Raw genomic sequence first — 57,671 nt, 5'->3', positions numbered from 1 at the left:
ATCTTTTTTACCACGAGGTGTCGGTAAGCAATTACCCGCTGTTTGATTTCCCGCCTTATGAGCTTGCCCTGGCCAGTCGTTTGGTTGATGTGGTACGTCATGAGCAATTGGATGTATTGCATGTGCATTACGCTATACCACATGCTTCGGCGGCGTTTATGGCCAAGCAAATACTGGCCACTTATGGCATCTATATCCCGGTAGTTACCACCCTGCACGGTACCGATATTACATTGGTTGGAAAAGACCGTACATTTAAACCGGTAGTTACCTTTTCTATCAATAAATCGGACGGCGTAACCGCAGTATCCGAAAACCTGCGATCAGACACTTATAAATTTTTTGATATCGAAAACGATATTAAGGTGATCCCTAACTTTATCGACCTGACCCGTTTCAGCCTTAAAGCAAAGGACCACTTCAAAAAAGCGATAGCACCATTCGGCGAAAAGGTGCTGGTGCATACCTCCAACTTCCGCAAGGTAAAACGTACCGAAGATGTGGTAAAGATATTTGCCCAGGTGATTAAATCCATCCCCTCAAAACTATTAATGGTGGGCGATGGTCCCGAACGTTCGGGTTGCGAGCAGTTATGCCGCGATCTTGGCGTCACAGACAATGTACGCTTTTTGGGCAAACAGGATGCTATCGAGGAGATTTTATCTGTAGCAGATTTATTCCTGATGCCCTCACAATCCGAGAGTTTTGGTTTGGCCGCGCTGGAGGCTATGGCATGCAAGGTGCCGGTGATCAGCAGTAATGCCGGCGGTTTACCGGAGCTGAATGTCGACGGCGAAACCGGCTACCTGAACAACGTTGGCGATGTAGACGGCATGGCCGAAAGAGCTATATACATCCTGGAAGATGAAGCCCGCCTGGAAACCTTTAAAAACAACGCCCTTGCCCGCGCTAAACAATTCGACCTGGCCACTATACTCCCACTTTATGAAAATTACTACATTGAAGTGGTAGAACGCTGCAAAGATAAGGCGATATAAAGAGCCTCACCTAACCCTCTCCAAAGGAGAGGGCTTAAAACTGCGCCGCTATTATGCAATTATAGCAGCTGGATATCGCGATCTTTTAAAAATCTGCACATCCAAAACGGCTAAGCTCCAAGTAAGTTAATCTGCACATCTAAAAGCTGCATATCTGCACATCCGCAGCTTTGTAACAATCTCACATCCCTCAAATAATCTGCACATCGGCATATTTGAAATTTGCGCATTTATTGCACCTTTGCAAAAACTACTAATTATTCAATATCAATGAAAGAAGGGCTTAAAATTGCCATTGGCGCCGATCATGCGGGTTTTGATTATAAACAAGCTTTATTAGCCGATATCCCGGCCGACCAGTTAAAAGATTTCGGTACCTATTCCAATACATCTGTTGATTACCCCGATTTTGCACATCCTGTCGCGTCAGCTGTTGAAAGTGGCGAGTGCGATTTAGGCATCCTGGTTTGCGGCAGCGCCAATGGCGTAGCCATTACCGCCAATAAACACCAGGGCATCCGCGCCGCCATTTGCTGGAACGAAGAACTGGCCGTACTTGCCCGCAGCCATAACAACGCCAATATTGTATGTATCCCGGCACGCTTCATCAGCATCGACGAAGCTAAAAAAATAGTACAGGCATTTTTTGCCACCGAATTTGAAGGCGGCCGCCACGCCACCAGGGTAGGTAAAATTTCCTGCTGATTATTGGAGGCAAAAGGGTAAAGGTAAAGGGCGAAAGGCAGAAAACTTCTTATGCAGACGCCTTGCTACTTGATACTAAAAAGCAGCGGCAGTCTTGATACCTGATACTCGCTACTTGATACTAAAAAAGAAACTGACTTAATTAATTACCATACATGAAAAAAGTAACATTACTGGCATTTTCTGCTGCAATAGCGGTTAATGCCTGTGCGCAGCAAAACCCTACCGCCATGAAGTACGGGAAGCTGATTACGGCCGAGGACGCCAAACGACACCTGAGCATCCTGGCGTCTGACGAATTTGAAGGCCGGGAAACTGGTAAGCCCGGGGCTGAAAAAGCCGCAAATTACATAGCTGGCGAATTTAAAAAATTAGGGCTGCAGGCACCGGTAAACGGATCATACTTCTTTAACGTACCCCTTGTACAAAGTGCGTTAAAAGTATCGGCCTTTGCTGTTAATGGCAAACCATTTGTTTTAGGGCAGGATTTTATACCTAACGGTACTGTGCCCGATAAAAATGTAAGCGGCAGCGAAGTTGTATTTGTAGGCTTCGGCACCGAGGGCGAAATAGGATCAACTGATCTTGCGGGCAAGGTTGTATTGTGGATAAACGAGGACAAACCCGAAGAAGGTAAAACAGCAAATGTGGCTGTACGCATGACCACAGCGCGTTTAAAAGTATTTGCCAACCTGCAAAGCAAAAAACCTGCAATTATTTTGGCGGCCAACGGCGATTTAACTGCTCTACTTAAACGTTTTGGCAGAAGCATTGCAAGTCCGCGTTTAACTATCAAAGAAGAAGCTGCTAAAGCCAATACCGGTGTACCTGTTTTTCATGTAACTACAGCAATTGCCGATGAGCTGGTAAAATCAACCGGTAAAACCTACAGCGATTTAAAAGCCGCCGCCAACACTACACCTGTTGTAACGGCAAAAGCCGATTTTACAGCCAATTTTTCAAATGACCGCACCGATGTTAAAGCTGTTGATGTTGTTGGCTTTATGCCAGGCACCGATTTGAAAGATGAAGTGCTGGTGTTTTCGGCCCATTATGACCATATTGGTTTAGAGGCTGACCCTAAAGCTAAGGACAAAGTAAATAACGGTGCCGATGATGACGGATCGGGTACTACAGGCATCCTTGAAATTGCCCGCGCGTTTTCGAAAGCCCAAAAAGATGGACACGGCCCACGCCGCAGTGTTTTATTTTTAGGCAACGTTGGCGAAGAAAAAGGGCTTTTAGGATCTGAGTACTATACCGATCATCCTATTTATCCTTTGGCTAATACCATTACCGATTTAAATATTGACATGATTGGCCGCGTAGGCGAAGAATATATTGGCAAACCCGATTCTGCCAACTACGTATACCCTATCGGTTCAGCAATGCTAAGCAAGGAACTACATGATATTGGCGAAAACGCTAACAATACGTATACCCACCTGAAGCTGGATTATAAATATGATGACCCTAATGATCCTAACCGTTTTTACTACCGTAGTGATCATTACAACTTTGCAAAACACGGCGTGCCCATTATTTTCTACTTCAACGGCGTACATGCCGATTATCATCAGCCTGGCGATGAAGTAAGCAAAATTAACTTCCCGTTACTGGCAAAACGGGCGCAATTGGTATTTTATACCGGCTGGGAATTAGCCAATCGTGATAAAAAACCAGTTGTTGATGGAGCTAAGTAGTGAGTGGTTGATTGGGTTGAATAAGTTGATTAGGTTGAAAAACCACTATTCATAACAAAACGAGGCGCAAATTTGTGCCTCGTTTTGTTTTAACGGAAAATTTCCTTTACAAATCCCCGGTTAACCTAACCAACTCAATCAACTTATTCAACCCAATCAACCAACTTCTCACTAAAATCCCTAAATTCGCATATATGGGAAGCACTGCCGAAGAGTTTTTGGTTGCATCAGAGGAGAAGGTATTTGATGCAAGCCACCGCCGTATTATCAATAACAGCATTGATAAGTACAACGTGGCTGCAGCAAGCGGCATATCGCGCATAGCAAATCTTGACAATGCCAAGAAAAAAGGCCATGTGATTAAGTGGAAGGTGATGGAAAACCTGGACAAGTTTTTGCCCGAGTTTGAAGCCAATTTCCAACGCAGGGGCGGCAAAGTTATCTGGGCCAATGATGCCGAAGAGGCCAACCGCGAGATCCTGAACATCATTCAAAAAGCAAAAGCCAAAACGGTTGTAAAATCCAAATCGATGGTAACGGAAGAAATTCATCTGAATGAATTTTTGAAAGAAAACCACATCGAATCATTAGAAACCGACCTTGGCGAATACATTGTACAGCTATTAGGGCAAGCACCTTACCATATTGTTACCCCGGCAATGCACCTGAGCAAGGAGGATATTGCCAAACTATTCCATCAGCATTTCGGCACATCTTTAGAGGCTACAGCCGAAGAGTTAACCCTGAAAGCACGGGAATTACTACGGGACAAACACCTACAGGCCGATGTTGGCATAACCGGCGCCAACTTCCTGCTGGCAGATACGGGCAGTGTGGCCATCAGCGAAAATGAGGGAAATGCCCGCTTGTGTACCACCTTCCCCAAAATTCATATCGCGGTGGTGGGAATAGAAAAAGTTATCCCCTCCATAACCGATCTTGATTTATTTTGGCCAATGCTGTCAACGCACGGCACCGGGCAAAACCTTACCGTTTACAATACCATATTAAACGGCCCACGCCAGGCTAATGAAACCGATGGACCCGAAGAAATGTACGTGGTACTGCTTGATAACGGCCGCACCAACCTGCTGGCCCAAAAAGAGCAGCGCCAGGGCTTATATTGCATCCGGTGTGGGGCCTGCCTTAATGTATGCCCGGTTTACCAGAATGTGGGTGGCCACACTTATAACACTACTTACAGCGGCCCTATTGGCGCTATTATTACGCCGCATACCGATGGCATGGAGGAATTTAAACACCTAAGCTACGCATCAAGCCTCTGCGGCCGTTGCACCGAGGTTTGCCCGGTTAAGATAGATATTCACAAAATGCTACTGCTTAACCGCCGCGACGCGGTTAACGAGGGCCTGGTAACCACCAAAGAGCGCTGGGGCTGGGCCATCTGGAAAAAAGGAATGCTTAAACGCAGTCTGACAGATTTTTTTGGCGGCAAAATGAAAAACTTCCTCCTTCGTTTTTTCTTTAAAAACACTTGGGGCCATTTAAGAGAAATGCCCGAAGTTGCCGAAAAGTCGTTCACCAGGCAATGGCAGGAAAAACACCAGGGCGAAGAATAATCATAAATCCATCTACCATGCGAAAAATAATTTTAAACCTGGCCATGAGCCTTGATGGCTACATTGAGGGCCCAAATGGCGAGTACGACTGGTGTTTTGCCGATCAGGATTATGGGATGACGGAATTTTTGAACCAGGCTGACGCCATATTCCTGGGCCGTAAAAGTTACGAAATGTTTATTGATACTGATCCGGGGCTGTTTGCGGCGCTTAAAATGTATGTGTTTACTGATACGCTAACCTCGGTAGCAGGCAATGCAGAAATTATTCGTTCCGCAGATTTTGACCGTCGTGTTGATGAAATAAGGCATCAGCCAGGCGGAAACATCTGGCTGTTTGGTGGCGCCGGACTGGTGGCCGCATTTGTGGCCAAAAAGCAAATTAACGAGTTTTTACTATCTGTACACCCGGTAATATTAGGCTCTGGTAAGCAACTGTTTGATGTTAAACACCGTATCGACCTGATGTTCCTGGGCTGCGAAACATTTTCGAGTGGCCTGGTACAATTGCGCTACACTTTTAAGCCGCAATTTAATATGGATATGATTGATTTTTAAAATCGATTACAAAATATCCAACGCCTTCAGTTCTTCCGCTAATTCATCGGCCGATTTAAAATGAATGGTTTTGATGCCCATTTTTTCTGATGCCAAAACGTTGCGGTAATTGTCGTCAATAAATAAGGCTTCGGTAGGGTTAACATTATATCTGTCGAGCAGGACCTGGAAAAACTCAGGTGCCGGCTTACGCATTTTTTCGGTACCAGATACTACCACGCCATCAAACCAGTTTAAAAAATCAAAACGAGCTTGTGCAAAAGGAAATGTCTCTGCCGACCAATTGGTGAGCGCGTATATCTTATATTTATTACTCTCCTTTAACTGTTTAAAAATCTCGACGGTGCCATGAAAAGGCTCGCCCAGCATTTCTATCCACCGGCCATAAAACGCCCTGATATTAGCCTCATGCTCCGGAAACTGCGCTACCAGCAAATCGGTACCCTCTTGTAACGAGCGACCGGCATCCTGTTCTTCGTTCCAGTCGGAAGTGCAAACATTGGCCAGAAAATTGTGCATTTCCTGCTCGTCGTCAAATATTGTTTTGTAAACGTAATGCGGATTCCAGTCTATCAAAACTGCGCCAAGGTCGAATATGATGGTATTGATCATGTTGTTAAATGCTGTGAGCAAATAAACACTTTAAAATTTATTTTGTAAATTAGATTATTAAAATAAACATCATGCTGACAAAGGAAGAAGTATTAAAAACCGTTAACGATCTGCCTGGAGAATTTAGCTTTGAAGATATATTAGACCGGTTGATGCTTTTAAACAAAATTGATATCGGCATTGAACAATCAAATAAAGGCGAAACCTTTTCAACCGAACAAGCTAAAGAAAGCCTTGCCAAATGGTTGAAATAAATTGGACCAAACAAGCAATAAAAGACATTGATAATATTGCAGCGTTTATTTCCAGGGATTCTGAGCACTATGCGATGATACAGGTTCAACGTTTCTTTGAAGAAAGTGTCAGAATTTTAGAACGATATCCAAGAGCCGGAAAAATCGTGCGGGAAAAGCAAGATCCTTCGATAAGGGAGGTACTTGTTGGAAGTTATCGGGTGATTTATAAGGTCATTAATAAATCTAAAATAGACGTGCTCACGGTGCACCACAGCAAAAGAATGCTCGCCAACAATCCCCGGTTCAAGAAGTAGTGTTATTTCTTATCAGTATGCTCGTAAATTTTTGCGTCGGTTACTACAGAATCTTTAAGGGATAGGATAAGCTGTTTAACATAGAGTGGTTTTCCAGGCTTCCTTATTTCCACAATTTCGTAAATCATCTCGGCCTTATTGCTTTGCTGCGGGCGGTGCAGCAAGTGAATCACTTCCTGGTATTTTAACCCTTTGAGTTTTTGGTTTTGCAATAAATCGTCAACCATGCCATCGCGATAGCTAAATGTAAGGCCGTCGCCCTCGTTCCAGTCGTCCCGGTTAAATTTGGAATGACTTTTACAGGCCGCAAAAGACAGCATAATTAAACAAAAAAGAATGATGAATTTTTTGTTGCGCATTGAAGTATTTTTCACAGATCAAATATAACTACGAATGGCAAAATTGACGAATGAATAACAAGACTTCCGAAGTTTATAGCTTCGGAAGTCTAAGCGCTTATTATTTAGCGCTCAGCAGATAACCTTTAAAGTCTTCAAAATCTTTACTTATCGCGATGGCCAGTTTGGTTTTTGATTCCAGTTCTTTTACCTGCGCGGGTACATCAATTTTAGCGGTTATTTCGGCGCTAAAAACATCGGGGAACTTACAAGGGTGAGCGGTTGATAAAAACACGCCTGCAGTATCTGCGCTGGCATTATCGTACTGGTAATCTGTCAATGCCTGCCAGGCAATAGCAGTATGCGGGCAAACCACGTAACTATAGGTATCAAATACCCAGTTGATGGCTTTTACTGTTTCTTCGTCGTTGTAAGTAAAGCCCACTACTAATTTTTTCAGCTCTTCCATATCTGTTTTAAACAGATCGGCAATACGTACCCAATTGCTCGGGTTGCCCACGTCCATGGCGTTTGATAAAGTTGCAACAGATGGCTTAGGCTGATAAATGCCGGTTTTTAAAAATTCGGGCACTGTATCATTGGCATTTGTAGCGGCAATAAACTTCTCGATTGGTAAACCCATTTTCCAGGCTAATAAACCAGCACCGATATTACCAAAGTTCCCGCTTGGTACAGAGAAGATTACCTTTTTTACACCCTGCCTCAACAGCTGTGCGTAAGCGTTAAAGTAGTAAAAGGTTTGCGGCACCAAACGTGCAATGTTAATAGAGTTGGCCGATGTCAGGCGGAATTTTTCGTTCAGTTCGGGATCGGTAAACGCTTGTTTAACCAAGGCCTGGCAATCATCAAACGTACCATCAACCTCAAGGGCGCGAATGTTTTGTCCGTTGGTGGTTAATTGCTGCTCCTGTACGCCACTTACCTTGCCCTTGGGATAAAGGATAGTAACCCTGGTATTTGGAACGCCTAAAAAGCCCAGGGCAACGGCACCGCCGGTATCGCCGCTGGTGGCAACTAATACATCCAGCTGTTTTTCACCTTCTTCTAAAAAGTAGCTCATTACACGGCTCATGAAGCGAGCGCCAAAATCTTTAAACGCCAATGATGGGCCGTGGAAGAGTTCCAGCACGTGCACGTTATCATCCAGCTTTACAACCGGCGCGTCAAAGTTGATAGCGTCATCAATCAACGCTTTCAAATCATCAACGGGCATCGCATCACCTAAAAGATTTTTAGCTACTTCAAAAGCAATTTCTGGCAGGGTGTACTTGTCCAGGTTATTTATAAAATCATCGCTCAAACGCAAGATGCTGATAGGCATATATAAACCTTTATCCTGCGGCATGCTGTTAAAAACGGCGTCTTTAAAAGATACTTCTGATTGGATATTATTAGTACTATAGAGTTTCATTTTGATTTGGGAATTCGGATGTTCGATTTCGGATTTGTTTTTTGCTCCCGTCATTGCGAGGCACGAAGCAATCTCTTTAGGATTGGTTGTGCACTAAGCTTATTCGCCCTGCATATCAGGGATTGCTTCGTACCTCGCAATGACGGTGGTTTTACATTGGTTTTTTTACTTTTGAATTTTTACTTTTTACTTACCCCAGCACCCTCGGCCCCGCATCATTTATAGTTGATACATAACCATTAGAGCCTATTTTTAAACCGGTTAAATGTTTTTGTAGTTTTTGGGTTATACGGTGCGCTGTATCCTCATCTTTTGTGAAGGCAAAAACAGAAGGACCAGAGCCGGAGATACCAAAGCTAACCGCGCCTAATTCCATCGCCATTTCGCGCATTTTATAAAAATCAGGAATCAGCATCGAGCGTACGGGTTCAACCAATACATCCTTCATGCTGCGGCCAATCAGGTCAATATCGTTCATAAATAAACCGCTTACCAGGCCTGCAATATTGCCCCATTGCGTTACTGCATCCTTCATCTGGATATTTTTACGGATGATTTGCCGTGCCTCCCTTGTAGGTACATCCACATCAGGGAATACGATGGCGCACCACAAGCCTGCCGGATGCGGCAATCGCACTACATCCAAAGGATCATAACTGCGGATCAGCACAAAGCCACCTAATAATGCTGGCGCTACATTATCAGCGTGACCATGGCCGCAGGCCATTTCTTCGCCTTTCATGGCAAAAGGCAATAGTTTGGCCGCATCGCTATCATCACCCAATAAGGTTTTAATAGCAAATAACCCAGCTACCGTACTGGCCGAACTTGAACCCAGCCCGCTACCTATCGGCATTTTTTTGTGCAGTTCAATATCCAACCCAATATCGGTACGGCCAATACTTTGCAAATAATGCTGAACGCTCACACTCACCGTATTTTTTGCCGGATCCATAGGTAACCGCCCATCATCGCCTGTAATTTTGCTGATGGTAATGCCGGGCTTATTGGTCATCCGCATAATCACCTCGTCGCCCGGCTCGTTAACCGCGAAACCCAGTACGTCGAAACCACAAACTACGTTCGCAACAGTAGCCGGGGCAAAAACGTGTACGCCCCCCCCGCCCCCTGAAGGGGGTGCCAAAGAGGGTTTAGTTGTTTCGAATGTCTTATTATCTTCCATATAAATTTATCAAACTATAGTTCCCCCTTCAGGGGGCTAGGGGGCTTAAGGACTATGCTTTTAATTCGCGCCCAAATTTATCAAATCAGCAAATACACCTGCAGCTGTTACTTCGGCACCAGCGCCCGGGCCTTTTACTACCAGCGGGCGTTCTTTGTACCTGTCAGTAGTAAATGATATAATGTTATCGCTGCCCGATAGCATGTAAAACGGATGGTTTTCGTCAACCATTTGCAGGGTGATGGTTACTTTACCATTTTCCAGCTTGCCTATGTAGCGTAACACCTTACCATCTTTCTCGGCCTGGTCTTTTAGCTTTGCAAAGTGAGCATCTTCTGTTTTAAGGGTGGCGTAAAAATCATCTACCGATTTTGCTTCAAGGCTGGCTTTTGGCAATACACTTTCAATTTCAACATCGGCCTCTTCCATCGCGTACCCTGCATCGCGGGCCAGGATGAGCATTTTGCGCATAAAATCTTTACCGCTCAAATCGTCGCGCGGATCGGGTTCGGTATAGCCTTTTTCCTGTGCCTCTTTCACCACATCATGGAAATTGGCATCGCCTTTAAAATTATTAAAGATGAACGATATGGTGCCCGATAAAATAGCTTCTATGCGCTGTACTCTATCGCCGCTGTTCATCAGGTTTTTTAATGTGTTGATGATAGGCAGGCCTGCACCCACATTGGTTTCGTAAAAGAAATCGACCCCATGGCGGCGGGCGGTATCTTTAAACGTGCGGTATTGCGCGTAACTGCCCGAGTTACCTATTTTATTACAGGTGATTACCGAGATATTGGCTTTAAAAACATCCTCATAAAACTCAATTGGTTTAGGGCTGGCGGTATTGTCAATAAACACACAGTTGGGCAGGTTCATCGCCTTCATTTTTTCAATGAACTCTTTTAAATCGGCGGTGTATGGTGATGCCTCAATATCAGTTTGCCAGGTATCTAATGAAATACCATCGCTGTTAAAAGTCATTTTACGGGTATTGCTGATGCCGGCAACTTTTACCTGGATGCCGTTATTATCTTTCAGGTAATCGGTATGGGCATTTAGCTGGGCAAACAAGGTTTTACCAATGTTACCTGTACCTAAACAGAAAGCGTGAAGCGTTTTAGTTAGCTGTACAAAGAAAGCATCATGTACGGCGTTGAGTGCCTTTGAAAGGTCCTGGGCCGAAATGATAACCGAGATATTATACTCAGACGAACCCTGGGCGATAGCCCTTACGTTAACCCCGTTACGGCCTAGCGCATGGAACAACTTGCCCGACATACCCGGCGTTTGCTTCATGTTTTCGCCAACCACAGCCAATATGGCCAGGTTTTTTTCGATCACCAGGTGCTCCAGCTTTTTAGCCAACAGCTCCAGTTCAAACTCCTGCTCTATCAATTGTTTGGCCTTTTCGGTGTCCTGTGGCTGTACCGCAAAGGTAATGCTGTGCTCTGATGACGATTGGGTGATTAAAATGATATTGATTTGCTCGCGGGCTAATAGTGAGAATAAACGACCGCTAAACCCCGATTTTCCTACCATGCCGCTACCCTCTAAATTAAGGATACTGATATTGTTTATAGACGAAATGCCCTTGATAGGCAGACTTGACGCTTTACAATCATGACGGATCACGGTACCTTCAAACTCCGGCTCGAAAGTGTTTTTGATAACGATAGGGATCTTTTTCAGGAAAGCAGGGATCATAGTTGGCGGATAGATCACCTTGGCGCCGAAGTAAGAAAGTTCCATGGCTTCAGTATAGGTAAGCTCGGTTAACGAGAATGCTTTTTTAACCATGCGCGGGTCGGCGGTCATCATGCCGTTTACATCAGTCCATATCTGGATCTCTTTGGCGTTAAGCGCAGCGCCAAAAATGGCAGCCGTATAATCAGAACCGCCGCGGCCTAATGTGGTTGTTTGGCCGGCATCGTTACCCGCAATAAAACCAGTAACAAACAATATTTTATCTTTATTTTCCTGGTGTAAAGTTTTTATCAGTAATTCGGTTAGCTCTGTATTTACTTTGGCATTGCCAAAAGCGCTATCGGTTTTAATTACGTCGGCAGCATCAACATACAATACATCAGTAAAATGTTGGGCAGCTATTTTGCTCACCATAATGGTTGAGCAGCGTTCGCCAAAGCTTAGTACCTGGTCGCGGGTTTTGGGGGTAAGCTCGCGCAGGGTTAGTACACCCTGCAGCAATTCCTCTAACTGGTTAAAGTGAATTTTTAAACGGGTAAAGGCCGGGTTTTGGTTTTGTACATCAAGCAGTGTTTTTACTACTTCAAAATGGCGCCTTTCCAGTTCGGCCAGTTGGGCTGTAAATTCTTTACCATTGGCGGCATCTTCGGCCATAGAGGCCAGCAGGTTGGTTACCCCGCCCATTGCCGATAATACAACAACCGGCTTAACTTCATTTTTTACTTCGCCTTTTAATATGTTTAAAAGCGTTTGGATACTTGCGGCGGAACCTACGGATGTGCCGCCGAATTTTAAAACTTTCATTGTGTGGTTTTAGCAATATAAATAATAAAAAAGCCTTCCTCGTTTTTGGAGGAAGGCTTCATTTGGTTTCTTTTGTTTATGTTTTACACCATACGATTATCTTCCTCCGAGTTTTATGCCGGTGGTAATAATTGTTGTAATAATGGTGTTGTTAATTGTCATACTTATAATGTCGACAAAGTAAATAGATTATTTTTTAATAAGCAAGGATTATTTTACTTTTTTAAAAATGAATACTTGATTAACAGCATTGTGGCATTATTGGCGATATAAGCATAGTATTTGTTACTTTTGAGCCTTAATTACTATGCAGGGATTACTCATCAAATCAACCGGAAGCTGGTACCAGGTGCAAACACCCGATGGCCAACGGATTGATTGCCGGATAAAAGGAAAATTCAGGATGCAAGGCATCACCACCACCAACCCCGTGGCCGTGGGCGATGTGGTGGAGTTTGAAATGGAACCCGAGCAGAAAAACGGAGTAATTACCAAACTGCACCAGCGTAAAAACTATATTATCCGCAAGGCTATCAACCTAAGTAAGCAGGCCCAGATCATAGCAGCCAACCTTGACCAGGCCCTATTGGTAGTAACTTTAGCTTCGCCACGCACGTCGTTAGGGTTTATCGACCGCTTTTTGGTTACCGCAGAGGCTTATGATATCCCCGCACGATTGATATTTAATAAAGTAGATCTGTTTAGCGACGAAGGCCTGGAAATACTGGCAGACCTGAAAGCTGTTTACGAAAAAATTGGATACCCCTGCTTTGAAGTATCGGCCCTGGAGGGCACCAACATTGATAAAGTACAGGAACTTTTAAAAGATAAGGTAACGCTGTTTTCCGGCCACTCCGGCGTGGGTAAATCAAGCCTGATTAATGCCCTGTTACCCAACCTTGACCTGCGCACCCACATGGTATCCGAGTGGAGCGACAAAGGCATGCACACCACCACCTTTGCCGAAATGTTTGAACTGCCCCAGGGCGGCTTTATTATTGACACCCCCGGCATCCGCGAATTGGGTGTTATCGACATAGAAAAAAACGAACTAAGTCACTTTTTCCCCGAGATGCGCTCGCGTATGAACCAATGCCGCTTTAACAATTGCCGCCATATTAACGAACCCGGCTGTGCTGTGCTGGAAGCTTTAGAAGAGGGCGATATTGAACTATCGCGTTACGAAAGCTACCTGAGCATTTATCATGGGAATGATACCAGGGCGTAAAATAGATCAAAAGGTTAGAGTCAAGAATCAAGAACAAAGCTTGATTGCGTTGGCCTTAATCCTTGCTCCAAAATTCTTTATCCTTCCAAAGCAGCCTTAAAATCTTCCACCAAATCGTCCAGGTCTTCAATACCTACCGATAGGCGGATCATACTTTCGGGGATGCCCATTTCGGCACGGCGCTCGGCGCCAAGCTCAAAAAAGATAGTTTGGGCCACCGGGATAGCCAGGGTACGGGTGTCGCCCAGGTTGCTTGATTTTACTACCAATTGTAGTTTGTTTAAAAATGCAAGGCAATCAATACTGTCATCCAGCTCAATACTCATCAGCCCGCCAAATTTGGCAAATAACTTACCGGCGCGCTCATGCTGCGGGTGGCTTTCCAGGCCCGGGTAAAATACTTTTTTAATTTTTGGATGGTTTTCAAAATAAGTAGCTAATGCTAACGCATTATTACAGGCCCGCTCCAAACGCAAAGCCAGCGTTTCTGCCCCTACAGATAAAGAGTGTGCAGCTTCGGGCGATAAAGTGCCCCCTGCATCGCGAAGTCCTTTTTTACGAATCTGCGTCATACCCAAAGCTTCGGGTTTTACCTGGGTTTTAAAGCCCGGGAAAATGTTGGGGTATATGCTCCAGTCAAACAAGCCTGTATCGGTAACACTGCCGCCTAATGCATTGCCATGGCCGCCAATGTATTTGGTTAACGAGTTGATGACCAGGCCTGCTTTTACATCAACCGGATTAAACAGGTAAGGCGAGGTCATGGTGTTATCCACCACGTATAAAATTCCCTTTTCGCTGCAAAGTGCGCCAATGCCCTCCAAATCTGCAATTTGCGTGGCAGGGTTGGCTATGGTTTCAACAAAAACAAGCTTGGTGTTCTCTTTTATTTCGGCGCGAACGTTTTCAACATCTGTAGCATCAACAAAGGTAATATCCAAGCCTAAATCAATATAGGTTTGAAAAATACTACGGCTGTTGCCAAATAAAAACGAACTGGCTACTATATGATCGGTATGCTTTATCAATGCCATAATGGTGGCCGAAATAGCCGCCATCCCGGTAGAAAAAGCGATAGAAGACAAACCCTTTTCCATTTGGGTTACTTTATACTCCAATGCGGTAACCGTAGGGTTTCCCTGGCGCGAGTATGCGTAACCTTTCTTTTTGTTCTGAAAAATATCAACCAAATCCTGCACATCCTCGTGCCCGTAAGTTACAGAAGTGTGTATTGGTTTATGTAAAGACCCATGCTCTGGCTTGCCCAGGCGGTCGGCATGTAATAGGGTAGTTGTAAAGCCTCTTTTAGTAGTCATTGTGAACCTATCAGTAAAAAAATAATAGCGGTTGCGAACTTAGCGATTTTTATGCACACGAATTTCACGAATTGAATCGAATTGACACTAATTTGAAACATCGAAACCCGCGCTGGCACAAATTGTATCTTTTATTCGCTATTAATCCGCCTTTATTCGTGAAATTCGATCCAATTCGTGAAATTCGTGTCCATATGAGGGCAGTATTACAACGGGTTACCGAAGCAAATTGCAAAGTTGATGGTGAAATAACCGGGCAAATTGGTGCCGGCTTCCTGGTATTGCTGGGTATCGAGGATAACGATACTGACGATGACCTAAAATGGCTGGCCAATAAAATTACAGGTATGCGCGTTTTTGGCGATGAAAACGGCCTGATGAATAAAGCACTTGCTGATATCAATGGCGACATATTGCTGATATCGCAATTCACCTTATTTGCCCAAACAAAAAAAGGAAACCGGCCATCATTTATCCGGGCGGCAAAACCCGATAAGGCGATTCCGATGTATGAGCAAATGATAAAAACGCTTGAAGATATCACCGGTAAAAAAATAGCTACCGGTATTTTTGGGGCCGATATGAAGATTAGTTTATTGAACGATGGCCCGGTAACTATTGTGATGGATACCACCGACAGAGACAATCATTGAAAATATTTTAACAACTTTTATGGAAATTAAAGAAGCGCAGCATCTGGTAGATAAGTGGATAAATACCACGGGGATCAGGTATTTTAATGAGTTAACCAATACGGCCATTTTGATGGAGGAGGTGGGCGAAGTAGCCCGCATTATGGCGAGGCAGTATGGCGAGCAATCATTTAAAAAATCGGATACAGAGGTTAACCTGGCAGATGAAATGGCGGATGTGCTTTTTGTGCTGATATGCCTGGCTAACCAAACCGGTATCGACCTCACGGATGCACTGGAAAAGAATATGGAAAAGAAAAGCATCCGTGACGCCGACCGGCATAAGAATAACGAGAAGCTGAAATAGCGCAAGGCCAAATTATATATTTATTTTTACTATTTAACAAAATTAAATTTGTTAAAAATTAATTTTTAAATACTTTAATAAGGATAGTGTCGTTAAACTCAAAACTAAACTTCCTTATTATGAAAAGTTATATCATCTCATTTACCTTATTGTTTGCGCTCTGTGCATGCGAAAAGAGAAGTGAGCCATCAAAAATGCAAGCTGCTGACGTTATGCTTGCGCCGCTGCCGATGGTAGAAGAAAAGGCCGTTGGCAACGCAAATTCTTTAGCTAAATCTGCCGCAGATAAAAGCGTATCACCTCAAAAAGAGACGATAGATACTTCAAAAAAGATCATTAAGGAAGGCGAAATCCGTTTCCATACCGGCAACCTTAACGCTGCAAAACAAAAAATAGTAAATTCATTACAAAGCCTTGGCGGTTATGTAGCCGAAGAAACAGAAACCAATGGCAGTGACAACAGCCAAAAAGAATTTGATCTAAAGATCCGCGTACCTTCAAAGAATTTCGACAGGTTCCTGAATGCGCTGCAAGCCAGCGGGGATAGTATCGATACTAAAAACATCCGCAGGAAAGATGTTACGTCGGATTTTATCGACATAGCAACCCGGTTAAAAAATAAACAGTTATTGGAAAGCCGGTACCTGGACTTGTTAAGAAGAGCCACAAAAACAAGCGACTTATTGGAGATAGAAGACAAGATAGCCGATATCCGCACGGATATTGAATCGACCCAGGGGCAGCTAAATTATATGACACGCCAGGTTGCTTTCAGCTCGCTTGATATCACTTTTTACAATAAACAAAGCGAACGAACAACTAACGAAAATGGCTTTAGCTACCGGTTTAAACAGGCAATAACCCAAAGCTGGGATATTGTACAAGGGTTGTTTTTTACCATCATAACACTGTGGCCGGTTTTAGTTATAGCACTTATTGGGTTTTGGTGGTTCAGAAGATGGATCAGAAAAAGAAAACTGGAAAAGGATACCGAATAAAAATGCACTAATAGCGACTTTGTTTTATTGCTGCAGCTTCACCAATCGCTCCCCATCCAGCACCGGGATAGCCGTTGCAATATCTACCTGCAAACAAAAATCAATATCCTTTTGGATACCTAATTTTTTAAGACGCTCGCCGTGGGATGTCTTTTTGAGGTAATCGTTAATATCATGCTTACCCAACTGGTACAAATCATTGGCGGCCAGCGCGGCATCGTCCAAAACATAGCCGTCAGTTTTTAACTGGTCTGTTACAGCACCCGCAAACAGGGTATCCTCCAGGTTAAAATTATTTTTCCAGCCGGCACATACCAGCAGCACATTATCGTTCTGTGTTTTGAGCCAGTCGCTTAATGCAGTAAGGTTTAGGAACGATCCAATCACAATTTTTTTTGCTGCGCGGGATAAATGCAGCGCGTGTGTACCGTTTGTGGTGGTAAGCACCACTGTTTTACCGGCAACCTTTTCGGCGGTGTATGAAAATGGCGAATTGCCAAAATCAAAGCCGTCAACTACTTTTCCGTCGCGCTCTGCTGCCAAAAGGTAATCCAGCCCTTTCTCTCTATACGCGGCACACTCCTCAACCTGTGATACCGGGATAATAGCCTCAGCACCGTTTTCAATACCATAACATATAGATGATGTTGCCCTGAAAACATCAATAACCACTACAATGTATTCTTCCACGCTAAAAAGTGGCAGCAAAGCCGGGGTTAGGCAAACGTGTGCCCCCCGGCCCCCTGAAGGGGGAGTTTGGTTATCGATACTTTCAGACATTCGTTTTAACAATAAATTAGAGTGCAGACTCTTTTTCCCCCTTCAGGGGGTTAGGGGGCTTCCTATTTGTAAAAAGGCGGCTTTACAATTTTAGCCTTGATTTTATTATCGCGGATGCTGATGAAAATCTCCGTACCTTCTTTAGCGAAGGCACTATCAACATACCCCATACCAATGGCTTTTTGTAGCGATGGCGATTGCGTGCCCGATGTTACCTTCCCTATGGTATTGCCATCGGCATCAACAATGGGGTAATCATGGCGCGGGATACCCCGGTCTATCATTTCAAAACCAACCAGTTTTTTGCTTACGCCTGTTTGTTTTTGTTGTTGCAAAGCTTCGGCATTGGTAAACTCCTTGTTGAATTTGGTTACCCAGCCAAGGCCGGCCTCTAATGGCGATGTGGTATCATCAATATCATTACCGTAAAGGCAAAAACCCATTTCTAAACGTAAGGTATCACGGGCGCCCAGGCCAATTGGTTTTATGCCGAACGCTTCACCTGCTTTAAAAATTGCCTCCCAAATTTGTTCTGCGTATTGGTTGTCAAAATAAATTTCAAACCCGCCTGCACCGGTATACCCGGTGGCCGATATTAACACGTTATCAACACCTGCAAAGCTTCCTTTTTTAAAGGTATAGTATTCCATAGATACCAGGTCGACATCGGTAAGGCTTTGTAGTGCTTCGGCAGCCTTAGGGCCTTGGATGGCCAGTAATGAAGTGCGGTCGGATATGTTTTTCATATCAACACCCTTAGTATTGTACCTGGAGATCCAGTTCCAGTCTTTATCAATATTTGACGCATTAACTACCAGCATGTACGTCTTTTCATCAATACGGTAAACCAGCAAATCATCTACAATGCCACCGTTTTCATTTGGCAGGCAGGAGTATTGCACTTTGCCATCGTATAATTTAGCGGCATCGTTACTTGTAACCCGTTGGATAAGGTCAAGCGCGTTATCGCCTTTCAAAATAAACTCGCCCATGTGGCTTACATCAAACACACCTACCGCCTTGCGTACGGTTTCGTGTTCGGCGTTAATACCCACGTATTGCACGGGCATGTTGTAGCCAGCAAAAGGCACCATTTTGGCACCGGCTTTTATATGTACATCGGTTAAAGCAGTATTCTTCATGCGGTCAGTTCAATCAGCCGCAAAGGTAATTATTTTGGTGAGGAAAATTAAGCCGGGCTGCAAATTAAGAAAGTGGTTTTATAGCTGATGGCTGACTCAGCTATCGGTTTTACTTAGCTCCTCATAAAACTTAACCAAATCCTTTGCAACCTTGTTTACATCATGCTGTTGCTCAACCAATTTGCGCGCATTAAGGCCAACGCTTTTGCAAAATTCCTCATCAGATATGCACCGTTCTATGGCATGGTAAAACTCGGCCCGATCATTGGCTATCATGATATTGGTGCCATTGGTAAAGTTTATACCTTCGGCTCCTAAGGCGGTAGATATGATGCATTTTTGCATGGCCATTCCTTCCACAATTTTCACCCGCATACCCCCGCTTGATAAAAGCGGAACAATCATGATGGCTTTGCTGTTTACAAAATCAAAAGCATCGTCAACCTCGCCCTGGATAAATATTTTACCCATTACCTCGTAGTCGTCAAAACGCTCGGGAATGTTATGGCCTGCCACGTAAAACTTAACCCGCAGGTCGCCTTCTGTCAGGTCTTTATAAAAATTATCAATAAACCATTCTATCCCCTCGCGGTTGGGTAGCCAATCCAGCGAGCCAAGAAAAAACAGGCTGGGGAACTCTGTTTTCTTAAAATCGGGCCGGTACCGGGTAAGATCTATACCAACAGGAAAAATCTCGACCGGAATAGTAGCGCCGTATGATAGCACGGTTTTTTGATCTTCGGCAGTGAACACCGCAATTGCATCAAACTTATTAAGCTGTTGCAATTCATAATCTTTAATACGGCGGGCAACCATGCGCAGGTACCACCTTTTAAGCAGGTCGGTTTTTTGATGCGCAAGCCGCTCATAAACCTGGTGTTCGATATTATGTGACCGATATATAAGCCTGGCTTTTGATACTTTGCGGATAGATGCCAGGTAAGGTGTAACAAACAAACCCTCAAACTGGATAATATCATAAGCCGTTTTCTTTAACTCCCTGATAAGTAATTTCTCAAACTCGGCATCGTAATACCTATCTACATTGTTAGATTTTTTGCGGAACAGGTTCACGGCAGCATCAAACATAGATACGTTGATGTTGATTTTAAACGAGCTGTAGTTTATCTTGTCTTCCAGCTCGTCTTTTTCATAATAGCTGCTACTGTACTTTTGCGCATTTAACGCCACCAGCGACACTTCATGCCCAAGGGCAATTAATCCTTTTATGGTATTGCACACCACTATGGCATATCCGCCATTTTGCGGAAATGGGACACGATGTGTTAAAATAAGGATCTTCAAATGATTGATGGGTTTGTCACAAAAATACCAAGCAGAAAGTGGTTATCAAAACATATACCCAAAGTATCTTTAAAAAATACTCAGCTGCGGGTCGCTCACCCTGAAAGTTTTACGATGATATGGCGTAAATCCAATTTTCATAACCGTTTCGCGGTGTTTTATAGTTGGATAGCCTTTGTTTGTATGCCAATCATATTCCGGGTGTTCGGCAGCAATTTTCAACATATAGTCGTCCCGGTAGGTTTTGGCTAATATGGATGCCGCTGCGATACTGAAATATTTACCATCGCCCTTAATGATGCACTCGTGCGGAACGTTTGGGTATTTTTTAAACCGGTTGCCGTCGATAATTAAAAATTGTGGTGCAATGTGCAGTTTTTCAATAGCGCGATGCATAGCCAGGAAAGACGCATTAAGAATGTTAATCTCGTCTATTTCAAAATTATCAACCGATGCAACCGCATATGCAACGGCCCGCTCTTCAATTTCTGTTCGCAGCTGGTACCGTATCTCTTCGGATACCTGCTTGGAGTCGTTCAGTAAATGGTGATCAAAATCATGAGGAAGAATAACTGCCGCTGCAAACACCGGCCCGGCAAGGCAGCCACGACCAGCCTCATCACATCCCGCTTCAATCAATTCAAACTGGTACCTTGCTGCTAACATATGGCAAAGATAGAGTTTTTAGTATCGAGTAGTTAGTATCAAGACCGAAATGAAGGCCATTTATATCAAACATTCTTAAACTCCAAACGAGCATTCGTGAAATTCGATCCAATTCGAGAAATTCGTGTCGATAAAATTCGTGTGTATTAAAATATCTTCAGTGTAAGCAGGGTGATATCGTCTATTGGCTTACTTTTATGCCCAAGGCTCAGGTGATCTAAAAGCAGGTCGTTAAAATTATCGGGCGACAAATGCCCGTGTGTTTTCACAAAAGCAAGTAATTTATCTTCATTCCAAACCTTGTTGCTGGTTGATTCAAAATCCATCAAACCATCGGTATAATTTACAATAAGGCTGCCGGGTTCAATATCCACTTCTCCTTCGTTTAAAAAAGGCAGCTCTTCAAAAACGCCAATCATCGTGGTGCCCAACTTTAGCGGAATGGCTTCGCCATCAGCAAAAAGGATGGTTGGGTTATGGCCGGCATTAATATAATTGAGTTTGCGTTTCTTTTGGTTATACCGGGCCAGGAATAAAGTGATAAACCGTTCGCCCTTGGTATTGTTGAGCACTATTTTATTAAGGCGGTCAATAATGTTGGTCAGGTCGTCTTCCACTGCGGCCCAGGCATGCAGGCTGGCCTGAAAATTTGCCATCAGCAGCGCCGCCGATATTCCTTTGCCCGATACATCGGCAATGCACCATAAAAATTCGTTTTCATTAAGGCGGATAAAATCAAAGTAATCGCCTCCTATGTTTTGATGGGGCAGGTATTTAGCGCCAACTTCTACCGCATCATCTTTATGAATCCTAAGCGGTATCAGCATATTCTGCACTTCAACGGCAAGCTCCATCTCGCGCTGAAAACGTTCTGATTGTAAGCGCTCTTTAAATAATTTCTTATTCTCCAGCGCCACTATAATCACATTCATCAGGGTTTGGATGAAGTTAAGATCGTTGCTTAACATCTCGCCCGATGTATCAAAATCGCCGATAAGCGCGTAAGCCAGGGCCTTACTTTTGTGATATATCGGAATAAAATAATTGTATTTACGCAGGGTAATATCCTGGTGGTCGGCTATCGCTACGGGCGATTTAACCTTCTTTAATTTATCACACGCCCTGCTCAATGCCATCGCCGACTCTGTTTCGCCGCCATATTTAGAGATACATACAAACTTATTTTCCTTTTCTATCAGAAAACGGAGCTTGCCAACCTGCAGATAGTTTTGCAGGATAACCTCAAGCATTTGTATAAGTATGGGGGTAGAAGTATTCTTATTAATGGCCCTGGTGATCTCCAATAAGGAATTCAACTCGGATTGCCGTTTCAGCAACAGCCTTATTAATTCGTCTTCGCCAGAACTATCGTCTTTGTATTGCATTTGTTTTTAGTCGCATGACTAAAGTAAAAAAAATATTTTCAAATGCGCGTACTTTGTGATTTTATATCGAAAGCATCACGTAAACCAACTGTAACCAGGTTAAACGCATACACCAGCAGCATAATGGCAAGGCCGGGAATAATAGCCAGGAAAGCCGAATCCATGACGATATACCCGTAATGCTCTTTAATCATGCCGCCCCATGTTGGCATTGGTGGTTGCGCACCAAAACCCAGGAAACTAAGCCCGGCCTCCAGCAAAATGGCCGATGCGAAATTTGACGAAGCCAGTACCAAAATTGGCCCGGTTATATTTGGTAAAATGTGTTTGGTTATGATGCGCCTGTTATTGAAACCCAGGGCGCGGGCCGCTTCTACGTATTCAACCTGTTTCAGGCTCATTACCTGGCCGCGTACCAGGCGGGCAACCTCAACCCACATGGATAAGCCTACTGCTATAAATATTTGCCAAAGCCCCTTGCCCAAGGCAAATGATATGGCAATAACCAGCAACAACGCTGGTAACGACCATAAAATATTCATCACCCAGCTTAAAGCCCCGTCAACCCATCCGCCAAAATACCCGGCTATGGAACCGATGGTTACCCCTAAAAACATGCTGATTATTACCGACATCAGCCCTACTGCCAATGAAATGCGCGTACCCAGTAACAGGCGGCTCAACAGGTCGCGCCCGTAAACATCGGTACCCAGCCAAAAAGTTTTGGTGGTTATTTGCTCCCCTTTAATTTTATCACTGAAGTTTTTATATATCTCCGCGGTTTTTTCGCAGGAGAAGGTTGGGCTTAACAATACTTTGTTGAAATGGTAGCGCGGTTTAATCCCGGTTACCACTTCAAAAATATTGTAGGCTTTGGGGTCTGGCTTATCCTCATTGCCAATATATTCGTTTACGTGGATAGAATCCTGTTTAAAGTAATACCCCGTAATAGGCACTTCCCGGTAAAATGAGGGTTGTCCAAAAAACATCCGCCTAAAAAACCCCACTGTGTCCACCTGCTCGCCTTTGCGTATAAGCAACATCATGAATTTTGCACCGGGCTTTTTAATGCTTAGCTGAATAGTCATGTTATTAGCTTGCGGCGTATTATCGGGCATTATCAAATACCCCAATACAGCTACCAATAACGTTATCGCAATGAAAACAAGGCCGGCCACGGCAATTTTATTACGCTTAAATGCGTTCCAGGTGCGTTTTGAGGGGGTAAGCTGGGCCAATAGTTAATAGTTCCGTTTGGCTAAATATCGCTTAAATAGGCGCAATAAGCAATTGGCGGTGCTACAAATTACATTGATATTAAAAACACGGTTATTTTACCATGCGGCCCTTCCACTGGTATTGCTTATTACCACCTATTACGCCTATTACAGCAATATAAACAATATGTAATGGTGTTAATAATAAAATCAGGCTAACCAGATAGCTCCGCTTAAAAAAAGAAGTAATAGGGATGATATAAAAAAGTTCGACAAAAATTTTTAAGAGTATCTGCGCTAAAAAAAGCTTTAAAAAATACACGTCGAATAACCCGAGCAATAAGTTGAGCAACAATAACACATTGAAACCCCAAAAGGCGAAGCCCAATGCCACTACCTTTTTATTCTTATATTTAGTCGACTTTGAGGCCCAGCGCCGCCTTTGCTGCATAAACTCTTTAAAATTGGGCTTGGCGTGAGTGTAAACCACCGCTTCGGACTGCTTGAGGAAAGCTATTTTGCCGGGAAAATGTTCGGCAACTTTTTGCAGCAGCAACTCATCGTCGCCCGATGCCAGTTCGTCAATACCAGTAAAGCCGCCAACTTCATTAAATACATCCTTGCGGTAGGCCAGATTGGCCCCATTGCAGTTTGATGCCCGGCCATTACCTATAAATGCAGCACCTATCCCAATTAAATAAGCAAATTCCAGGGTTTGCAGCAATTCAAAAAGCGATTTTTCTTCGAAAAATGTAACCGGCGATGATATCATTACCGGGTTAAAAGCTTCGTAATGCCCAACAATGGTTGATAGCCACTGGCTGCCCATGCGGCAGTCGGCATCGGTAGCTACCATTAACTCGCCCGATGATAGTTTTATCGCTTCAGCAATAGCTTTCTTTTTATAAGAGTTTAAAGGCCGGTCTTCGTTAAGCTTAAGTAACGTAATACCCTGGCTGCCAAAGCTTGCTATAATATCGGCAGTATTATCTGTAGAATGGTCATCTACAATGATAACTTCCAGCAGGTGCTTAGGGTAATCCTGCGCCAGGATGTCGCCTATAGTTAAATGGATACTTTTGGCTTCGTTACGGGCGGCAATAAGTATGGTAACCCTGGTATTAAAGCCCGTAGGCGAAAGTTGCGTGGTTTTAACGTTAAACCATCCTTTTACCAGATACATGATTAACGCCACGTACAGGAAGGTAAACAGTAACGAAATGATACTAAGCGTTGCGATCAAAGAATTTGAGTTTAAAAACAAATAAAGAACCTAAAATAGCAGGAATAAACAAATTTATTAGCCATATAATCGAAACACAGGATATAACGGCCAATTTTTGATCGGTAACGTATATAAACAGGTGTGCCGCAGTAAAACCACGCACCCCGATATCAAATAAATCGAGCGAGGGCAGGGTTGATGTAACAAAGAAAAACACCATTAGCACCAGCAGCATGGGAATAATGGATACTTGTGGTACCAGCAACTGGAACAGCAGGTAATATTGAAATGTAAAAGTGACGTACCTTGCCAGACTAAAGGCCATGGTTTTAAGAAGCTCGTGGGTTTTGTAACGGCTCAATACATCAAAAAAACGATGATATTTACGGATAAAGGCAATTTTATCAAATAAATATACCATCCATTTAATATGGAAATAAACAATAAGCTGCAACAAAACCAATGTGCCTAAAATAGCTACAACAGTTATATACGCCCATTTTTTATCATCAATAAAACTGAGCACAAACCAAACTGACGTAATTATGCCCAATACATTGGTGATTAAAGCCTGGCTAAATGAGCCTACACCCATAGCAAAAACACCGGGAATCCTTTTTCTATTTGGTAAAAACATAACCCGGCCACCATATTCACCAACTCGGTTGGGAGTGGTTACAGCCCAGGTAAGGCCACAAAAAACAGCTTCCACAGCCTCCCATAAAGATATAGCTATCAGGGTTTTGGTAACGTAACGCCATTTGAGCGCCTCCAAAAACCAGTTTAAAAACATAAGTAACACCACAATGCCAAGCGTAAAAACTACTCTTGAAACACTTAAATTGGATGCTAATAGTTCAAACTCCTGTAACTCGTTACTTTTTTTTGAAAATTGCCTGTAAATAAACCACGCAGCTACTATTACGATACTGGCTTTTAGTAGAAAAGAAATTGTTTTTTTAGTAGAACTGGTCAAACGGGTAAAAATTTATGCAATGTTACGAAAAATGAGCTGGTGATTAGCCCGTTCCCAATAACGCAACTTTAGCATTTTTGTTTACTTCAACCTCGCCTTAAAAAAAGCTATAGTATTGGCATAAGCATCTTTCGTGGCGTCGCTGTTATAGGCCGGGTTGCTGGGGTTGGCAAAACCATGGTCGGCATCGTATTGGTGCAGGTACAGTTTTTTGCCGGCAGCTTTCATATCGTCATTAAACTTACCCACTACTTTCGGGTTTATCCATTGGTCTTTATTGGCAAAATTGGCCAGTACATCAGCATTCAGCGTCTTTAATTTTGCCACGTCCTGTTCAGGCATGCCGTAATACATTACGGTACCTGCCAATTTTTTGCCGGCAAGCAGGCCGGTTTGTAAACTCCAGCCGCCGCCAAAGCACCAGCCAATGGTAGCAATACGCGCTTTGGCCCCGGCATAAGTAATAGCGCCATTAATGATGGCTTTGGCTCTGTCTTCAACAACTGCCTGCATTAATTTGCCGGCATCTTTAGGGTCGGTGGCTATCTTGCCATCGTAAAGGTCAAGGTCGATGATGTTTACATTGCCCAAATCATTATAAATTTTTTCCGATTCGCGTTTTACATAATCGTTCAGGCCCCACCATTCGTGGATAACCAGGATATAGTTATTGGTAGGCTTTTTTGCCTTCAGCAAATAGGCCGTAGATGTTTTTCCGTCGGGTGTTTGGTAGGTAACATTGGTGCCTATACTGCTCTGAAAATGGATTGGCGACGGTTTTAAATGCGCCATCCGGAACTCAGGGTTGGATGCCAGCATGGCAAAACGCTGGGTTGATGATGGATTGGCGCAGCAAACCACCTTTTTGCTTTGTGCGAAGGTGAATGCGCTAAATGCGATTAACAAAGTGAGTATGATCAGTTTTTTCATGTCGGTTTTTTTATTGCGATTATAACAATAACGCAGGCGAAATGATTTGCGTTGCCGGCAAAAAGAAGTATTTTGAAAGTAAACTTTTCAATTTCCCGGGCGCTTTGCAAAAAAGCATTTCTTCCTCTCTACCCCATCACCTTATCTGGTGTTATGGGCAACTCCCGCACCCGTTTTCCGCTGGCGTTGTATACGGCGTTGGCCACCGCGGCGGCCATACCGATGAGAGCTATCTCGGCCATGCCTTTAGCCCCCATCGGATTGATGACAGGATCGGGTTTGTTTACAAACAGGGCATCAATCTGCGGGATATCGGCATTTACCGGCACGTGGTAGTCGGCAAAATTATTGTTGATGTAACTGCCATACCGGTGATCAATAACCGACTCTTCCATCAAAGCCATGCCAAGCCCTCCTATCGCACCACCGATAACCTGGCTACGTGCTGTTTTAGGGCTGATGATTCGGCCGCAATCGGCTACACAAGCAACCTTGTCAATTTTAACAACACCCGTCGCGGCGTTTACCAAAACCTTTACAAAATGTACCGACCAGGAGTTCATGGCATAGGTTTGCATCCCATTACCCCCATCAGTTTCGGTGGTAACATCCAGCGATGCCAGGTTGTGCTCCTTTAATATTTTTGGATAATCCGGGTTATCGGTACCGCCATTACCAACCAGCTTTTGAAATTTTTCTTTTAAATCGGCACAAGCTTTATATACTGCCGAGCCAACACTGGCTGTTGTGGCCGATCCTCCCTGGGTAGGCGCGTTAGGTAATGACGAATCGCCCAACTCAAACCGTATCTTTTCGGCAGGCAGCTTCATTTGTTCGGCTGCTATTAATACCATAGCTGTACCCGTACCTGGGCCAATATCGCTTACCGCACTTTGTAATAACAGTGTGCCATCGGCTTTCATCACAGCTTTTATGGTAGCCCTGTCACGGTACGCGCCAAACATACCACTACCCATTCCGTAGCCAACATACCATCCATTTTCTTTTACCAGGCCTGGCTCTGCCTTGCGGTTTTTCCAGCCTATATGGTTTGCGCCTAACTCGTAAGCTTCTTTCAAAAACTTGCTCGAAAAGGGCTTGCCGCTATCCGGGTCTTTTTCGGCGTAATTGCGGACCCGCAATTCAACGGGGTCTATTTTTAATTGATACGATAATTCGTCCAGAGCCGATTCCAGCGCGAAAGAGCCGGTGGCTTCGCCGGGACCACGCATCCAGGTAGGTGTAGCAATATCAAGCGGCACAATGTTGTATTTGGTATTTACATTTGGGCAGGCGTATAAATTCTGACTTACGCCGGTAGGCCCTTCGGTAAAATCTTCGTAGGTTGATGTTTGGCCGGCAGCTTCATGGGTAATGCCGGTAAGCTTACCATCGGCTGTAGCACCTATGCCCATTTTTTGCCAGGTAAAAGGCCGGTACCCAACCGATGTAAACATATCGGCGCGGCTTAAAACCACCTTTACGGGCCTTTTTGCTACTTTAGCAGCAAGTATAGCCGCTACTTCATGTGGCCAGGTGCGCAAAGCACTGCCAAATGCTCCGCCTACAAATTGCGAGTGCACCTGCACATTTTGCACAGGCAATTTAAACAAACGCGCCAAATCCTGCTGGGTATCTTTAACGCCCTGAGTTTTATCCCATACGCTTAGCTTATCATCAGCATCCCAACGGGCAATAATGGCATGCAGCTCCATAGGGTTATGGGTTACCGTGGGCACAATATATTCCTGCTCCAGTTTAAAAGGGGCAGTTTTCCAGGCATCTTCAGTACCCCGTTTGTAGCCTCCTTCCCCACGCGGCGCAAAGCCTTTATCCTTATTATCGGGGAGGTTGGTCATATGTTTTTCGGCCTTATACTCTGCTTTTACCAACGATGCTGCAAACTGCGCACGCTCAAAAGTATCGGCTATTACAATGGCGACTGGCTGGCCGTTGTAACATATTTTATCATCATAAAAAACCTTTAACGCGCCCTTGTCGCCCGCTTTGTTGTCCTTTCCGGGTTGGTCGCCGGGCACTTTGGGAGCATTTAAATGGGTAATTATAGCCAATACTCCTGGCGCTTTTGAAGCGGCTTTGGTATCAATGGCAGTAATGCTGCCTTTGGTAATGGTACTGCCTACCAGTACCCCATAGGTTAAACCCGCCGGCGTATATTCGGCCGAGTATTTTGCTGCCCCGGTTACTTTTAACCTTCCGTCTACCCGGCCCATGCCTTCTGCCGATGAGGGCATAGTTTTGTCTATCGCTGTTTTCATGGTGATGTTAAACTAAGCCTGCTGCATGTTTTAAAGCCTCGGTAATGGTGGCCGGTGCCAGTTTTAATTTGAATGAATTATTGCCGTACCCTTTAGCGCCCTGCATAGCCAACTGGGCCGCCTGGGCAAAACTCTCTTCGGTAGCAGGTTTGCCAACGAGTGATTTTTCGGCATCAAAAAGCCGCCAGGGTTTATGGGCAACCCCGCCCATGGCCAGCCGGGCATCTTTTATCAGTCCGTTATCTATTTCAAGCGCCGCCGCTACAGAAACCAACGCGAAGGCATATGATTGCCTGTCGCGAATTTTTAAATAGTAGCTGTTTTTGGCAAAGTTATTATCCGGAATCTCGACGCCAAGAATCAACTCATCCTTGGCCAGGGTGTTATCCAGCTCGGGATGCTCTCCCGGCAGGCGATGAAATGCTGTAAAAGGAATGTGCCGTTCGCCTTTTTTGCCTGCTATTATTACGGTAGCATCCAGCGCGGCAAGGGCCACACACATATCGCTGGGATGCACGGCAATACACTGTGAGCTTGCGCCAAAAATAGCATGCATGCGGTTAACGCCTTCCATGGCCCCACAGCCGGTACCCGGCACACGTTTATTACAGGGCATGGTTGTGTCGTAAAAATACCCGCAACGTGTACGCTGCATCATATTGCCGCCTACTGTAGCCATATTACGTAATTGTGGCGATGCGCCCGCTTTAAGCGCCATGGCCAAAAGCGGTTGATTTTGGGTGACAAAGCTATGCTCAGATACTACACTATTAAGCGCAAGAGCACCAATGCGCAGCCCGTTTTTTGTAATTCCGATGTTTTTTAACGGCAACAGGTTTATATCAACCAGTTTATCCGGCGCTGTAACGCCCCGTTTCATCAGGTCGACCAGATTGGTGCCGCCTGCTATAATCTTTGTACCCGGTTTACTTACCGCATCTAAAACGGCCTGCTGTGTTGCCGGCTTAACATATTGAAACTGTTTCATACGGCCATCCCCCCATCTTTTACTTCCTGTATGGCGTTTACTATATTAGGGTAAGCGCCGCAGCGGCAAATGTTACCGCTCATATATTCGCGTATTTCGTGTTCGGAGTTAGCGTGCCCTTCGCGGATACAGGCCACCGCCGACATGATTTGCCCCGGCGTACAATACCCACACTGAAAACCATCATGCTTTATAAAAGCCTCCTGCATAGGGTGCAGCTTATCGCCATTGGCAAGGCCCTCAATGGTGGTAATTTTTTTACCATTCATCATAATGCCCAGTGTAAGGCACGAGTTTACGCGATGCCCGTCAACATGAACGGTACATGCGCCGCACTGGCCGTGGTCGCAGCCCTTTTTGGTGCCGGTTAGGTCAAGCTGTTCGCGCAAAATATCCAACAGGGTCGATCGTGGCTCAACCGATAAGTTTTGCTGCCTGCCGTTTACCTGCATTTTTAAAGGCATTTTTTCAAAAACCGCAGCAATCTGCTCATCTACATGGCTGGCAGCAGCTTTTATAGCGGTGGCCGGTGTAAGGGCCACTGCGGTTAGCAGGGTTGATTGTTTCAGGAAATTCCTGCGCGAACTGTCCTTCACATCCGGGCTTTCATAAGGCCCCGAACAAGGTTTTTTGCTTTCCATAAATAATCGGCTTTTTAGGAATGTTAAATTACGCTTTTTTAATAAAATGCCGCAACTGCAATTAATGTTTTACAACCGGGGCATTTTGCATATTACCAGTTATTAACATTGCGATAAAACAATTAGTGGCAAACTCCCGTATAAGCGCGTAACTAATTGATTATATGCTTACTCCCCCAATCCCCGAAAATGAAATGGACAGGGTAATGACCCTGTCGGAATTTGATTTGGACTATGGCGCCCATGCCGATAGCTTTAAAGATCTTACTAAACTTGCCGCCAAAGTTGCTGGCACCGAAATGTCGTTGGTTAATCTCATTGATTCGTATACCCAATGGACCATATCTACCCACAATATGGACCTGGAGCAAATGCCGCGCGAGGAATCTGTTTGCCAGTACTTGTTAATGAGCGATGATAACATGGAAATTGCCGACCTGAGTGCCGATGAGCGGTTTAAAGACAGGCCCTATGTTACCGGAGGCCCGCACCTGCGCTACTACTACGGCATTCCGCTTAATGTAGGTAATCATAACATTGGCGCTTTATGCGTGGTTGATGCGCACTCGCCAAAAACGCTTAATCCCGAAAAGGTAGAGTTGTTAAAGATAATTGCCGGCGAAATTGTGAACAGGCTTAAATACATCAAAGTAATTGAGGACCTGCGGAGTAATTTATCTGAAGCAAAACAAACGCAGAAAAAAGTAGCGCACGATATTCGCGGACCCTTAAGTGGCATTATAGGCCTGGCGCAACTGATACGTGAGCAGGGTGATGAAAACCAAATGGACGAGATACTGGAGTTTATGAACCTGATTCACAAAAGTGGAAGGTCGATACTGGAACTTGCCGACGAGATTTTGAGCGCTGATAAAAAAGATAAGAAAGTACCCGAATTGAAGGGAAACGAATTTAACCAGGTAGTATTTAAAGATAAGCTACAAAAGCTTTATGTACCGCAGGCCATGAACAAGCATATTACCTTTACAGTAAATACATCATCGGCATCAGAAACCATTCCTTTTTCAAAAAATAAATTGTTGCAGATAACGGGCAACCTGATATCCAACGCCATTAAATTTACGCCGAATAATGGTTTTGTTACTGTCGACCTGGATTTGATTGAAGATAAAAACGAAAACGTATTGCAGGTAAAAGTAACCGACTCGGGCGTTGGGCTGGATGCAGGCGGAATAGCCACCATATTGCAGGGAAATGCTATATCAACAAATGGTACCGGCGGCGAAAATGGGTATGGGTTTGGCCTGGCGCTTGTAAAGCACCTGGTTGAAAGCCTTAAGGGAACGTTTAATATATTTTCGGTTCCGGGACAGGGTGCCACATTTGAGGTAAAGCTACCGCAGGCATCATCGCCGGAAAAATAATATAAGCATGGTTTTTTTGATATAGTACTATCACAGCAGGTAAAAAACCTGCTAAACCAATCCCACAAAGTTCAGTAAGTAGATGTATTATTAACAGCAAAGTGCCGGGTACCAATACCCGGCACTTTGTTTATTTATAATTTACCAACGGCTGCCACCGCCGCCGCCACGGCTATCTTTTGAATAACCACCGCCGCCACCGCCACGGTTACCGCCGCCGCCATAGCCACCACCGCCGCCACGGTTGCCACCATAACCACCGCCACCACGGTTGTCGCGTGGTTTTTTGTCTTCAGCCTGGCTAACAGCAATTGATCTGCCTCTAACATCTGATCCGTTTAAACCCGTGATAGCTAATTGTGCAGCTTCATCATCTGGCATTTCAACAAATCCGAAACCCTTGCTTCTGCCAGATTCACGGTCAATAATAATTTTTACAGTGCTTACTTCACCGTACGCTTCGAAAAGCTCTTTTAAATCGGCTTCCTCTAATTGAAAAGGAAGGCTTCCTACAAATATGTTCATCAATCTTTAATTTATAAAAGGCAAGGTTGTTTTATTTGCCCAGTTTTGTTAACATCAAATATAGTAATAGATATTTGATGATTACTGCATGATTTTATGAATGAAGGGTTTTATTTTTAAAAAAAGTTAATTTTTATTGATTTTGGGTTAAAAACATCCCTTTTTAACTATTAAAATATAATTTAAGGCGGCCGGAGGCTAAATGCCCGCTTATTTATAGCGCACAAATTATAAAAGTAATATCGTTTATTATAAAAAAAGCCCGCACAGATAAAATTTTATAAATTCACTGCAAATACCTTGTCAATAACTTGAAAATTTCAACTATCCGGATTTTTTGTCGTGTAATCGCCGCATGTGTACTTCTGTTTGAGGGAGTTACCTGTTTTGCACAAACCCAATTGCCGTTATTGGCTCAATGGCAAAAGGCGGCACAGCAGCCTGGCTATAAAAACGACACCGCCAGCGTTAATTTGCTTAATAGTTTATCGCTCGGGTACAGGTATAACCAGGCCGATAGCTCACTATATTTTGCCAAACAGGCATTACAGCTTGCCCAATTCCAAAAAAACAAGCCCGGTCAAATTGCCTCTTTAAATAATATTGGCATGGCTTATTACGTTTTGGGCGAATATTTTCAATCATTAGATGCGGCATCTAAGTTAATGCAGCTAAGTAATACTATTGATTACCAGCCAGGGGTAGCTAATGCTTACCAGGTAATGGGGCTGATTTTTTTAGGGCAAAACAAGTTTGAGGATGCCATTAACCAGTTTGCAAAAGCGTTGGATGGGTTTACAAAGGTTAACGACCAGGCAAAAATTGCCCGCATGTATTTTGATATAGGCCTGTGTTATGACGAACTCGGGCTGCCAAAAAAGGCTTTTACCTACCTTGATAAAGCTTTAAATACCGGCGAGCTGATTAAGGATGAGCACATTATATCTATGACCTATAACCGCATGGGCGAAACTTTTTTCCATTTAAAAAATTACCCGCAGGCTATAGTGTATTATCAAAAGGTACTGAACGCACATTACCAGGACAACTGGGAGCGCGATTTCGCGTTCTCAGGCCTGGCCCAAACTTATTATGGTATGGGCCTATATCAATTGGCTATTACCAATGCCAATAAGGGGCTAAACCTGGCCAGCCAGGCCAATAGCCGGTATGATATTGTCAGGGCTTTAAAAATCCTGTCTGAAAGTTATGCCGCGCTGGAAGATTATGGTAACGCTTACCGCAACGAGGCGCTTTATAAAATTAATAACGATAGCTTATTGAATGATACCAAGGAAAAAGAGATTAATTACCTGCATTTAAAACAGCAACAGGTTGATAACATCCGGTTGGAAAAAGAGAACGAGCTGAACAAACAAAAGCTCAACTCCACCCGGTTAATAATTATTATAATAAGCCTGGCAGCCATTTTTGTTATTATTATACTATTAATCATCAGCCGAAGCAACATGCACAAAACGGCTTTAAACAAAGCCTTAAAGCAGCAGAGCCATGAAATATCGAGGCAAAAAGAAGCGCTTGACGATTTAAATCATACCAAGGATATGTTATTTTCGGTAATTAGCCATGATCTGCGCAGCCCTTTTGCCGCTATTATGCAAACTATCGATCTTGTACGCTCGGGTGATGTTGACGATGCGGAACAAAAGGTGTTGATTGATGACTTTTACAGGCAGGTAACCATAGTAAATAATATGGTAAACAATATGTTGGTTTGGGCCGGCGGCCAGCAAAAAGGCGCGGGTGTTGAAAAAACAAGTCTAAACTTAACGGGGGTGGTTGATGAAATTCTTTCAGTATCGGCTTTCATGGCCAAAAACAAGCAGATTAATATAGAACACATACACAATGGCGACCAAATGGTGAGCGCCGACCCTAACCATGTAAAAATAATAATCCAGAACCTGGTTGGCAATGCTATTAAATTTACACCCGAACGCGGCATCATTGTTATCCATTATACCTGCGACGATAAATACCGCGCCATCCACGTAAAAGATTCTGGCATTGGCATTAGCGAGCCTAAAATAGAGAAGCTTTTTAAAGTGGTTGGTAAAGAGATTTCGGGCGATGGCACCAATAAAGAAACCGGCGCCGGCATAGGCCTGGCCCTTGTTAAACAGTTTGTTGATATAAATAAAGGTAGTATTGAAATTAAAAGCGAAGTTGGCAAAGGCACCGAATTTATTGTGTACCTGTTAAAGGCAGATGTTTAGCAGTTAAAACATAAGCGCAAGCAGCATCAAATAATCACCATTGCGTTAACTTACCGATTCAATTACATATGTTTTCCCGTTCAGCGTAAAGCTGTCACCTGCCTTTGCCCCGCTCAGTTTCATACCCACCGGCGAACCTGGCGATACAGCGAAATAGTTTTTGCCATGCAGCGATAATGCCCCGGCGCTTATTGCCATATAAAAATTACCGTTATTGGTAATAACCACACTACCCGCTTCGACAATGGCCGATGTGCCACTGGTGCCTATGCGGTTTAGCGCAACCAGTAATTTATTGGCTTCGTTAAGCTGGGCCAGGTTGCGGTTGGTTTCCTGCTGCGCCATTTCGCGCCCGGTTTCATATTTGTCGCCAGCGCTGCTTTTGGTATCGTCATTTGATGATTTTTGCGCTTCGCTGATAGCCAGCTCGGCGGCGTCCATGCTCCTGCGAACGTGGGCTACACACAGATCATATAATTCCTTTTTCAGATTGCTCATTGGTAATAACAATACCGTTTTTTGTTAAATGCAAATAAAGGAATAAATGTTGGGGGATTGGGGCGTTAAAAAATGGCGGCAAGCCCCTTTTTTGTACAGACGCAATACTCTGCGTCTTCTACAGTACTTTCAAAACATGCTAAACCGATTTTATATAGTATATTACATCTAATTGTATAAGTGATGCTAAACCGATTTTCAAGATTGATTTGCATGCAGGAGACGCAAAGTATTGCGTTTCTACGTTAAAAAAAGAAATCCTTTAACACAACAAAGCCCGGTATGCTAACCATTAGCATACCAGGCTTTGTTCAAATAATTATTATAGCTATCTATATCAGCTTAGAAAATCTTAAAGCCCACGCTTAAAGCCCAAAGGTTTTGGCGCTGACCATAGTTGGAGTTTACTTTGGATAAACCACCTTCGTAACGTAAATCGGCAGTTATTGCACCGATATCAACACCGGCCCCGGCCTGGAAACCTAATGTACTTTTGTTGTAGTTGCCGAAATCCTGGTAAGCACCGGTAAAGTTATTGGAGAAGCTTGTGCTTTTATCAAGCTGATAAGTATATATTGGCCCGGCCATTACACGAAAGTTTAAATCTTTCCCGCCAAATGATTTACCAAGCAACAAAGGCACGTTTAAATTGGTAAACCTTACTTTTCCGCTGTAATCGGTGCCGTTATCGCTCGAACTGAATTTACCGCCGGTCCCGCTTAAATAAAGTTCGGGCTGCAGATAAAGGCCACTACCAATACGGGCAAATAACCCTGCTTGGTAACCTGTTAATGTTGATTCCTTTAAGTTGTCGGTATTGATCTTTGAAAAATTGACACCGCCTTTAACACCTAAAGAAAATTGTGCCTGCGCACTGATGCTCACTGCTATCAGTAATGCGGCACTTAATAGATACTTTTTCATAAATTTTAATTTTTAGCGGGGCGCAGCTATAAATATTCAACATAATATAGCCAAACCCCTTGTTTACATAGTTAGTTTACAATATGGCGTCAATTGATAGCCTGTTTTACAGCCTATCAATTGACGCGCCAAAGTTTTAAACGTTGCTTTGGCGCGTTTTTTATATTCCGACTAAAATAATTTCACAAAGCATAACACCTGCGGTTATTTTTCAAGCAATTTCGCCAGTACAGCTACACATTGTTCCAACTCGGTCGGTGTGGAAGAGGCAAAGCCAAGCCTGGTAAAATTTGGCGACAGCGGACTATTCTCGCCCTGGAAATACAGCCCTTTTTTTAAGGCATTTTGGGCAAGCCTATTCAAATCTATCCCCGAATCAAAATAAGTCCACACGGCCATGCCCCCCTCGGGCACTTTAAATTGCACGTAATTTTTCAGGTTATCATTCAGTAATCCGCAAAAAAAATCGCGCCGCTGCTGGTATACCCGTAATGATTTGCGCAGGTGGCGTTGTATCACACCATTTTGCAAAAGCTCGGCCATGGCATTCTCCAGCATGCTATCGCCCTGGCGATCAATGGTACGCCGTAGTTGGCCCAAATGCTCAATAACATTTTCGGGACCAACCAAATACCCAACCCTTATAGCAGGCGAAATACTTTTTGAAAAAGCACCGCAATACAGCACCATCCCCGCATCGTCGGCGCTCGCCAATGGCATCAGCGGCTTATTTTGGTAATGAAAATCATAATCATAGTCGTCCTCAAAAACAATGAAGCCATGTTTTTGGGCCAGCTCAAGCAGGCGCACCCTTCTATCGGGCCGCAAAGCTACCGTTGTGGGGTAATGATGGTGCGATGTCACGTACACCATGCGCACGGTTTGCCTGCTGCAAAGTTCATCAAGCCTATCCACGTCCAATCCGTATTCGTCTACAGGCACTTTTAACAGGTTTGCGCCGGCCTGTAAAAAATTGGCTTCGGCACCCGCCCAGCCCGGTTCGGCGGTAACTACCGTGTCGCCATGTTGCAGCAGGCCGGTGCAAGTTAAATAAAGACCCATAACTGTACCCCGCACTATTAGGATATTGGCCGGCGTAACCCGCAGGCCTCGGGTGATATTTAAATAAGTGGCCAACTCCGTACGCAACCATTCCGATCCTTTTGGGTCGGCGTAACCCAAACGCGTGTAGGGGTTGCCTGTTAAAAGCTGTGTGCGGTAAGCCCTCGAAAGTTCGGTCACTGGTGCCAGGCGGGTGTCGGGGAAACCATCGTCAAGATGCAGATCAATGTTTAAATCGACGATCTTGCGTTGCAGGTGCGGCGCCTCCTTTATACTAAAGCCGGCTATCTTAGCTACATCTGGGCTGTTATGTATTAATGGCCGGGGCTTTGTAACCGGTAAATGGCCGGCCACAAAAGTTCCGCTGCCGGTATGGCTTTGCAGCCATCCCTGGGCAAGCAACTCGTCATACGCCCTTATCACTGTTTTACGGTGCAGGCTTAGCCAAGTGGCCAGTTGCCGGGTGCTGGGTAGCCGGTGCCCGGGCTGTAACGTGCCCGCCTTTACCATAGCCATAAGCTGATTGGCCAGCTGAATGTAAACTGGCAGCTGCGCCTGTTTATCAATTATTAAGCTTGATGAATATACCTGCATTAAATTGGACTACTTATTTTGTGTTATCTGGAGCATTATCACCATCCAATAAACGCATAATTTTACCAAAAAACAAAATCATGGCAAATCCACCAGCACATCTTATCCCCAGCAGGGCAGCAAAAAGGGCAAATTACGAGCCCGAAACCATCAACAGTATCCTGGATGAAGCATTATATTGCACCATCAGCTACTCGGCAGATAACAAGCCATACGCCATCCCTACCGCGTTTGTGAGGTATGGCAACCGCATTTATGTGCATGGCTCGGTAGGCAGCCATTTGATGCGCGAACTGGAAAAAGGCATCCCGGTTTGCATCACCGTTGCCCTGATGGACGAACTGGTGGTAGCCAAATCTGCATTTCACCACTCTGTAAATTACCGGTCGGTAGTGATATTTGCGCAGGCAGAAAAAATTGAAAGTGTGGCCGATAAAACAGAAGCTTTTAAATGGCTTACCGAAAAAATTGTGCCCGGCAGCTGGGATTACCTACGCCCGATAACCGACAGGGAGGTACTTAAAACCACAGCGCTTGCGTTTAAAATTGATGAGGCATCGGCCAAGTTACGCACCGGCATGCCGGTTGATGATGACAATGACCTGGAACTGCCCATTTGGTCGGGCCTTATTCCCCTGCAAACCAAACGGCTGACACCCATACCCGATAAACTAAGCGAAGGATTGCCATTGCCGACTCATCTTGCCGCTATTTAGTGCTAAAAAGGGTGTATAGCCTCATTTTTAATTCAGCCAACGTGTATTTTTTATATTTTTGCTTAAAATAATTTAACAATGGCCGAAATCAGTATCTCCAATAAAGATTGGGAACGTGTAAAAATTAAAGTTCAACGTAAATATAACAACCTTAGCGACGAGCAGCTAAAATATACCGAAGGACAGGAAGAGGCACTGATAACCAAACTTATGGAGCTTGTAAACCGTAACAGGGAATATGTGGTATTCACCCTTAAAAAAGCTTTGGTGAATATTGACAATAACAGGCTGTAAATAAGCGTTTAGTTGTAAAAAATCGATAGCTTTTCGTATTTTTATATGCTTTAAAGTTGTACCGGGTATGGTGATCTCAAAAAAATACAGAAAGATAGGTTTGTTTGCCGGCATCGTAACGCTGGCTGTTGGTGTTGCGGCTTTCGACGATGACCTGTTCCAGATATCAAAAAACCTGGATGTTTTTGCATCTGTTTATAAAGAGGTAAACATTAACTATGTTGATAATGTTAACTCGGCCAAGCTGGTAAAAACTGGGGTGGATGCTATGCTGGATGGACTGGATCCTTATACCGAATTTGTACCCGAATCGGAAATTGAGGATTATAAGTTGCACTATGTAAGCACCCAGTACGGTGGTATTGGCGCAAGCATTTTTACCCGCAACGGCAAAGTATACGTATCTGATGTATTTGAGGGCTTCCCGGCCCAAAAAGGTGATGTACACCCCGGCGACCAGGTGCTTAAAATAAACGAAATTGACCTTAACGGAAAAAATAACGACCAGGTAAGCCTTTTACTCAAAGGATCAAAAGGAGCAGCCATTAAGCTATTCATTAAGCGCGATAACGTGGCCCAGCCCTTTGAAAAAAACCTGGTGCGCGATGAAATTAAACAACCAAATGTTTCATACGCCGGTATGGTGCAGGGCAATATGGGCTATATTAAACTGGATAAGTTTTTAGAAAACTCGGCCGCCGAAGTAACCAACGCCCTGGTATCCCTAAAAAAGAACAACCCCAACGGCATCATCCTTGATCTGCGTTCAAACGGCGGCGGTATTTTGCAGGAGGCTGTAAAAATCGTTAATCTTTTTGTGCAGAAGGATGTAGAGGTTGTATCGCAAAAAGGCAAAATAAAAGAAAAGAATTTTACTTATAGCACCGTAAGCACGCCGCTTGAACCAAGCCTGCCATTAGTGGTATTGGTTAACAGCCACTCGGCATCTGCGTCAGAAATTGTTGCCGGCTCGTTACAGGATCTTGACCGTGCCATTATTATTGGCCAGCGCAGCTATGGCAAAGGCCTGGTACAGCAAACCTTTAACCTGCCTTATAACAGCCTGGTTAAAATTACCATTGCCAAATACTACATCCCATCGGGCCGCTGCATCCAGGAGCTGGATTATACGCACCGTAAAGACGATGGCAGCGTAGTTAAAGTGGCCGATTCATTAATACACGAGTTTAAAACTAAAAATGGCCGCTCGGTTTATGACGGCAGCGCTATTTACCCCGATATTTTTATTAAACAGGAAAAGTTTGCCAACATAACCCAGGCGCTGGTAGGCAAACTGCTGATATTTGATTATGCCACCGTTTACCGCGATAAACACCCTAAAATAGCCGATACCAAATCGTTCGTTTTATCTGATGGCGACTACAGTGATTTTGTAAAATACCTGGCCGATAAAAACTATAACTACACCACTTCATCGGAAAAGGTGCTGAACAGCTTGAAAACCGAAGCCACCAAAGAAAAACAGTTTACAGATATACAGGCCGAATACGATGTATTGAAGGCCAAGTTAATGACTACCAAAAAGAACGACCTGCAACTTCATAAGGACGAGATAAAACAGGTGCTTGAAAACGAGATAGCCTCCCGCTATTACTACGAAAAAGGCCGTTACGAAGTAAACTTTAAATACGATAAGGAACTGGCCCAGGCCGTGAAAACCATGCAGGACAAAACTCAGCTGGCTTCCATCCTTAAAGGCGAAGGCAATTACAAAGTAATTGGTAAACCTATGCTGGCCATGGCCGGCAAAAAGGTTGCTGCCGAGAAAGACACGGACGACGACAATAACTAAACAACTCATTAACTGACACTTATCCCCATTGTAAACATTGTAACTGATTAGTTACCCCCTCACCTATGCTTTAAACTAAACTTTTTGTGCTGGCTATTGTCATACATCCAAACAAAACAATAGCACTATGAAAAAGATCATTTTAACAGCCGCGATATTTTTAGGCTGTTTAGCAATAAAACCTGCAAGCGCCCAGATTAGTTTAAGCATAAATATTGGCAGCCAGCCCGAATGGGGGCCAACCGGTTATGACCGGGCCGACTATTACTATATGCCCGCCATTGACTCATACTACGATGTAAATGCGCACCAGTATGTTTATTTCAACAACAACGTATGGATCCATTCGGCGGCGTTACCGCCCCGTTACAGCAATTATGATGTTTACCACGGATACAAAGTTGTAGTTAATGAACGTACGCCGTGGGTACACAACACTGTTTACCGCACAAAATATGCAAACTACAGGGGCCATCATGACCAAACCATTATCCGCGATAGCCGCGAGGTTAAATACAAAGACCACTGGAATGGCAATGGCCGAGGCAACTCCCGTAAGGTAATTGTACACAAAGAGGTACGCAAAGATCGTCGTGATGACCGTAAAGATGACCGTCACGATGATAAAGGCCATGGCCACAGAGATTAATTTTTGATTGTTAATTTTTATACAAAACAGGCTTCGGTAATACCAAAGCCTGTTTTTTTATGCGCCGGATGGCCGTACGAAAGTGTTTTTTTTAATATTTAAACTTTTTTGATTAAATATTGTCATACATCCAAACAATGCTACCGTTTGGCAATCTATTGGTCGTCAAACAAGGGGGCACTACTTAAACAGAAAACAAATGAAAAAGATGATCCTGTCGGCAGCAATATTATTAAGCTGCTTCGCTGTTAAAACAGCCAGTGCCCAGGTAAGCGTGAGCTTTGGGGTAAACATTGGCAGCCAACCTGCCTGGGGCCCGGTTGGATACGATTATGCCAACTATTATTACATGCCCGATATTGATACTTACTATGATGTGCCAACACACCAGTACGTATACTTTGATAACAATGTATGGGTGCACCGAGCCTATTTACCGGTTAGGTACCGCAACTATGATTTATACCACAGCTATAAAGTGGTTATCAATGATCGCAACCCCTGGGTAAGAAACGATGTTTACAGAACAAGGTATGCCGGCTACAGAGGCCGTCATGACCAGGTTGTTATCCGCAACAGCCACGATGTTAGGTACGCCAACTACTGGAGAGGCAATCATGACCGCAGGGTAGCATACACCCGTGGCAATGGACACTTTGACAATGGCAACCATGGTGGTCGTGGCCCACAATTTCATGGCAACGGCGGCGGTCATTTTGGTGGCGATCATGGTAACCATGGTGGTGGAGGCGATCATGGCAACCATGGCGGAGGGGGTGAACATGGCGGTGGTCATGGTCATCATTAATAACTAAATAAAATAACAAAACAGGCTTCCGGTAACACGGAGGCCTGTTTTGTTTACATAAAGTCCATTAAATAATTACACAATAATAATTGTATCTTTATAAAAAGAAAGGAGATACAAAATGTCAAGGCCAGTATTAAAGGTAGAGAATTATGCGCCGGATGAGATAAAAGCAATGTTCCGGGACGATGAGCGTTACACAATAGGGATACGTTTGTATGCTGTCTACCAGGTATCCATAGGACAGCCAAGCAGAAAACTGGAAGAATTATATAATACCAGTTTTAAACAAATCACTAATTGGGTACATCGGTTTGAAAAAGAAGGCATAGACGGTTTAAGGGATAAGCCAGGCAGGGGCCGGACAGCAAGACTGAATGAGGTACAGCGGAACAGGATAGCTGATTTGTTGACAAAGGAATCGCCCGCAGGCCATGGTTATAACACCGCTACATGGACAGGGCCGTTGTTGATCGAATGGATAGCAAAGAATTACGGCCTTGTTTATAAGAAAGCCCAGATTTATAATATTATTAAATCATTAGGCTTTACCTATCAGAAAGGGCGGGGTTTATTCCCTGAAACGGATACACAAAAACAAGAAGCATTTAAAGTGGCATTAAAAAAAACTCCTTGAATTGCCCCCGGATAGTGTATTGCTTTACGAAGACGAGTGTTCGCTGTCCAACACGGCTACGGTAAGCTACGGGTGGTCAAAGAAAGGCGAACAACCTCAGATACCGTGTAAGCAGCGAAAAAGGGAAAGGCAAACTGTTTTCGGAAGTTATAATTATGATACGGGCCAAATAACGGTAAGTTTTGCAGATAAAGGCAATAGCCATACCTTTAAGAAACATCTGAAGAAAATACTGGCAACCTATAAAGGAGTATCAAAGATAATTGTGGTATTAGACAATGTAGCCTACCACCATGCAAAGAAAATAAACGCATGGATTGAAAGGCATCCGGTATTAGAATTGTTTTTCCTACCACCATACAGCCCTGATCTCAATGCAGTTGAAAGGGCGTGGTGGTATATGAGAAAGAAAATAACGCATAACAGGTATCTTAAGACCCTTAAAGAAAGAAAGGCTGCTTTTTGGAAAATGTTCTCTCATTTCCTAAAACCCAATATTGAACTAAAAACCGTTTGTGAAATTAATTATTAGACCTTATATAAAGCCGGTTTACAATATTAAGCATCCTTAACTATTACAAACCGGCTGGTTTTTATTTATGTTTGTATGTTTCCAGTGCAACAAGGATGTATACATTATCAGAAGAAAATTATCTAAAGGCCATTTACCGTATCGCGCAGCAAAAAGACGTTAAAATAACGCCAACGGCCATAGCCGAAGCGCTGGGTAATAACCCCGCCTCGGTAGTTGATATGATCAGGAAGCTTACCGAAAAGGAGCTGATAGCCTATGATAAAAAGGTGGGCGTAAAACTTACCCCACAAGGCTTAAAAGATGCGGTACTAATTGTACGCCGGCACCGCCTTTGGGAAGTTTTCCTGTTAGAAAAACTGGGCTATCATTGGGACGAGATCCATGATATTGCCGAGGAGCTGGAACACATCAGCGATGCAACACTGGCCGACAGACTTGACAAATTCCTGGGCTTCCCCGAATACGATCCTCACGGCGATCCCATCCCAAAAGCCAACGGAAAGGTGCCCAAATCATTTTCGGTAACGTTAACTGATCTTAAGCCTGGTGCGGCATGCCGCGTGGCAGCCGTGCGCGATACCAGCAACTCGTTTTTGCAATACCTCATCAAGCTCAATATTGGCATTGGTACCCGCATCCAGCTCGTCGAAAAAATACTTTTCGATAATTCCCTCGTGATCAGCATCAACGGTAAAGAAAACACTACCGTATCGCAAAAATTTGGCGAGAATATTTTGATTGACTGAGCGTTGGATTTTTTTTTCCGGGACGCTAAGGGAGCAAAAAAACAAATGAATTACTTTTCGTCATACCATGTTTGCGTCTTTGCACAAAATAAATTGCCATCCAATCTATTCAAAAAAATTGTCAGTTTTTTGTCTTTATTTCTTACCCTTTCCTCCAATTTACAGCTAAATCGTCGATTTACGTTATTCGCAATCTTGTTTTCATCTTATTTTCATACAAGCAATCTACCTTAGTTGTTGTAGAGGTGAGAGGTAACATTTTTGTTATAAGCAAAATCATTTCACAGCGGGATTTGAGTAGTTTGATTTTTTGACGATAAAAAATTTATTTTATGCTGGCAGTAAAAACTTTAAGTAACAATTTAACCACCTACAAACGCAATGTACACGCTATGGGTGATAAATTTGAGATTAGTGTGGTTGGGAATGACCCTTTATTGGCCAATGAACAAATAGAAATTGCTATCGACGAGATAAACCGGGTTGAAAAACTACTTTCGGCTTTTGGCGATCACAGCAATATTAAACAAATTAACCGTGAAGCCGGTGTAGCGCCCGTAAAGGCTAATGGCGAAATTTTCAGGTTAATTAGCCGCGCTTTACAGATATCTGAACTTACACACGGCGCTTTTGATATTACCTATTTTACCGGCAATACCGGCAACGATACATCTTCGGTTGAAAACGTGACTGTTAAAACGGCCCCTTACTCAGTAATGCAAACCAACTATCAAAATGTTGTACTTGATGCCACCAGGCAAACTATCTTTTTAAAAGAAAAAGGTATGCGTATTGGCTTCGGCGCCAACAGTAAAGGCTATGCTGCCGATAGGGCAAAGTTTGTTTTACAAATGAATGGTGTTACCAGCGGCGTTATCAATTCAGGCGGCGACCTGTTAACCTGGGGTACGCAACCCAACAACAAACCATGGACGGTAGGCACTGCCGACCCTGAACAAAGGAAACAACCTTTCGCTCATCTTAACATCAGCAATATGGCTTTTGCTACATCGGTAAATGCCGAAAAATATGCCAGCATCAGCAAGAAAAAATTTCAAAGTATTGCCAATACCAATAAAGGTTTCCCGGTAAGCGAAATTAAAAGTGTAAGCATACTTAGCCCCACTGCCGAACTGGCCGATGCTATGGCATCCCCTATGATAAGCATTGGCATTAACGCCGGTATGTACTTAATTAACCAGCTAAACCAAATTGCCTGTGTTATTGTTGACGATCAGAACCGTGTTTACACTTCAAAAGGCGTTAGTATATAACCCTGCTTCAACTGCATTAATTTTAAACCAATCATAATTATTCCGGCAAGTGTGTAATCACTTGTTTATGCAAGCATTGTCCCCCGGCTTAAATAAACTGGTGATAATTGTTATCAACAGTACCCCCGATTTGGGTATTACTGTTTATATTGACCGATATTTGAATATAATTTTAAGTTTTTCTTCCTCTCAATGGTAAAGTGGTTTGCGTATATTGTCCTGTTATTGATATTTACGCCACGATTATCAGCTGCCGGTACAACAAACAGCCCATCACATCCGGTTGAATACCATCATGCGGTTAAGTTGCAATATCATAATTTACCGGCCGATACTACGTTATCAAAAAGTAAAAAGGAGCAGGAAGAAAAAAATAAAATTAAAGAGGTAGCTAAGGCAAAACGGCAGGCCAAGCCGGCAAAGGTAGATGAAAACACTCCGCCTGTGCCGCCTAAACCCAAGCCTAAAAGACAGCGCCGCCCTGAAGGGTTGGAGCGCCCGCCAGAAATACCTCGAAGAAATGGCGATTAAACAGGTGGTTAACAAACAATTTACCAATTTTTGATGAAGTACCTTTGCTTACTTTTTTTTATTGCCGGCAGTAATGCCTTATACGCTACGGGTATTAACAACACGCTTTTTACCGGTGGCAACATCCACATTGTGGCCGATACAGATACCGTCATCAGGAAACAATCTGTTTCGGTAGGGATAAACTATGGCAGCGACGCGCTCTTTTTCGGGCGCACCAGCCCGGTTAAATATCCCTTTGTTACAGGCGATGTTATTTATAACACAAAGCAAGGCTTTTTTGCTTATGGCTCTATTTTAAAGGTTTTGGGGTATGCGCCGGTTGACGAAGTTGATGTTGGCGGCGGCTACTTTTATAAATTTTCTAAACAGTTTTCAGGAGCGGTAAGCTATACCCGGTTTATATTTAATAAACAGGCCAATGTTATTAAGTCGGCCTCGTCAAATGATATCAACCTAAAAAATTCATACGACTGGAAGTTCTTGAAAACCAGTGTTATAGCCGACTATCTTTTTGGAAAATCCAACGATTTTTTTGTTACCGTTACAAACTCCAAATATATTGAAACCAGCTGGAGCATTTTTGACGACCAGGATTACCTTTCATTCAATCCATCATTTAACTTTATAACAGGCACTCAAAATTTTGTACAGCGCTACTCGGTAGATCATCGTTTTAAACAAGAGATTGACAATATTTATGTGTACGATGACCCAAACTCGGCGCGTTACAACCGTAAGTTTAAAATGCTTAACTATAGCTTTAAAGTACCTATTGCTTATAACCGGCCTCATTATACCCTTGAGGCCTCCTGGCGTTATTCAATCCCTGTTAACGTAGAGGGGGTGCTGGAAAACCACAAAGAATCGTTTTTTAATCTTACATTTTTTTACTTGTTTTATTAATAGCAGCGCATGAATGTTTTGATCATCGAAGACGAAAAAGCGCTTGCACACGAGCTGGAAATATTCCTGACAAATTATAATTACATCTGCGAGGTTTGTTATGACGGGGCTTCGGCATCAGAAAAAATTGCTGTCAATTTATACGATTTTATCCTGATTGACCTCGGCTTACCGGATTACGATGGTCTTGACCTGTTAAAAGAGGTAAAAAAACAAGGTTTAGACGCCGCATGTATTATACTAACTGCCCGTACCGAGATTAATGACCGCATTAAAGGGCTTGATTTGGGCGCCGATGATTACCTGCCCAAGCCGTTTTCGTTACTTGAACTGCAAAGCAGGATGCAGGCCATCATTCGCCGTAAGTTTGGGGTAAAAAATAACATTATTGACCTTGATGGTTTCCTGATTGATTTAACCAACCGCACCATTTCATATGGCACCAGCATGGTTAACACCATTACCAAAAAAGAATTTGACCTGATTGCTTACCTCATTCTGCATAAAAACCGCACGCTTACCAGGATGCAGTTAAGCGAACATATTTGGGGTAGTGTGGTTAATAATGATTACGACTCCAATTACATAGACGCACACATTAAAAATATCCGGAAAAAGTTAAATGCATTTGCATCGCCCGATTGGTTGGAGACCGTGCGCGGGTTGGGCTATAAAGTAAAGATAAACGCCTGAATATTTGAAATTAAGGACAAAACTTACGCTTTTTAACGCCATATCAAAATTGGTGATTGTGATACTGTTTGTATTGCTGGTACCCGTATTGATAAAAAACATAAGTAGCAGCTATGTTGATAGCAAGCTGATAAAGCAAAAAAACAAGCTGCTGCAAATTGTAAAAAGCCAGGGTATTGAAACCTATATTGTAAACGGCGAAGGGTATGGTAGCTACCTGCCCCTTAAAGATGAATACATTAGTCTTGACGAAGTTGACTCCAAGTATTTTTTAGATACCATCCAACGCGGTAAACGCCTTTTTAGCGAAGGCGATACATTGGAGTATCGCATATTGAGCCATACCTTTAAGGTTAAAAACAAAAACTACCTGCTGGAGATTGGAAAAAGTGTAGATACGCTTGACGAAACCAGTGTCCCGCTGCAAAACCTGGCCTTCGAGGTATTGTTAGGTATGATATTGCTTACTGTACTTGCCGACCAGGTTTATTCCAATTACGTACTTAAGCCCTTGCGTATTATAATAAAAACCAAGTTGGTAGGTCAAAAGTTTCCCAATTTTCAGTCGTACCGCAAAGTGCGCACTACAACATCTGATTTTGAGCATCTTGATCTGAGCATCCATAAAATGATTGAGACTATTGCCGATAAATTTCACCGGGAGCGTGAGTTTATTTCCAATGCATCGCATGAGTTGATGACGCCTATATCTATCCTTCAATCAAAAATTGAAAACATGTTTGAGGAAGAGGATATCAATGACGAACTAAAGGTGCGTTTGCTGGAGATGCAGAAGATCCTTAACCGGCTTAAAAGTATCACCAAAACACTGCTGCTGATATCACAGATTGAAAATGAGCAGTTTTTAAAAGAGGACAGGGTTTTAGTTGCCGAACTGCTGCAAGATGTTTATGACGAAATCTCCATCCGCCTGCAAGATAAAAACATCAGTTACGAAATTTCAATCCCGGATAACTGGTACATGGTTAATATCAACAAATTCTTGTTATTTAACTTGTTTTTCAACCTGATTAACAACGCCATAAAATATAACCGCGAAGGCGGTAGTATCCGGGTTGCCGCTGTGGCTGTTCACGACAAATTTTTAATCAGTATAACCGACACGGGCATAGGTATTGATGCCGACGCCATTCCTCTTATATTTAACCGCTTTAAAAAATTTCGCCAGTCATTACAGCAGGACAGCTTTGGCCTTGGCCTGCCTATTGTAAAATCAATAGCCGGATTCCATGATATCGAAATTGATGTGGTATCAGAAAAAAATGTGGGCAGTACCTTCAAACTTATCTTCCCTGCTACTTTAATCATAGTTAGCTAAGCGACTTCTTTTCGCTTATTTTTGTATCTGGAATTTTACATTTATGTACTAAAAATTAGTCAGCATCTTTGATTAAGACTAAACGTTACGCTCTTTTCAAACCCTTGGTTTCTTAATTGTTAAAAAAATATAGCGGCAGTGTGGATTTGCAGGCAGATCTGGTTGGTTTATCCCAATTGGGCTTTTGGCATCTGCTTTGCAAATGGTACTGTATATATACAATTATACTATTATGAAATCTTTAAAAATCAAGGTAGCAACTTTAAGTTTAGCATTGGCTACAGTTGGAATATTAGGCTCGGGCTGTAATTCATTAACTAAAACACAAAAAGGAGCTGCCATTGGCGCAGGTGCCGGTGGTACTGTAGGCGCTTTTATTGGCAAGGCTGCAGGTAACACTGCTTTGGGTGCTATTATTGGTGGCGCCGTGGGTGGTACAGCAGGTGCATTTATTGGCCGGAATATGGACAGGCAAGCTGCCGAAATTAAGCAAACTGTGCCTGGCGCTACTGTAACCCGCGAGGGTGAAGGTATACTGGTGAAATTCGACTCGGGTATTTTGTTTGATACCGATAAATCTGCCTTAAAAGCAGAAGCACAAAGCAATTTGCAAAAGCTGGCGGTATCGCTTCAAAACAACCCCGAAACCAATATTTTAATTGTTGGCCATACTGATAATACAGGAAGTGACGCGCACAATATGGATTTATCAATACAAAGGGCACAATCTGTAAAATCGTACATCGCTGCTCAAAATGTTCCCGCATCACGTTTACAAACCTCGGGCAAGGGCGAAACCGAACCAATTGCCGACAATACTACAGTAGATGGCCGTGCAAAAAACCGCCGGGTAGAAATTGTAATTGTTGCCAACTCAACCATGAAAGACCAGGCTAAACAGTCGGCTCAATAATATAATTTAATAGTTTTAAGATCAAGTTAATCAGAAAAGCCTGGCCGCGAGGGCCGGGTTTTCTTGTTTTATGGCTGGCAACTATCTTTCCCGCTTGTTACAAATGTGCTATTTGGCAACAACTAAAACCCCTTCCAACTAAAATATTGCCAGTAGGGATAACAAAACAGGCGGTAAGTTCGGTAATATTCATTACATCAACTTTCTCTCTCCAAAAACAATTTGTAATCAACAAGTTAATCACCTATTTTTGTTATATGCTAAAAAAATCAGGAGCGGTATTATTGACTATGCTGTACGTTGTTACAGTATTAGGCTTTGCGCTTAACCTGCATTATTGCGGCAACTACATCTCATCTGTTAAATTGAACGCCCCTGCTGTTGACTGCGGCATGGATAAGGTTGCTGGCAAAATAAAATGCTGTAAAAACAGCCATTTACAGATAAAGGTTAAAGATGTACACCAGGCCGAAGAAGCATCCTTTTTAAGCCAAATATTTGGTTTTGAATTACCTCACCTTCCATTTGGCAATTATTCCTTTTTTCCGCAACAGCCCTCGCTCGAAAAGTATTTTGACCGCGCACCTCCCGATGAGCCGGTACAAAGTTTAGCAACTTTTATCAAAAATTGTATTTTCCGGATCTGATAAGTTAATTGAACAGCTAATAACCCGGTATATTACCACAGTTTAATTCAATATTAATTTAAAAAGATTCAAATGAAAACGCTTAAAATATTCATCATTATATTTTCTCTTTCTGCTACCGTTGCAAAAGCTCAGTTTACCAAAGCTGAATTACAGGTTAGCGGGCTTACCTGCGCCCTTTGCGCCAAATCAACAGAAAAAGCACTCCGCACCCTGCCTTTTATAGGCGACATTAAAACCGACCTGATCCGCAATACTTACCTTATCACCTTTAAAAACGATGTGCCTGTAAATTTTGAGTTAATGAGCAAAAAAGTACAAGGCTCGGGATTTTCGGTAAACAGCTTGAAAGCCACTTACAACTTTGATAACACCAAAGTAGCCGATAACAATTTCAGCTACGGAGGCGATACCTACAAGCTACTTAATCCTGCCAATAAACCAACCAGCGGTACAGTTAATGTTACCGTTGTTGATCAGGGATTTGCGCCAAAATCGGTATCAAAAAAATACCTGGGTCAGGTAACAGATGCAGCACCTTCTTCCGGCCGTGTTTATCATTTAGCCATATAATTAATCATTTTTTATGAGAATCTTATTTCTGGCTATTTGCCTAACGGCTATGGCATGCCCTGTTTTCTCGCAGGAATTGTATGTAAACACCGAACCAGCCAGTAATATGGCCACCAGTTCATTAGGTATGCGGATAGAAAACCAGGGCTTTTTTAGCCCTACTTACAAAAACCGCAGCACTATTGAAGCTATGTATGGCGTAAGCCGCCACCTTATGGTACATGGATCTGTTTACATGTCTGATTATTACAGCAACAATCAGCATTTTGATGGAGGCAGTGTATACGCCAAATATCGGTTCCTTTCGATTGATACTGTTCAGCAGCATTTCAGGGGGGCCGCTTTTGTTAAACTGGCCAGCATCAATAATCCTGTGCCCAACCAGGAAATAACTTTAGAAGGAGATAACAGTGGCCTGCAAAGCGGTGTTGTATTTACACAACTGCTGCATAAACTGGCTATATCCGGCTCGGCAGGCTATATCCGGGCGTTTGATAATGCCGGCGGACATGCACTACCTGAATTTCAGGCCAGAAATGCCATCGCCTATACCCTATCGGCCGGTTACCTGCTATTACCCCGGCACTACCGCGATTATAGCCAGACAAACATGAACCTATACGTAGAACTGTTAGGCAAAACAAATCCTGGACACGTGCAAAGCTACCTGGATGTTGCACCAGCTGTGCAGTTTATTTTTAACAGTTTATGCCGGTTGGATTTTTCGTACCGCGCACCACTGTACAATGCCATGGAGCGCAACTCCAAAAACATGTACCTGGTTAGACTGGAGTATAACTTTTTTAATCTGTAGTTCTTCCAAAACTTAAAGGCGCGGCCATTTTCATGCCTGCGCCTTTAAGTTTTATTTTTTAGGTTTAATGCTTACACGCGGATATAAATCTTCTTTTTATCCAGCAGGTAACCCACAAGCCAGCAAATAAGCATATAGCTTATGGCAAACAGCAATGAGCCTATTGCACCGGGTATTATAGCCTGGTAAATATTGGTATTTATCCAATTATATAAACTGCTACCCTTTACAGTAAACATGTAAAAGAAAATCACTAAAGTTTCTGACAGTACATAAAGTGGTAGTGGATTTTTACCCAAGATGGTAAAAAACCTTGTCCAGTTGCCTTTGTTCCAATCATTAATCTCCAGGGCATATACCAGGAATGACAGGATCACCAGATCAAGGCCGGTGGTTATCAGTACAAACGGGCTGCTCCATAGCTTTTTGTTAATAGGGAACACCATATTCCAGCATAGGGCAATAAAGATGAACAGGCAGCCCATGAGCAGCATTTTTGATATCACATCGTACCCTTTACCTTTTTGCTGAATGAATTTGCCGGCGTAGTAGCCAACAACCACGTTTACAATAGCCGGCAAGGTGCTCAGGATACCTTCAGGATCAAATGCTTTTCCTTCGCCATGGTACATATGATCGGCGCCAAGTACAAGCTTATCCAGGTAATAGCCAGCGTTTCCGGTCATACTTAACGGGTTTAGCGGATCGCCAAAAACAAGCAGGATAATCCAATAAGCTACCAGGAACAAGATGGATAAAATAATGACCGAACGCTTTGATAAAAAATGGATCATGAGCGACGCAAAACAGTAACACAACGCGATACGCTGCAATACCCCGAAAATACGGGTATGGCTTATCGGCGAAAACTCAAAGTGCCCTTTATCAAAATTGAAGAAAGGGAACCAATACATGAGGTATCCTATTAAAAATATCAGTAGCGTGCGTTTAAATATCTTGGTAAGTACGGCGGCATTACCCATCTCGATATAGCGCTTCATCGAAAAGCTCATGGCGTTGCCCACCGCAAATAAAAACGAGGGAAATACCAGGTCGGTTGGGGTGAAACCATGCCAGGCTGCATGCTGTAGGGGCGCAAAAGCATCAGCCCCGCTCCCTGGTGTATTCACGATGATCATAAAACATAAAGTCATCCCTCTAAATACATCCAGCGATAAAAATCGTGTCGATGATGTGTTCATATTGTGGTTTATAGTTGTTGGCCGGTTTACAGCAGGGGTAATACGCAGCAATTTGAGAAAATCTGCCGGGATATAAAAACCCCGGCAGATATAATTATAATTTATTAATGGTAACCCGGGTTTTGTTTAAGCACCGGCGATCCGCCTTTGGCACTTAAGTCAATCTCAATAAGCGGAATGGGGTAATATTCGCTTTTGCCTTTCAAAAATTTGCCTCCCTTAACATCGTTGGTAAACTTGCTTTCATAGGCCATATAGGCATTTAACTCGGTATCGGCAATACCCCACCTAACTAAATCAAAAAAGCGGTGCCCTTCCATTGCCAGTTCAATTTTACGTTCAAAATAAATGGCTTTCAGCGCAAAGTCTTTACCTGTAAAAGCACCGGCAGGGTAAACGCTGACTTTATAATTAGCAGCGGGTGTGTTGGTGAAACCAGCGGTAGGGTTATCATTGTCTTTATAGTTGTGTACCCATCCAGATGTGTTGGCCGCTCTGCTGCGCACCATGTTTACATAACTTTCAGCCTTATTAAAATTACCCAGCTGGGCTTCAACTTCGGCGGCCATCAATAGCACATCGGCATAACGAATAAGGTTTACATTAATACCCGAACCAGGTGCCCACGAAGTGTTATCCCCGTTTTCACTTTGCTCGGCCTGGCCATATACATTTTTTATGGGCGAGTAAGGGCCCCCGTATTGTTGATCGCGTACCCAATCGGTGCCCGGGTGGATACCCCAATCAAGATATGGTATGCCTCGGCGGCCAACAGTCCAATCAAGACGGGGATCTATGGTACCGTCATCAGGTGTAAAATCATCGCCTGCCGCTACACCCATATCGGTTGTTAAAGCATGGCTGTTATAATCATCCAGGTATGGCAAGCCGGTAGCCGGGTTGGTACGAAAATGGTTGGCCAGCTCAATTGACGGCTGATAAAAACCACAGCAACTAAACGGACTGCTGTTACCATATGGAAAATTCAGCATATCGCCATCGTTGGCATTTGAAGGCCCGTTAGGATCACTGTTTGCGGCTGCCTGCACAGCAAAAACCGACTCGGCGCTATTATTGGTGACCGTTCTGAAATTATCATTAAATTTTTCGTTTAACGCATATTTTAAGCCCAACGCGGTTACGCCCTGCGCAATAACGGCATCAAAAACAGCCTTGGCCTCGGTATATTTATGCTCATACAAATATGTTTTTGCCAAATATGCTCCCGCCGCCCATTTGTTGGCCCGGCCTACATTAGCCTGTGTATTGGGCAAATTATTATAGGCATACAGAAAATCGGCCTCAATTTTTGGCCATATATCTGTTGTATTGGGCTGGTTAATATCTGTGGTGGCTTCGTCAAGGTAAGGCACATTGTTAAACATCTTCTTCAGATCGAAATAGTAATGGGCGCGTAAAAACCTGGCCTGTGCTATAATGTTTGTTTTGGTAGCTGCTGCAATAGTGGCAACTTTGTTAGTGATACCAATGGTATTGTTGGTTCTTGAAATCCCTTCATAATCGGCCCTCCATTTGCTGTCAAAAAAACCGTTGCTGGCATCGGGATTATACTTCATAATGGGCTCAATAGGCTGCTGATCGCCGGCAATACTTCCCTTTGAAGCATCCCCGCCGGCCACGCCGCCGTAAATCCAGTTATCGGGCGATGCCTCCCATGAGCCGCCACCACCTATGGCAGCATCGCCGCCCTGCTGGCCGTCAAGGGCAGCGTAGGCGCCTACTAATAATTCCTGGGCACCTGCTTCGGTTTGTAAAAACTGAGGCTCGAGCGCGCCGTTAATTGGTTTATCAAGAAATGTTTTTTTACATGCACCCAGCGCGAAAACGCTAAGCAACAGGACGCTGAAATATCTTTTTGCTTTCATTGTAATACTTTTAATGCTGTGTTTATAATGAAAAATTTACTCCGAATAAAAATGTACGTGGACTGGCGTAGCTACCCTCATCAATACCAAAATCTTTGGTATTGCCGCTCAATTCCGGATCGATGCCGCTGTAACCGGTTAATGTGAACAGGTTGGTTGCTGATACGTAGATCCTTAATTTTTGAACGCCTGCTTTTTTAAGACCAGGAATTTTGAAGGTGTAACCAATTTGCGCGTTGCGCATCCTCACGTAGGTACCGTTTTCAACAAAATAGGAATTTGGCGTTGCGCCACTGCTTGTCGATGCATCCAACTCCTGTATAGGCGCTTTTGCGTTTTGATGCGTTGGCGTCCATGAATCATTAAGCGCAGTATAGCTTTTGGCAGTTCCGTATGAGGCATAAAAGTCTCGCCAGTATTTAACACTGTTCCACAACTTATTGCCAAACGAGCCGTAAAGAAATACACTGGCGTCAAAGTTTTTATAATTTACGCTCAGGTTTAAACCTGTTGTAAATTTAGGGTTAGGGTTACCGATAAATGTGCGGTCGGCATCGGTAATTACACCATCGCCGTTAACATCTTTATACTTAAAGCGGCCAACTTTAGTATCTGATTGATAAACAGCATTAGGGTCGCCGCTTATTTTTTGAGCACCGGCATCGGCCGCATCAATTTGTGCCTGGCTATTCCAGAAACCATCTACCTGGTAACCATAAAATTCGCCCAATGAGTGGCCTACGGCACTCCTGGTTATCGGGCCGTCAAAGCGGCTGGTGGCATCGCCCGAAAAATAGTCCCTGTCATCAGATACTTTTAATATTTTGTTATTATAGGTTGTTAAGGTTCCTGTGGCACTAAAGCTTAGCTCCTTATTTACATTTAAATTAGTTGTTACAGATATATCTAACCCGTCTGTTTTCATTTTGCCTACGTTTTGTGCAGGCACATTACCATTACCGGCAGTACCCAATTGCTTGGCTGCATATAAAAGGTCTTTAATGTCTTTACGGTAATAATCGGCGGTTATGGCTACTTTTCCGTTAAGGAGGGTAGCATCAAAACCAAAGTTGGAGTTGATATCTTTTTCCCACAATGCGTTGGGGTTGGCTATCTGATCCTGGTAAAAACCTGGCAGCAACGCAGCATTACCATCTAAAGGATAGTATGACTGGCCTATATTGGTATTAAACGTAGTAAAGGCATCTTTGGCCCCCATGTTAATCTGGTTACCCATAATACCCCAGCCACCTCTCACTTTCAAATCGGTAAGCCATTTTACTTCTTTCAAAAAGCTTTCCTGCGAAATACGCCAGCCGGCACTAAAAGCCGGGAAGTAGCCATAACGCTGGGTTACCGGGAATTTAGAAGATCCATCGCGGCGAATGGTAGCGTTAAACAGGTATTTATTATCAAAAATATAATCAAGGCGGGCAAACTCCGAGAAAAGCGAGGTGGCACTTTTGCCACTGTAAATATTTTTGTTGGTGGTGCCTGTAGACAGGTTAACATAATCTGGGTCGAAGTTAAAAAAGCCTTGTATGCTGCCCCCTTGCCCGCTGTTGTATGTTTCTACAGATTCGGTACCTACTACCACATTAAAACTGTGTTTTCCGAATAGCTTTTGATAGGTAAGGGTGTTTGTCCAGTTGTAGGTGTAATTACTGTATGAATCTTCGCCATAACTGTTGGTTTGCGAATTTTCGACATTTTCGTAGGTTGGGTAATTAAAGTAATGGTCATTACCGTTGGTGATGTCGCCGCCAAAACTGGTACGCAGGGTTAGCCCTTTAACTATATCCGCTTCGGCAAACATATTACCCAACAGGCGGTAATCTGTAGCGCCGCTTACCTTTGAACGTTGCTGTATGGCCACCGGGTTGTTGGCATCGCCTAAGCCGGTGCCATAACTGCCGGCGTAGTTCCCTTTAATATCATATACCGGAATAATTGGCTGCTCCCTTAAACCCATGGCAATAACACCATCGGGATTGTTTGTGCTTACTTTAGGGTTTTTAGTAATAGAGTAAGCCAGGTTTTCGCCTACGCGGATATGCTTGGTAATATTAAATGTAGTATTTGAGCGTAAGGTGTACCGTTTTAAATAAGTATCAATCAATGTTCCCTGCTGGTTAAAATAATTGAGCGAGAACAGGTAGCTCGCCTGGTCGCTGCTTCCGCTTAAGGTTACGTTATGACTTGTTATCGGGGCCGATTTGAATAGTTCGTGATACCAGTCGGTACCTGCTTTATTCGCCCTCGTTATACGGTAAAAGTTATTATAGTCATCTGGCGATGTATACAACGGATTAACGTAATATTTCGACGGATCAACCGCCGGGCTTCCCTCTTTTGCGCCGGCAGGAGTAATATAATCTGGCAGTGTAAATTTTGAATTTGCCCCGGTAGGGTTATAAAGCGGGTCGGTAAAATCTGTTATTCCCGAATTTTTTTCGGCCATTAGCTGAAGGTCGGCCGTTTGCTGCGGATTTAAGGTATGCCAAACATTGCCTCCCTTGGGTACCTGCGAACCGTAATAAGCATCATACTGAATGCTCACTTTGCCCTTGCCCCTTTTGGTGGTAATGATGATAACCCCGTTTGCAGCCCTTGCCCCGTATATTGAAGCTGAACTTGCATCCTTTAACACCTGTAACGATTCAACATCATTTGGGTTAAGGGTACTTACATCATAGGTTTCCATGCCATCAACCACGTACAAAGGGGTGTTATCGCCAAACGTATTAAAACCCCTGATGTGTACCTGTGGCTCTTCGCCCGGCTGGCCCGATCCGGTTACTGTAACACCCGATGCCTGCCCCTGTAACTGGCTGTTAACTGATGACGAAGCTTGTTTATTCAAATCCTTAACATTTACTACCGCTACGGCACCGGTAAGGTCTTTCTTCTTTTGAGTAGTATAACCAACCACTACAACCTCGTTCAGCGCTTTTGATTCTTCAACAAGCTTTACGTTTACCACTGTTTGGCCGCCAATGGGCACCTCCTGTGGTGTAAAGCCTAAAAAGTTAAACAGGAGTATGCCTGTGCCATCGGGCAATGTAAGGCTATATTTTCCGTCGATATTGGTTACTGTTCCTAATGTACTGCCTTTAAGTTTTATGCTTACACCGGGTAGAGGAAGCCCCGCGGCATCTGTAACGGTACCGGTTACTGTAACTGTTGCTATAGTTTTGCCATCGGCCGGTTTAATAATAATGATATT

At 43.6% G+C, this 57,671-nt stretch carries 55 protein-coding genes (2 of these 55 running past the window's edge); 30 read left to right on the top strand and 25 right to left on the bottom strand.

Annotated elements, in window-relative coordinates:
• From bshA to FSB76_RS15200, 5 genes are all read left to right on the top strand, one after another.
• Nucleotides 1–998 carry the 3' portion of an N-acetyl-alpha-D-glucosaminyl L-malate synthase BshA gene (gene bshA, locus FSB76_RS15220; protein ID WP_147054731.1) on the top strand. The gene continues 145 nt to the left of window position 1, outside the view, so the window shows 998 of its 1,143 coding nt (coding positions 146–1,143); its start codon lies off the left edge, out of view; the stop codon is at nucleotides 996–998.
• A 270-nt stretch (nucleotides 999–1,268) separates the two neighbouring features.
• Nucleotides 1,269–1,703, top strand: coding sequence for a ribose 5-phosphate isomerase B (rpiB, locus tag FSB76_RS15215; RefSeq protein WP_147054729.1), 435 nt, complete (start codon nucleotides 1,269–1,271; stop codon nucleotides 1,701–1,703).
• Nucleotides 1,704–1,858: 155 nt separating this feature from the next.
• Entirely contained in the window at nucleotides 1,859–3,406 is a 1,548-nt protein-coding gene (locus tag FSB76_RS15210; protein WP_147054727.1) for a M28 family peptidase, read from the top strand.
• Nucleotides 3,407–3,600: 194 nt separating this feature from the next.
• Nucleotides 3,601–4,986, top strand: coding sequence for a LutB/LldF family L-lactate oxidation iron-sulfur protein (locus FSB76_RS15205; protein ID WP_147054725.1), 1,386 nt, complete (start codon nucleotides 3,601–3,603; stop codon nucleotides 4,984–4,986).
• A 17-nt stretch (nucleotides 4,987–5,003) separates the two neighbouring features.
• A complete protein-coding gene (locus FSB76_RS15200) occupies nucleotides 5,004–5,543 on the top strand; it encodes a dihydrofolate reductase family protein (RefSeq protein ID WP_147054723.1) in 540 nt (179 codons plus the stop codon).
• 6 nt (nucleotides 5,544–5,549) lie between these two features.
• Here FSB76_RS15200 and FSB76_RS15195 read toward each other — a convergent pair whose 3' ends face one another.
• Nucleotides 5,550–6,155 (bottom strand): HAD family hydrolase, encoded by a 606-nt coding sequence (locus tag FSB76_RS15195; protein ID WP_147054721.1) that lies wholly within the window; start codon nucleotides 6,153–6,155, stop codon nucleotides 5,550–5,552.
• A gap of 71 nt (nucleotides 6,156–6,226) precedes the next feature.
• On the opposite strand from FSB76_RS15195, the gene FSB76_RS15190 reads away from it, so the two are divergent.
• Nucleotides 6,227–6,409, top strand: coding sequence for a hypothetical protein (locus FSB76_RS15190; RefSeq protein ID WP_147054719.1), 183 nt, complete (start codon nucleotides 6,227–6,229; stop codon nucleotides 6,407–6,409).
• Nucleotides 6,397–6,705, top strand: a complete 309-nt coding sequence (locus FSB76_RS15185; protein WP_147054717.1) for a type II toxin-antitoxin system RelE/ParE family toxin — start codon at nucleotides 6,397–6,399, stop codon at nucleotides 6,703–6,705. The genes FSB76_RS15190 and FSB76_RS15185 overlap by 13 nt, the downstream gene beginning before the upstream one ends.
• A 2-nt stretch (nucleotides 6,706–6,707) precedes the next feature.
• Here FSB76_RS15185 and FSB76_RS15180 read toward each other — a convergent pair whose 3' ends face one another.
• The 4 genes from FSB76_RS15180 to thrA form a co-directional block, all read right to left on the bottom strand.
• On the bottom strand, nucleotides 6,708–7,079 hold the full coding sequence (locus tag FSB76_RS15180) for a hypothetical protein (RefSeq protein ID WP_147054715.1): 372 nt from the start codon (nucleotides 7,077–7,079) through the stop codon (nucleotides 6,708–6,710).
• A gap of 85 nt (nucleotides 7,080–7,164) precedes the next feature.
• Entirely contained in the window at nucleotides 7,165–8,475 is a 1,311-nt protein-coding gene (gene thrC / locus FSB76_RS15175) for a threonine synthase (RefSeq protein ID WP_147054713.1), read from the bottom strand.
• 190 nt (nucleotides 8,476–8,665) lie between these two features.
• Nucleotides 8,666–9,658 carry a homoserine kinase gene (locus tag FSB76_RS15170; RefSeq protein WP_147054711.1) on the bottom strand — a complete coding sequence of 331 codons (993 nt, stop codon included), beginning with the start codon at nucleotides 9,656–9,658 and terminating at the stop codon, nucleotides 8,666–8,668.
• 60 nt (nucleotides 9,659–9,718) lie between these two features.
• The gene (gene thrA, locus FSB76_RS15165) at nucleotides 9,719–12,169 is read right to left on the bottom strand and encodes a bifunctional aspartate kinase/homoserine dehydrogenase I (protein WP_147054709.1); all 2,451 of its coding nucleotides are present in this window, start codon (nucleotides 12,167–12,169) and stop codon (nucleotides 9,719–9,721) included.
• 307 nt (nucleotides 12,170–12,476) lie between these two features.
• Between thrA and rsgA the strand changes: the two genes are divergently transcribed.
• Nucleotides 12,477–13,397, top strand: a complete 921-nt coding sequence (gene rsgA / locus FSB76_RS15160) for a ribosome small subunit-dependent GTPase A (protein WP_147054707.1) — start codon at nucleotides 12,477–12,479, stop codon at nucleotides 13,395–13,397.
• 77 nt (nucleotides 13,398–13,474) lie between these two features.
• On the opposite strand, the gene FSB76_RS15155 is transcribed toward rsgA, so the two are convergent.
• Nucleotides 13,475–14,713 (bottom strand): cystathionine gamma-synthase family protein, encoded by a 1,239-nt coding sequence (locus FSB76_RS15155; protein ID WP_147054705.1) that lies wholly within the window; start codon nucleotides 14,711–14,713, stop codon nucleotides 13,475–13,477.
• 194 nt (nucleotides 14,714–14,907) lie between these two features.
• Between FSB76_RS15155 and dtd the strand changes: the two genes are divergently transcribed.
• The 3 genes from dtd (at nucleotide 14,908) to FSB76_RS15140 (ending at nucleotide 16,710) form a co-directional block, all read left to right on the top strand.
• A complete protein-coding gene (gene dtd / locus FSB76_RS15150) occupies nucleotides 14,908–15,366 on the top strand; it encodes a D-aminoacyl-tRNA deacylase (protein WP_147054703.1) in 459 nt (152 codons plus the stop codon).
• A 19-nt stretch (nucleotides 15,367–15,385) separates the two neighbouring features.
• The gene (locus FSB76_RS15145; RefSeq protein ID WP_090638190.1) at nucleotides 15,386–15,712 is read left to right on the top strand and encodes a nucleotide pyrophosphohydrolase; all 327 of its coding nucleotides are present in this window, start codon (nucleotides 15,386–15,388) and stop codon (nucleotides 15,710–15,712) included.
• 119 nt (nucleotides 15,713–15,831) lie between these two features.
• Nucleotides 15,832–16,710 carry a DUF4349 domain-containing protein gene (locus FSB76_RS15140; protein WP_147054701.1) on the top strand — a complete coding sequence of 293 codons (879 nt, stop codon included), beginning with the start codon at nucleotides 15,832–15,834 and terminating at the stop codon, nucleotides 16,708–16,710.
• A 24-nt stretch (nucleotides 16,711–16,734) separates the two neighbouring features.
• Here FSB76_RS15140 and FSB76_RS15135 read toward each other — a convergent pair whose 3' ends face one another.
• The 12 genes from FSB76_RS15135 to FSB76_RS15080 form a co-directional block, all read right to left on the bottom strand.
• The gene (locus FSB76_RS15135) at nucleotides 16,735–17,490 is read right to left on the bottom strand and encodes a 2-phosphosulfolactate phosphatase (RefSeq protein WP_147054699.1); all 756 of its coding nucleotides are present in this window, start codon (nucleotides 17,488–17,490) and stop codon (nucleotides 16,735–16,737) included.
• 62 nt (nucleotides 17,491–17,552) lie between these two features.
• Nucleotides 17,553–18,632, bottom strand: a complete 1,080-nt coding sequence (gene gcvT, locus FSB76_RS15130) for a glycine cleavage system aminomethyltransferase GcvT (RefSeq protein ID WP_147054697.1) — start codon at nucleotides 18,630–18,632, stop codon at nucleotides 17,553–17,555.
• Nucleotides 18,633–18,728: 96 nt separating this feature from the next.
• Complete coding sequence (locus tag FSB76_RS15125; RefSeq protein ID WP_147054696.1) at nucleotides 18,729–19,937, bottom strand: glycosyltransferase family 4 protein; 1,209 nt, start codon at nucleotides 19,935–19,937, stop codon at nucleotides 18,729–18,731.
• A 69-nt stretch (nucleotides 19,938–20,006) separates the two neighbouring features.
• Nucleotides 20,007–20,603, bottom strand: coding sequence for a ribonuclease HII (locus FSB76_RS15120; RefSeq protein WP_147054694.1), 597 nt, complete (start codon nucleotides 20,601–20,603; stop codon nucleotides 20,007–20,009).
• 146 nt (nucleotides 20,604–20,749) lie between these two features.
• Nucleotides 20,750–21,988 (bottom strand): PP2C family protein-serine/threonine phosphatase, encoded by a 1,239-nt coding sequence (locus tag FSB76_RS15115; protein WP_147054692.1) that lies wholly within the window; start codon nucleotides 21,986–21,988, stop codon nucleotides 20,750–20,752.
• Between the two features lie 38 nt (nucleotides 21,989–22,026).
• Nucleotides 22,027–23,226 carry an ABC transporter permease gene (locus FSB76_RS15110; protein ID WP_147054690.1) on the bottom strand — a complete coding sequence of 400 codons (1,200 nt, stop codon included), beginning with the start codon at nucleotides 23,224–23,226 and terminating at the stop codon, nucleotides 22,027–22,029.
• Between the two features lie 91 nt (nucleotides 23,227–23,317).
• Complete coding sequence (locus FSB76_RS15105) at nucleotides 23,318–24,448, bottom strand: glycosyltransferase family 2 protein (RefSeq protein ID WP_225976519.1); 1,131 nt, start codon at nucleotides 24,446–24,448, stop codon at nucleotides 23,318–23,320.
• Nucleotides 24,432–25,406 (bottom strand): lysylphosphatidylglycerol synthase domain-containing protein, encoded by a 975-nt coding sequence (locus FSB76_RS15100; RefSeq protein ID WP_147054688.1) that lies wholly within the window; start codon nucleotides 25,404–25,406, stop codon nucleotides 24,432–24,434. The genes FSB76_RS15105 and FSB76_RS15100 overlap by 17 nt, the downstream gene beginning before the upstream one ends.
• A gap of 81 nt (nucleotides 25,407–25,487) precedes the next feature.
• A complete protein-coding gene (locus tag FSB76_RS15095; RefSeq protein WP_147054686.1) occupies nucleotides 25,488–26,336 on the bottom strand; it encodes a dienelactone hydrolase family protein in 849 nt (282 codons plus the stop codon).
• Nucleotides 26,337–26,464: 128 nt separating this feature from the next.
• Nucleotides 26,465–28,615: a xanthine dehydrogenase family protein molybdopterin-binding subunit gene (locus FSB76_RS15090; protein ID WP_147054684.1), complete on the bottom strand. Its 2,151-nt coding sequence runs from the start codon at nucleotides 28,613–28,615 to the stop codon at nucleotides 26,465–26,467.
• A 7-nt stretch (nucleotides 28,616–28,622) separates the two neighbouring features.
• On the bottom strand, nucleotides 28,623–29,603 hold the full coding sequence (locus FSB76_RS15085) for an FAD binding domain-containing protein (protein WP_147054682.1): 981 nt from the start codon (nucleotides 29,601–29,603) through the stop codon (nucleotides 28,623–28,625).
• Complete coding sequence (locus FSB76_RS15080) at nucleotides 29,600–30,244, bottom strand: (2Fe-2S)-binding protein (protein WP_147054680.1); 645 nt, start codon at nucleotides 30,242–30,244, stop codon at nucleotides 29,600–29,602. Before FSB76_RS15080 ends, FSB76_RS15085 begins: the two co-directional genes overlap by 4 nt.
• A 164-nt stretch (nucleotides 30,245–30,408) precedes the next feature.
• Between FSB76_RS15080 and FSB76_RS15075 the strand changes: the two genes are divergently transcribed.
• The gene (locus FSB76_RS15075; protein ID WP_147054678.1) at nucleotides 30,409–31,629 is read left to right on the top strand and encodes a GAF domain-containing sensor histidine kinase; all 1,221 of its coding nucleotides are present in this window, start codon (nucleotides 30,409–30,411) and stop codon (nucleotides 31,627–31,629) included.
• A gap of 141 nt (nucleotides 31,630–31,770) precedes the next feature.
• Here the strand turns inward: FSB76_RS15075 and FSB76_RS15070 are convergent, their stop codons facing one another.
• A complete protein-coding gene (locus FSB76_RS15070; protein ID WP_090638138.1) occupies nucleotides 31,771–32,154 on the bottom strand; it encodes an RNA recognition motif domain-containing protein in 384 nt (127 codons plus the stop codon).
• A gap of 311 nt (nucleotides 32,155–32,465) precedes the next feature.
• Between FSB76_RS15070 and FSB76_RS15065 the strand changes: the two genes are divergently transcribed.
• On the top strand, nucleotides 32,466–34,391 hold the full coding sequence (locus FSB76_RS15065) for a tetratricopeptide repeat-containing sensor histidine kinase (protein ID WP_147054676.1): 1,926 nt from the start codon (nucleotides 32,466–32,468) through the stop codon (nucleotides 34,389–34,391).
• Nucleotides 34,392–34,436: 45 nt separating this feature from the next.
• Here FSB76_RS15065 and FSB76_RS15060 read toward each other — a convergent pair whose 3' ends face one another.
• The 3 genes from FSB76_RS15060 to pdxR all read right to left on the bottom strand — a co-directional run bounded on the left by FSB76_RS15060 (nucleotide 34,437) and on the right by pdxR (nucleotide 37,469).
• Nucleotides 34,437–34,889: a 3-oxoacyl-ACP synthase gene (locus FSB76_RS15060; protein ID WP_147054674.1), complete on the bottom strand. Its 453-nt coding sequence runs from the start codon at nucleotides 34,887–34,889 to the stop codon at nucleotides 34,437–34,439.
• 342 nt (nucleotides 34,890–35,231) lie between these two features.
• Complete coding sequence (locus tag FSB76_RS15055; RefSeq protein WP_147054672.1) at nucleotides 35,232–35,813, bottom strand: porin family protein; 582 nt, start codon at nucleotides 35,811–35,813, stop codon at nucleotides 35,232–35,234.
• 204 nt (nucleotides 35,814–36,017) lie between these two features.
• Nucleotides 36,018–37,469: a MocR-like pyridoxine biosynthesis transcription factor PdxR gene (gene pdxR / locus FSB76_RS15050; protein ID WP_147054670.1), complete on the bottom strand. Its 1,452-nt coding sequence runs from the start codon at nucleotides 37,467–37,469 to the stop codon at nucleotides 36,018–36,020.
• Nucleotides 37,470–37,549: 80 nt separating this feature from the next.
• On the opposite strand from pdxR, the gene FSB76_RS15045 reads away from it, so the two are divergent.
• From FSB76_RS15045 to FSB76_RS14965, 17 genes are all read left to right on the top strand, one after another.
• Nucleotides 37,550–38,185 (top strand): pyridoxamine 5'-phosphate oxidase family protein, encoded by a 636-nt coding sequence (locus tag FSB76_RS15045; protein WP_147054668.1) that lies wholly within the window; start codon nucleotides 37,550–37,552, stop codon nucleotides 38,183–38,185.
• A gap of 78 nt (nucleotides 38,186–38,263) precedes the next feature.
• Complete coding sequence (locus tag FSB76_RS15040) at nucleotides 38,264–38,479, top strand: hypothetical protein (protein ID WP_090638442.1); 216 nt, start codon at nucleotides 38,264–38,266, stop codon at nucleotides 38,477–38,479.
• A 67-nt stretch (nucleotides 38,480–38,546) separates the two neighbouring features.
• Nucleotides 38,547–40,292: a S41 family peptidase gene (locus FSB76_RS15035; protein ID WP_147054666.1), complete on the top strand. Its 1,746-nt coding sequence runs from the start codon at nucleotides 38,547–38,549 to the stop codon at nucleotides 40,290–40,292.
• Nucleotides 40,293–40,419: 127 nt separating this feature from the next.
• The gene (locus FSB76_RS15030) at nucleotides 40,420–40,941 is read left to right on the top strand and encodes a hypothetical protein (protein ID WP_147054664.1); all 522 of its coding nucleotides are present in this window, start codon (nucleotides 40,420–40,422) and stop codon (nucleotides 40,939–40,941) included.
• Nucleotides 40,942–41,140: 199 nt separating this feature from the next.
• On the top strand, nucleotides 41,141–41,749 hold the full coding sequence (locus FSB76_RS15025) for a hypothetical protein (protein ID WP_192910152.1): 609 nt from the start codon (nucleotides 41,141–41,143) through the stop codon (nucleotides 41,747–41,749).
• 121 nt (nucleotides 41,750–41,870) lie between these two features.
• Nucleotides 41,871–42,386, top strand: coding sequence for a helix-turn-helix domain-containing protein (locus FSB76_RS15020; RefSeq protein WP_147053445.1), 516 nt, complete (start codon nucleotides 41,871–41,873; stop codon nucleotides 42,384–42,386).
• 1 nt (nucleotide 42,387) lies between these two features.
• Nucleotides 42,388–42,918: an IS630 family transposase gene (locus tag FSB76_RS15015; RefSeq protein WP_225976314.1), complete on the top strand. Its 531-nt coding sequence runs from the start codon at nucleotides 42,388–42,390 to the stop codon at nucleotides 42,916–42,918.
• A 95-nt stretch (nucleotides 42,919–43,013) separates the two neighbouring features.
• Nucleotides 43,014–43,667, top strand: a complete 654-nt coding sequence (locus tag FSB76_RS15010; RefSeq protein ID WP_147054662.1) for a metal-dependent transcriptional regulator — start codon at nucleotides 43,014–43,016, stop codon at nucleotides 43,665–43,667.
• Nucleotides 43,668–43,999: 332 nt separating this feature from the next.
• Nucleotides 44,000–44,941, top strand: coding sequence for an FAD:protein FMN transferase (locus tag FSB76_RS15005; RefSeq protein WP_147054660.1), 942 nt, complete (start codon nucleotides 44,000–44,002; stop codon nucleotides 44,939–44,941).
• A 192-nt stretch (nucleotides 44,942–45,133) separates the two neighbouring features.
• The gene (locus tag FSB76_RS15000) at nucleotides 45,134–45,472 is read left to right on the top strand and encodes a hypothetical protein (RefSeq protein ID WP_147054658.1); all 339 of its coding nucleotides are present in this window, start codon (nucleotides 45,134–45,136) and stop codon (nucleotides 45,470–45,472) included.
• A 33-nt stretch (nucleotides 45,473–45,505) separates the two neighbouring features.
• Nucleotides 45,506–46,378, top strand: a complete 873-nt coding sequence (locus FSB76_RS14995) for a hypothetical protein (RefSeq protein WP_147054656.1) — start codon at nucleotides 45,506–45,508, stop codon at nucleotides 46,376–46,378.
• A gap of 9 nt (nucleotides 46,379–46,387) precedes the next feature.
• A complete protein-coding gene (locus tag FSB76_RS14990) occupies nucleotides 46,388–47,071 on the top strand; it encodes a response regulator transcription factor (protein ID WP_147054654.1) in 684 nt (227 codons plus the stop codon).
• Between the two features lie 4 nt (nucleotides 47,072–47,075).
• Nucleotides 47,076–48,410, top strand: coding sequence for a sensor histidine kinase (locus FSB76_RS14985; protein ID WP_147054652.1), 1,335 nt, complete (start codon nucleotides 47,076–47,078; stop codon nucleotides 48,408–48,410).
• Nucleotides 48,411–48,642: 232 nt separating this feature from the next.
• Entirely contained in the window at nucleotides 48,643–49,323 is a 681-nt protein-coding gene (locus FSB76_RS14980) for an OmpA family protein (RefSeq protein ID WP_147054650.1), read from the top strand.
• A gap of 257 nt (nucleotides 49,324–49,580) precedes the next feature.
• Entirely contained in the window at nucleotides 49,581–49,970 is a 390-nt protein-coding gene (locus FSB76_RS14975) for an HYC_CC_PP family protein (protein ID WP_147054648.1), read from the top strand.
• Between the two features lie 72 nt (nucleotides 49,971–50,042).
• A complete protein-coding gene (locus tag FSB76_RS14970; RefSeq protein WP_147054645.1) occupies nucleotides 50,043–50,543 on the top strand; it encodes a heavy-metal-associated domain-containing protein in 501 nt (166 codons plus the stop codon).
• A gap of 13 nt (nucleotides 50,544–50,556) precedes the next feature.
• Entirely contained in the window at nucleotides 50,557–51,357 is an 801-nt protein-coding gene (locus FSB76_RS14965; protein ID WP_147054643.1) for a hypothetical protein, read from the top strand.
• Between the two features lie 71 nt (nucleotides 51,358–51,428).
• Here the strand turns inward: FSB76_RS14965 and FSB76_RS14960 are convergent, their stop codons facing one another.
• The 3 genes from FSB76_RS14960 to FSB76_RS14950 all read right to left on the bottom strand — a co-directional run.
• On the bottom strand, nucleotides 51,429–52,559 hold the full coding sequence (locus tag FSB76_RS14960; protein WP_147054641.1) for an acyltransferase family protein: 1,131 nt from the start codon (nucleotides 52,557–52,559) through the stop codon (nucleotides 51,429–51,431).
• 104 nt (nucleotides 52,560–52,663) lie between these two features.
• Complete coding sequence (locus tag FSB76_RS14955) at nucleotides 52,664–54,445, bottom strand: RagB/SusD family nutrient uptake outer membrane protein (protein ID WP_147054639.1); 1,782 nt, start codon at nucleotides 54,443–54,445, stop codon at nucleotides 52,664–52,666.
• Nucleotides 54,446–54,467: 22 nt separating this feature from the next.
• Nucleotides 54,468–57,671: the 3' portion of a TonB-dependent receptor gene (locus tag FSB76_RS14950; protein WP_158642904.1), read on the bottom strand. The gene runs 234 nt beyond the window's last position; 3,204 of the gene's 3,438 nt are visible here — the last part of the coding sequence; its start codon lies off the right edge, out of view; it ends in the stop codon at nucleotides 54,468–54,470.

This window comes from Mucilaginibacter ginsenosidivorax (assembly GCF_007971525.1).
Classification (GTDB): Bacteria; Bacteroidota; Bacteroidia; order Sphingobacteriales; family Sphingobacteriaceae; genus Mucilaginibacter; species Mucilaginibacter ginsenosidivorax.
Note: the sequence above shows the minus strand (reverse complement) of the source record. Positions and strands in the feature narration are given on the sequence as shown.

What these genes read in the sequence shown, in the direction of transcription:
- rpiB (WP_147054729.1), top strand. Translation starts at nt 1,269, where the DNA reads ATGAAAGAAGGGCTTAAAATTGCCATTGGCGCCGATCATGCGGGTTTT.
- FSB76_RS15210 (WP_147054727.1), top strand. Translation starts at nt 1,859, where the DNA reads ATGAAAAAAGTAACATTACTGGCATTTTCTGCTGCAATAGCGGTTAAT.
- FSB76_RS15205 (WP_147054725.1), top strand. Translation starts at nt 3,601, where the DNA reads ATGGGAAGCACTGCCGAAGAGTTTTTGGTTGCATCAGAGGAGAAGGTA.
- FSB76_RS15200 (WP_147054723.1), top strand. Translation starts at nt 5,004, where the DNA reads ATGCGAAAAATAATTTTAAACCTGGCCATGAGCCTTGATGGCTACATT.
- FSB76_RS15195 (WP_147054721.1), bottom strand. Translation starts at nt 6,155, where the DNA reads ATGATCAATACCATCATATTCGACCTTGGCGCAGTTTTGATAGACTGG.
- FSB76_RS15190 (WP_147054719.1), top strand. Translation starts at nt 6,227, where the DNA reads ATGCTGACAAAGGAAGAAGTATTAAAAACCGTTAACGATCTGCCTGGA.
- FSB76_RS15185 (WP_147054717.1), top strand. Translation starts at nt 6,397, where the DNA reads ATGGTTGAAATAAATTGGACCAAACAAGCAATAAAAGACATTGATAAT.
- thrC (WP_147054713.1), bottom strand. Translation starts at nt 8,475, where the DNA reads ATGAAACTCTATAGTACTAATAATATCCAATCAGAAGTATCTTTTAAA.
- FSB76_RS15170 (WP_147054711.1), bottom strand. Translation starts at nt 9,658, where the DNA reads ATGGAAGATAATAAGACATTCGAAACAACTAAACCCTCTTTGGCACCC.
- thrA (WP_147054709.1), bottom strand. Translation starts at nt 12,169, where the DNA reads ATGAAAGTTTTAAAATTCGGCGGCACATCCGTAGGTTCCGCCGCAAGT.
- rsgA (WP_147054707.1), top strand. Translation starts at nt 12,477, where the DNA reads ATGCAGGGATTACTCATCAAATCAACCGGAAGCTGGTACCAGGTGCAA.
- FSB76_RS15155 (WP_147054705.1), bottom strand. Translation starts at nt 14,713, where the DNA reads ATGACTACTAAAAGAGGCTTTACAACTACCCTATTACATGCCGACCGC.
- dtd (WP_147054703.1), top strand. Translation starts at nt 14,908, where the DNA reads ATGAGGGCAGTATTACAACGGGTTACCGAAGCAAATTGCAAAGTTGAT.
- FSB76_RS15145 (WP_090638190.1), top strand. Translation starts at nt 15,386, where the DNA reads ATGGAAATTAAAGAAGCGCAGCATCTGGTAGATAAGTGGATAAATACC.
- FSB76_RS15140 (WP_147054701.1), top strand. Translation starts at nt 15,832, where the DNA reads ATGAAAAGTTATATCATCTCATTTACCTTATTGTTTGCGCTCTGTGCA.
- FSB76_RS15135 (WP_147054699.1), bottom strand. Translation starts at nt 17,490, where the DNA reads ATGTCTGAAAGTATCGATAACCAAACTCCCCCTTCAGGGGGCCGGGGG.
- gcvT (WP_147054697.1), bottom strand. Translation starts at nt 18,632, where the DNA reads ATGAAGAATACTGCTTTAACCGATGTACATATAAAAGCCGGTGCCAAA.
- FSB76_RS15120 (WP_147054694.1), bottom strand. Translation starts at nt 20,603, where the DNA reads ATGTTAGCAGCAAGGTACCAGTTTGAATTGATTGAAGCGGGATGTGAT.
- FSB76_RS15115 (WP_147054692.1), bottom strand. Translation starts at nt 21,988, where the DNA reads ATGCAATACAAAGACGATAGTTCTGGCGAAGACGAATTAATAAGGCTG.
- FSB76_RS15095 (WP_147054686.1), bottom strand. Translation starts at nt 26,336, where the DNA reads ATGAAAAAACTGATCATACTCACTTTGTTAATCGCATTTAGCGCATTC.
- FSB76_RS15090 (WP_147054684.1), bottom strand. Translation starts at nt 28,615, where the DNA reads ATGAAAACAGCGATAGACAAAACTATGCCCTCATCGGCAGAAGGCATG.
- FSB76_RS15085 (WP_147054682.1), bottom strand. Translation starts at nt 29,603, where the DNA reads ATGAAACAGTTTCAATATGTTAAGCCGGCAACACAGCAGGCCGTTTTA.
- FSB76_RS15080 (WP_147054680.1), bottom strand. Translation starts at nt 30,244, where the DNA reads ATGGAAAGCAAAAAACCTTGTTCGGGGCCTTATGAAAGCCCGGATGTG.
- FSB76_RS15075 (WP_147054678.1), top strand. Translation starts at nt 30,409, where the DNA reads ATGCTTACTCCCCCAATCCCCGAAAATGAAATGGACAGGGTAATGACC.
- FSB76_RS15070 (WP_090638138.1), bottom strand. Translation starts at nt 32,154, where the DNA reads ATGAACATATTTGTAGGAAGCCTTCCTTTTCAATTAGAGGAAGCCGAT.
- FSB76_RS15060 (WP_147054674.1), bottom strand. Translation starts at nt 34,889, where the DNA reads ATGAGCAATCTGAAAAAGGAATTATATGATCTGTGTGTAGCCCACGTT.
- FSB76_RS15055 (WP_147054672.1), bottom strand. Translation starts at nt 35,813, where the DNA reads ATGAAAAAGTATCTATTAAGTGCCGCATTACTGATAGCAGTGAGCATC.
- pdxR (WP_147054670.1), bottom strand. Translation starts at nt 37,469, where the DNA reads ATGCAGGTATATTCATCAAGCTTAATAATTGATAAACAGGCGCAGCTG.
- FSB76_RS15045 (WP_147054668.1), top strand. Translation starts at nt 37,550, where the DNA reads ATGGCAAATCCACCAGCACATCTTATCCCCAGCAGGGCAGCAAAAAGG.
- FSB76_RS15040 (WP_090638442.1), top strand. Translation starts at nt 38,264, where the DNA reads ATGGCCGAAATCAGTATCTCCAATAAAGATTGGGAACGTGTAAAAATT.
- FSB76_RS15035 (WP_147054666.1), top strand. Translation starts at nt 38,547, where the DNA reads ATGGTGATCTCAAAAAAATACAGAAAGATAGGTTTGTTTGCCGGCATC.
- FSB76_RS15030 (WP_147054664.1), top strand. Translation starts at nt 40,420, where the DNA reads ATGAAAAAGATCATTTTAACAGCCGCGATATTTTTAGGCTGTTTAGCA.
- FSB76_RS15025 (WP_192910152.1), top strand. Translation starts at nt 41,141, where the DNA reads ATGAAAAAGATGATCCTGTCGGCAGCAATATTATTAAGCTGCTTCGCT.
- FSB76_RS15020 (WP_147053445.1), top strand. Translation starts at nt 41,871, where the DNA reads ATGTCAAGGCCAGTATTAAAGGTAGAGAATTATGCGCCGGATGAGATA.
- FSB76_RS15010 (WP_147054662.1), top strand. Translation starts at nt 43,014, where the DNA reads ATGTATACATTATCAGAAGAAAATTATCTAAAGGCCATTTACCGTATC.
- FSB76_RS15005 (WP_147054660.1), top strand. Translation starts at nt 44,000, where the DNA reads ATGCTGGCAGTAAAAACTTTAAGTAACAATTTAACCACCTACAAACGC.
- FSB76_RS15000 (WP_147054658.1), top strand. Translation starts at nt 45,134, where the DNA reads ATGGTAAAGTGGTTTGCGTATATTGTCCTGTTATTGATATTTACGCCA.
- FSB76_RS14995 (WP_147054656.1), top strand. Translation starts at nt 45,506, where the DNA reads ATGAAGTACCTTTGCTTACTTTTTTTTATTGCCGGCAGTAATGCCTTA.
- FSB76_RS14990 (WP_147054654.1), top strand. Translation starts at nt 46,388, where the DNA reads ATGAATGTTTTGATCATCGAAGACGAAAAAGCGCTTGCACACGAGCTG.
- FSB76_RS14980 (WP_147054650.1), top strand. Translation starts at nt 48,643, where the DNA reads ATGAAATCTTTAAAAATCAAGGTAGCAACTTTAAGTTTAGCATTGGCT.
- FSB76_RS14975 (WP_147054648.1), top strand. Translation starts at nt 49,581, where the DNA reads ATGCTAAAAAAATCAGGAGCGGTATTATTGACTATGCTGTACGTTGTT.
- FSB76_RS14970 (WP_147054645.1), top strand. Translation starts at nt 50,043, where the DNA reads ATGAAAACGCTTAAAATATTCATCATTATATTTTCTCTTTCTGCTACC.
- FSB76_RS14965 (WP_147054643.1), top strand. Translation starts at nt 50,557, where the DNA reads ATGAGAATCTTATTTCTGGCTATTTGCCTAACGGCTATGGCATGCCCT.
- FSB76_RS14960 (WP_147054641.1), bottom strand. Translation starts at nt 52,559, where the DNA reads ATGAACACATCATCGACACGATTTTTATCGCTGGATGTATTTAGAGGG.
- FSB76_RS14955 (WP_147054639.1), bottom strand. Translation starts at nt 54,445, where the DNA reads ATGAAAGCAAAAAGATATTTCAGCGTCCTGTTGCTTAGCGTTTTCGCG.